This is a genomic window from Rhizobium ruizarguesonis (assembly GCF_012349115.1).
In the GTDB taxonomy this organism is placed as follows: domain Bacteria; phylum Pseudomonadota; class Alphaproteobacteria; order Rhizobiales; family Rhizobiaceae; genus Rhizobium; species Rhizobium ruizarguesonis.
Map to the genome: position 1 here is coordinate 1 of NZ_PQIG01000070.1, position 54792 is coordinate 54792.

General features: G+C 60.9%; 57 protein-coding genes, 4 tRNA genes and 1 pseudogene. 40 read left to right on the top strand and 22 right to left on the bottom strand.

Translation table 11 applies throughout. The features are described 5' to 3' along the window. Positions 1–284: 284 nt before the first annotated feature. The 10 genes from nagZ (at position 285) to C3Y91_RS11870 (ending at position 9406) form a co-directional block, all read left to right on the top strand. Positions 285–1298, top strand: a complete 1014-nt coding sequence (gene nagZ / locus C3Y91_RS11825) for a beta-N-acetylhexosaminidase (RefSeq protein ID WP_024320654.1) — start codon at positions 285–287, stop codon at positions 1296–1298. Positions 1299–1316: 18 nt separating this feature from the next. Further along, positions 1317–2174, top strand: coding sequence for a segregation and condensation protein A (locus tag C3Y91_RS11830; RefSeq protein WP_024320655.1), 858 nt, complete (start codon positions 1317–1319; stop codon positions 2172–2174). Then, positions 2171–2887 carry an SMC-Scp complex subunit ScpB gene (gene scpB, locus C3Y91_RS11835; protein ID WP_018481201.1) on the top strand — a complete coding sequence of 239 codons (717 nt, stop codon included), beginning with the start codon at positions 2171–2173 and terminating at the stop codon, positions 2885–2887. The genes C3Y91_RS11830 and scpB overlap by 4 nt, the downstream gene beginning before the upstream one ends. 181 nt (positions 2888–3068) lie before the next feature. After that, complete coding sequence (locus tag C3Y91_RS11840) at positions 3069–3260, top strand: twin-arginine translocase TatA/TatE family subunit (RefSeq protein WP_018073376.1); 192 nt, start codon at positions 3069–3071, stop codon at positions 3258–3260. Between the two features lie 51 nt (positions 3261–3311). Continuing rightward, a complete protein-coding gene (gene tatB / locus C3Y91_RS11845) occupies positions 3312–3923 on the top strand; it encodes a Sec-independent protein translocase protein TatB (protein WP_075223927.1) in 612 nt (203 codons plus the stop codon). Next, the gene (gene tatC, locus C3Y91_RS11850; RefSeq protein WP_003558883.1) at positions 3920–4747 is read left to right on the top strand and encodes a twin-arginine translocase subunit TatC; all 828 of its coding nucleotides are present in this window, start codon (positions 3920–3922) and stop codon (positions 4745–4747) included. The genes tatB and tatC overlap by 4 nt, the downstream gene beginning before the upstream one ends. 101 nt (positions 4748–4848) lie before the next feature. Continuing rightward, positions 4849–6132, top strand: coding sequence for a serine--tRNA ligase (gene serS / locus C3Y91_RS11855; protein ID WP_024320657.1), 1284 nt, complete (start codon positions 4849–4851; stop codon positions 6130–6132). A gap of 4 nt (positions 6133–6136) precedes the next feature. After that, positions 6137–6910 (top strand): 5'/3'-nucleotidase SurE, encoded by a 774-nt coding sequence (gene surE / locus C3Y91_RS11860; RefSeq protein ID WP_018481196.1) that lies wholly within the window; start codon positions 6137–6139, stop codon positions 6908–6910. After that, positions 6907–7560, top strand: coding sequence for a protein-L-isoaspartate(D-aspartate) O-methyltransferase (locus C3Y91_RS11865; RefSeq protein ID WP_075223926.1), 654 nt, complete (start codon positions 6907–6909; stop codon positions 7558–7560). Before surE ends, C3Y91_RS11865 begins: the two co-directional genes overlap by 4 nt. A 241-nt stretch (positions 7561–7801) precedes the next feature. Then, on the top strand, positions 7802–9406 hold the full coding sequence (locus tag C3Y91_RS11870; RefSeq protein ID WP_075223925.1) for a M23 family metallopeptidase: 1605 nt from the start codon (positions 7802–7804) through the stop codon (positions 9404–9406). 248 nt (positions 9407–9654) lie between these two features. On the opposite strand, the gene C3Y91_RS11875 is transcribed toward C3Y91_RS11870, so the two are convergent. Next, a complete protein-coding gene (locus C3Y91_RS11875) occupies positions 9655–10527 on the bottom strand; it encodes an ATP-binding protein (RefSeq protein ID WP_168575327.1) in 873 nt (290 codons plus the stop codon). Between the two features lie 206 nt (positions 10528–10733). Here C3Y91_RS11875 and yajC point away from each other — a divergent pair, with 206 nt between their 5' ends. The 5 genes from yajC to C3Y91_RS11900 all read left to right on the top strand — a co-directional run bounded on the left by yajC (position 10734) and on the right by C3Y91_RS11900 (position 15457). Then, positions 10734–11081, top strand: a complete 348-nt coding sequence (gene yajC / locus C3Y91_RS11880) for a preprotein translocase subunit YajC (protein WP_003558894.1) — start codon at positions 10734–10736, stop codon at positions 11079–11081. Between the two features lie 45 nt (positions 11082–11126). Next, the gene (secDF, locus tag C3Y91_RS11885; RefSeq protein ID WP_168575328.1) at positions 11127–13667 is read left to right on the top strand and encodes a protein translocase subunit SecDF; all 2541 of its coding nucleotides are present in this window, start codon (positions 11127–11129) and stop codon (positions 13665–13667) included. A 4-nt stretch (positions 13668–13671) separates the two neighbouring features. Beyond that, positions 13672–14058, top strand: a complete 387-nt coding sequence (locus tag C3Y91_RS11890) for an Mth938-like domain-containing protein (protein WP_018241804.1) — start codon at positions 13672–13674, stop codon at positions 14056–14058. A gap of 2 nt (positions 14059–14060) precedes the next feature. Further along, entirely contained in the window at positions 14061–14918 is an 858-nt protein-coding gene (locus tag C3Y91_RS11895) for a phytoene/squalene synthase family protein (protein ID WP_024320661.1), read from the top strand. Between the two features lie 71 nt (positions 14919–14989). Continuing rightward, positions 14990–15457 (top strand): hypothetical protein, encoded by a 468-nt coding sequence (locus C3Y91_RS11900; protein WP_024320662.1) that lies wholly within the window; start codon positions 14990–14992, stop codon positions 15455–15457. Positions 15458–15572: 115 nt separating this feature from the next. Here the strand turns inward: C3Y91_RS11900 and trmFO are convergent, their stop codons facing one another. From trmFO to C3Y91_RS11915, 3 genes are all read right to left on the bottom strand, one after another. Then, positions 15573–17006: a methylenetetrahydrofolate--tRNA-(uracil(54)-C(5))-methyltransferase (FADH(2)-oxidizing) TrmFO gene (trmFO, locus tag C3Y91_RS11905; protein WP_024320663.1), complete on the bottom strand. Its 1434-nt coding sequence runs from the start codon at positions 17004–17006 to the stop codon at positions 15573–15575. A 93-nt stretch (positions 17007–17099) separates the two neighbouring features. Next, positions 17100–17243, bottom strand: coding sequence for a DUF1127 domain-containing protein (locus C3Y91_RS11910; RefSeq protein WP_003539017.1), 144 nt, complete (start codon positions 17241–17243; stop codon positions 17100–17102). Between the two features lie 294 nt (positions 17244–17537). Then, the gene (locus tag C3Y91_RS11915; protein ID WP_003539019.1) at positions 17538–17684 is read right to left on the bottom strand and encodes a DUF1127 domain-containing protein; all 147 of its coding nucleotides are present in this window, start codon (positions 17682–17684) and stop codon (positions 17538–17540) included. Positions 17685–18555: 871 nt separating this feature from the next. Here C3Y91_RS11915 and C3Y91_RS11920 point away from each other — a divergent pair. From C3Y91_RS11920 to C3Y91_RS11940, 5 genes are all read left to right on the top strand, one after another. Further along, positions 18556–19659, top strand: a complete 1104-nt coding sequence (locus tag C3Y91_RS11920; protein ID WP_075223922.1) for a DUF2157 domain-containing protein — start codon at positions 18556–18558, stop codon at positions 19657–19659. Beyond that, complete coding sequence (locus tag C3Y91_RS11925) at positions 19656–20246, top strand: GDYXXLXY domain-containing protein (RefSeq protein ID WP_075223921.1); 591 nt, start codon at positions 19656–19658, stop codon at positions 20244–20246. Before C3Y91_RS11920 ends, C3Y91_RS11925 begins: the two co-directional genes overlap by 4 nt. 153 nt (positions 20247–20399) lie before the next feature. Then, positions 20400–20484, top strand: a tRNA-Leu gene (locus tag C3Y91_RS11930). Between the two features lie 200 nt (positions 20485–20684). Next, positions 20685–22169 carry a trigger factor gene (gene tig, locus C3Y91_RS11935; RefSeq protein WP_018073391.1) on the top strand — a complete coding sequence of 495 codons (1485 nt, stop codon included), beginning with the start codon at positions 20685–20687 and terminating at the stop codon, positions 22167–22169. A gap of 173 nt (positions 22170–22342) precedes the next feature. Then, the gene (locus C3Y91_RS11940; protein ID WP_018073392.1) at positions 22343–22762 is read left to right on the top strand and encodes a nuclear transport factor 2 family protein; all 420 of its coding nucleotides are present in this window, start codon (positions 22343–22345) and stop codon (positions 22760–22762) included. Positions 22763–22877: 115 nt separating this feature from the next. Here the strand turns inward: C3Y91_RS11940 and C3Y91_RS11945 are convergent, their stop codons facing one another. From C3Y91_RS11945 to map, 5 genes are all read right to left on the bottom strand, one after another. Next, positions 22878–24647, bottom strand: a complete 1770-nt coding sequence (locus C3Y91_RS11945; protein WP_018073393.1) for a B12-binding domain-containing radical SAM protein — start codon at positions 24645–24647, stop codon at positions 22878–22880. Positions 24648–24805: 158 nt separating this feature from the next. Beyond that, on the bottom strand, positions 24806–25615 hold the full coding sequence (locus C3Y91_RS11950) for an endonuclease/exonuclease/phosphatase family protein (RefSeq protein ID WP_174827014.1): 810 nt from the start codon (positions 25613–25615) through the stop codon (positions 24806–24808). Positions 25616–25672: 57 nt separating this feature from the next. Further along, positions 25673–27079: a Si-specific NAD(P)(+) transhydrogenase gene (gene sthA / locus C3Y91_RS11955; RefSeq protein ID WP_075223984.1), complete on the bottom strand. Its 1407-nt coding sequence runs from the start codon at positions 27077–27079 to the stop codon at positions 25673–25675. 118 nt (positions 27080–27197) lie between these two features. Continuing rightward, positions 27198–28025, bottom strand: a complete 828-nt coding sequence (gene radC / locus C3Y91_RS11960; RefSeq protein WP_075223920.1) for a RadC family protein — start codon at positions 28023–28025, stop codon at positions 27198–27200. A 7-nt stretch (positions 28026–28032) separates the two neighbouring features. Further along, a complete protein-coding gene (map, locus tag C3Y91_RS11965) occupies positions 28033–28869 on the bottom strand; it encodes a type I methionyl aminopeptidase (RefSeq protein WP_012757260.1) in 837 nt (278 codons plus the stop codon). A gap of 248 nt (positions 28870–29117) precedes the next feature. Between map and C3Y91_RS11970 the strand changes: the two genes are divergently transcribed. The 3 genes from C3Y91_RS11970 (at position 29118) to C3Y91_RS11980 (ending at position 30408) form a co-directional block, all read left to right on the top strand. Further along, positions 29118–29777 carry a TetR/AcrR family transcriptional regulator gene (locus tag C3Y91_RS11970; protein ID WP_075223919.1) on the top strand — a complete coding sequence of 220 codons (660 nt, stop codon included), beginning with the start codon at positions 29118–29120 and terminating at the stop codon, positions 29775–29777. Between the two features lie 128 nt (positions 29778–29905). Further along, a complete protein-coding gene (locus C3Y91_RS11975; RefSeq protein WP_024320670.1) occupies positions 29906–30079 on the top strand; it encodes a hypothetical protein in 174 nt (57 codons plus the stop codon). Further along, positions 30076–30408, top strand: a complete 333-nt coding sequence (locus C3Y91_RS11980) for a DUF6105 family protein (RefSeq protein WP_018073399.1) — start codon at positions 30076–30078, stop codon at positions 30406–30408. Before C3Y91_RS11975 ends, C3Y91_RS11980 begins: the two co-directional genes overlap by 4 nt. On the opposite strand, the gene ruvX is transcribed toward C3Y91_RS11980, so the two are convergent. After that, a complete protein-coding gene (gene ruvX, locus C3Y91_RS11985) occupies positions 30345–30839 on the bottom strand; it encodes a Holliday junction resolvase RuvX (protein ID WP_018073400.1) in 495 nt (164 codons plus the stop codon). The two genes, C3Y91_RS11980 and ruvX, sit on opposite strands and share 64 nt — an antisense overlap. Before the next feature lie 179 nt (positions 30840–31018). On the opposite strand from ruvX, the gene C3Y91_RS11990 reads away from it, so the two are divergent. From C3Y91_RS11990 to C3Y91_RS12010, 5 genes and pseudogenes are all read left to right on the top strand, one after another. Next, positions 31019–31723, top strand: coding sequence for a metal-dependent hydrolase (locus tag C3Y91_RS11990; protein ID WP_130717188.1), 705 nt, complete (start codon positions 31019–31021; stop codon positions 31721–31723). Positions 31724–31792: 69 nt separating this feature from the next. After that, entirely contained in the window at positions 31793–32080 is a 288-nt protein-coding gene (gatC, locus tag C3Y91_RS11995) for an Asp-tRNA(Asn)/Glu-tRNA(Gln) amidotransferase subunit GatC (protein WP_017964081.1), read from the top strand. Positions 32081–32137: 57 nt separating this feature from the next. Then, positions 32138–33619 carry an Asp-tRNA(Asn)/Glu-tRNA(Gln) amidotransferase subunit GatA gene (gene gatA, locus C3Y91_RS12000; RefSeq protein ID WP_018073402.1) on the top strand — a complete coding sequence of 494 codons (1482 nt, stop codon included), beginning with the start codon at positions 32138–32140 and terminating at the stop codon, positions 33617–33619. Further along, positions 33610–34108 (top strand): annotated as a pseudogene (locus C3Y91_RS12005) (GNAT family N-acetyltransferase). Before gatA ends, C3Y91_RS12005 begins: the two are co-directional and overlap by 10 nt. A gap of 21 nt (positions 34109–34129) precedes the next feature. Continuing rightward, positions 34130–34405 carry a hypothetical protein gene (locus C3Y91_RS12010; protein ID WP_130655289.1) on the top strand — a complete coding sequence of 92 codons (276 nt, stop codon included), beginning with the start codon at positions 34130–34132 and terminating at the stop codon, positions 34403–34405. Positions 34406–34451: 46 nt separating this feature from the next. Here C3Y91_RS12010 and C3Y91_RS12015 read toward each other — a convergent pair whose 3' ends face one another. Further along, a complete protein-coding gene (locus tag C3Y91_RS12015; RefSeq protein ID WP_011651684.1) occupies positions 34452–34709 on the bottom strand; it encodes a YjhX family toxin in 258 nt (85 codons plus the stop codon). A gap of 310 nt (positions 34710–35019) precedes the next feature. Here C3Y91_RS12015 and C3Y91_RS12020 point away from each other — a divergent pair, with 310 nt between their 5' ends. Next, on the top strand, positions 35020–35529 hold the full coding sequence (locus C3Y91_RS12020; protein ID WP_024320674.1) for a GNAT family N-acetyltransferase: 510 nt from the start codon (positions 35020–35022) through the stop codon (positions 35527–35529). Positions 35530–35533: 4 nt separating this feature from the next. On the opposite strand, the gene C3Y91_RS12025 is transcribed toward C3Y91_RS12020, so the two are convergent. Next, a complete protein-coding gene (locus C3Y91_RS12025) occupies positions 35534–35845 on the bottom strand; it encodes a DUF1294 domain-containing protein (RefSeq protein ID WP_024320675.1) in 312 nt (103 codons plus the stop codon). Positions 35846–35974: 129 nt separating this feature from the next. Between C3Y91_RS12025 and gatB the strand changes: the two genes are divergently transcribed. From gatB to C3Y91_RS12050, 5 genes are all read left to right on the top strand, one after another. Continuing rightward, on the top strand, positions 35975–37477 hold the full coding sequence (gene gatB, locus C3Y91_RS12030; protein WP_024320676.1) for an Asp-tRNA(Asn)/Glu-tRNA(Gln) amidotransferase subunit GatB: 1503 nt from the start codon (positions 35975–35977) through the stop codon (positions 37475–37477). Positions 37478–37480: 3 nt separating this feature from the next. After that, positions 37481–37984, top strand: a complete 504-nt coding sequence (locus tag C3Y91_RS12035; protein WP_024320677.1) for a GNAT family N-acetyltransferase — start codon at positions 37481–37483, stop codon at positions 37982–37984. A 4-nt stretch (positions 37985–37988) separates the two neighbouring features. After that, entirely contained in the window at positions 37989–38462 is a 474-nt protein-coding gene (locus C3Y91_RS12040; RefSeq protein WP_018073407.1) for a GNAT family N-acetyltransferase, read from the top strand. 103 nt (positions 38463–38565) lie between these two features. Then, positions 38566–38964, top strand: a complete 399-nt coding sequence (locus tag C3Y91_RS12045; RefSeq protein ID WP_018073408.1) for an NADH:ubiquinone oxidoreductase subunit NDUFA12 — start codon at positions 38566–38568, stop codon at positions 38962–38964. Between the two features lie 115 nt (positions 38965–39079). After that, complete coding sequence (locus C3Y91_RS12050; RefSeq protein ID WP_024320678.1) at positions 39080–39514, top strand: DUF2155 domain-containing protein; 435 nt, start codon at positions 39080–39082, stop codon at positions 39512–39514. 112 nt (positions 39515–39626) lie between these two features. Here the strand turns inward: C3Y91_RS12050 and aat are convergent, their stop codons facing one another. The 5 genes from aat to C3Y91_RS12075 all read right to left on the bottom strand — a co-directional run bounded on the left by aat (position 39627) and on the right by C3Y91_RS12075 (position 43552). Further along, positions 39627–40241, bottom strand: a complete 615-nt coding sequence (gene aat / locus C3Y91_RS12055) for a leucyl/phenylalanyl-tRNA--protein transferase (RefSeq protein WP_024320679.1) — start codon at positions 40239–40241, stop codon at positions 39627–39629. A gap of 7 nt (positions 40242–40248) precedes the next feature. Beyond that, complete coding sequence (accC, locus tag C3Y91_RS12060) at positions 40249–41604, bottom strand: acetyl-CoA carboxylase biotin carboxylase subunit (protein ID WP_018073412.1); 1356 nt, start codon at positions 41602–41604, stop codon at positions 40249–40251. A 4-nt stretch (positions 41605–41608) separates the two neighbouring features. Further along, positions 41609–42073, bottom strand: a complete 465-nt coding sequence (accB, locus tag C3Y91_RS12065; RefSeq protein WP_018073413.1) for an acetyl-CoA carboxylase biotin carboxyl carrier protein — start codon at positions 42071–42073, stop codon at positions 41609–41611. A gap of 20 nt (positions 42074–42093) precedes the next feature. After that, on the bottom strand, positions 42094–42531 hold the full coding sequence (aroQ, locus tag C3Y91_RS12070; protein ID WP_018073414.1) for a type II 3-dehydroquinate dehydratase: 438 nt from the start codon (positions 42529–42531) through the stop codon (positions 42094–42096). Positions 42532–42793: 262 nt separating this feature from the next. Continuing rightward, positions 42794–43552, bottom strand: coding sequence for a DsbA family protein (locus C3Y91_RS12075; protein WP_168575329.1), 759 nt, complete (start codon positions 43550–43552; stop codon positions 42794–42796). 211 nt (positions 43553–43763) lie between these two features. On the opposite strand from C3Y91_RS12075, the gene C3Y91_RS12080 reads away from it, so the two are divergent. Then, positions 43764–44921 carry a pyridoxal phosphate-dependent aminotransferase gene (locus C3Y91_RS12080; protein WP_024320680.1) on the top strand — a complete coding sequence of 386 codons (1158 nt, stop codon included), beginning with the start codon at positions 43764–43766 and terminating at the stop codon, positions 44919–44921. 39 nt (positions 44922–44960) lie between these two features. Here C3Y91_RS12080 and C3Y91_RS12085 read toward each other — a convergent pair whose 3' ends face one another. Both C3Y91_RS12085 and phaC read right to left on the bottom strand, forming a co-directional pair. Next, on the bottom strand, positions 44961–46298 hold the full coding sequence (locus C3Y91_RS12085) for a DUF2778 domain-containing protein (RefSeq protein ID WP_130664485.1): 1338 nt from the start codon (positions 46296–46298) through the stop codon (positions 44961–44963). A 208-nt stretch (positions 46299–46506) separates the two neighbouring features. After that, positions 46507–48342, bottom strand: a complete 1836-nt coding sequence (phaC, locus tag C3Y91_RS12090; protein ID WP_226306679.1) for a class I poly(R)-hydroxyalkanoic acid synthase — start codon at positions 48340–48342, stop codon at positions 46507–46509. Positions 48343–48492: 150 nt separating this feature from the next. On the opposite strand from phaC, the gene C3Y91_RS12095 reads away from it, so the two are divergent. The 5 genes from C3Y91_RS12095 to recJ all read left to right on the top strand — a co-directional run bounded on the left by C3Y91_RS12095 (position 48493) and on the right by recJ (position 54021). Next, complete coding sequence (locus C3Y91_RS12095; RefSeq protein WP_018073419.1) at positions 48493–48906, top strand: hypothetical protein; 414 nt, start codon at positions 48493–48495, stop codon at positions 48904–48906. Between the two features lie 222 nt (positions 48907–49128). Continuing rightward, entirely contained in the window at positions 49129–50346 is a 1218-nt protein-coding gene (locus C3Y91_RS12100; protein WP_024320683.1) for an LL-diaminopimelate aminotransferase, read from the top strand. A 61-nt stretch (positions 50347–50407) separates the two neighbouring features. Continuing rightward, positions 50408–51733 carry a homoserine dehydrogenase gene (locus C3Y91_RS12105; RefSeq protein ID WP_018073421.1) on the top strand — a complete coding sequence of 442 codons (1326 nt, stop codon included), beginning with the start codon at positions 50408–50410 and terminating at the stop codon, positions 51731–51733. A gap of 159 nt (positions 51734–51892) precedes the next feature. Beyond that, positions 51893–52138: a hypothetical protein gene (locus tag C3Y91_RS12110; protein ID WP_018073422.1), complete on the top strand. Its 246-nt coding sequence runs from the start codon at positions 51893–51895 to the stop codon at positions 52136–52138. Positions 52139–52218: 80 nt separating this feature from the next. Next, on the top strand, positions 52219–54021 hold the full coding sequence (gene recJ / locus C3Y91_RS12115) for a single-stranded-DNA-specific exonuclease RecJ (protein WP_168575330.1): 1803 nt from the start codon (positions 52219–52221) through the stop codon (positions 54019–54021). Between the two features lie 49 nt (positions 54022–54070). Here recJ and C3Y91_RS12120 read toward each other — a convergent pair. The 3 genes from C3Y91_RS12120 to C3Y91_RS12130 all read right to left on the bottom strand — a co-directional run bounded on the left by C3Y91_RS12120 (position 54071) and on the right by C3Y91_RS12130 (position 54622). Continuing rightward, a tRNA-Glu gene (locus C3Y91_RS12120) sits at positions 54071–54145 on the bottom strand. A gap of 253 nt (positions 54146–54398) precedes the next feature. Continuing rightward, positions 54399–54473, bottom strand: a tRNA-Glu gene (locus tag C3Y91_RS12125). Between the two features lie 74 nt (positions 54474–54547). After that, a tRNA-Glu gene (locus C3Y91_RS12130) sits at positions 54548–54622 on the bottom strand. Between the last annotated feature and the right edge of the window lie 170 nt (positions 54623–54792).

Sequence of the window (54792 nt, forward strand, 5' to 3'; positions counted from 1 at the left end):
CCCAGCTCTACGGCCAAGCCGGCCGGTCGAGCAGGCGGCCCGTTTCAGCCAACCCCCCGCAGATTTGCCTGGCAAATCTGCAAGACTTAGAATCGCTGGACGCACCTATTGCTTCGCATGGCGAAGCAGTGCGGCCGGTGGGCTGGGCATCTTTGCGCCAGGATCAGAGGCGATCGGCTCGGACGTACCAAAAGGTATGCCCTTCGCCAATCGCCTCTGCCCGGACGAAAACCTGCTCCGGCAGAATGCTTCAATCTGACCAGGAAAGGCTCTAAGATTCTTACATGACCGAATCAAAAGCGATGATCCTTGGCTGCAGCGGCCTTGCCCTCACATCCGAAGAGAAAGCCTTTTACCGAAGCGAGCGACCCTGGGGCTTCATCCTCTTCGGGCGCAACATCTCCGAAGCACGGCAGATCGCCGATCTCGTCGCCGAACTGCGCGACAGCGTCGGTTGGCATGCGCCGGTGCTGATCGACCAGGAGGGCGGCCGCGTTCAGCGCATCCGTCCGCCCGTTCTGGCGCGTTATCCTTCCGGCCAGGCGCTCGGCGATCTCTATCGCCGCGATCGCGGGCTCGGCCTGCGCGCCGCCTGGCTGATGTCGCGACTGCACGCCTTCGACCTTTCGAGCCTCGGCATTGATGTCGATTGCCTGCCGGTGCTCGATGTGCCGGTCGAGGGCAGCAGCAACGTCATCGGCGACCGCGCCTATGGCGGCGATCCCGAGACCGTCATCGCGATGGGAAGAGCGGCTGCCGCAGGGCTGAAGGCCGGCGGCCTGTTGCCCGTGATGAAACATATGCCCGGCCACGGTCGCGGCTTTGCGGATTCACATCTGGAACTGCCTGTCGTCACTGTCTCGCGCGATGAGCTGGAGCTCCATGATTTCCCGCCCTTTGTCGCGATGAAGGACGAGTTGATGGCGATGACCTGTCACGTCGTTTTCGCCGCCATCGACCCGGACAATCCGGCGACGACCTCACGCAAGGTGATCGACGGCATCATCCGCGAACACATCGGCTTTAGCGGTCTGCTGCTCTCCGACGACAGCTCGATGAACGCACTTTCCGGCACGATCGGTGAACGTGCGGCGAATATCATTGCAGGCGGATGCGATATCGTGCTGCATTGCAACGGCAATATGGACGAGATGCTAGATGTCGTGGCAAATGTTCCGCGGCTCGCCGGCATATCGCTTGCCCGCGCAAAAGCGGTGGAAGCAGGCTTCGCAGCGCCGGATACTGCCGATGAGGCGGAATTGAGAGTGGAATTCGAGGCAATGTTTGCGACGGTCTGATCGTAAGGGAGCAGCTAGGTGAGCACGGTCAAGGGGACGGAACGTCCGCGGGCGGCAACGCCAATGGACAAGTTGTGGCAGGATAACGGTGCCGAGCGCGCCAGCCACGAGCCGGCGCTGGTGATCGACGTCGCCGGCTTCGAAGGCCCGCTTGACCTGTTGCTCTATCTCGCCCGCAACCAGAAGGTCGACCTGTCGCGCATTTCGGTGCTGGCGCTCGCCGAGCAATATCTGCTGTTCATCGAAAGCGCCCGGCGTATCCGCATCGAGCTTGCCGCCGATTACCTCGTCATGGCAGCCTGGCTTGCCTATCTCAAGTCGAAACTGCTCATTCCCCAGCAGGCCAAGGATGACGGCCCTTCCGGCGAGGAGCTGGCGGCAACACTCGCCTTCCGCCTGAAACGTCTCGAAGCTATGCGACAGGCGGCAGACGGCCTCGTCAACCGCAACCGCCTCGGCCGCGATATCTTCGTGCGCGGCGCGCCTGAGCATATTCCCGACCGGCAGCAATCCGCTTATGCGGCGAGCCTCTACGATCTCCTGACCGCCTATGCGGCGCTGCGCCAGCGCCATGCCGTCACCCAAGTGACGATCGAGCGTCGCACCGTCTGGTCGCTGACCGATGCCCGCGAGCTGCTGACCCAGATGATCGGCGAGATCGGTGACTGGACGGCGATGGAGCATTATCTGCTGCGTTATCTCGCCGCGCCCGAGGAACGCGTCACGGCAATCGCCAGCGCCTTTGCCGCCTCGCTGGAGCTGGTGCGCGAGGGCAAGCTCGAAATCCGCCAGGACGGCGCCTTTCAGCCGATATACATGCGCCGCGGTCCGAAACATGCCACGCTGCAGGTGGTGGAACAGGAGCAGCCGGCTTGATCGATCCGAGGAGCGAAGAGGAATTCGAAGGCAATTTCGAAGACCGGGGCCGCGACCTGCAGGCCGAGATCGAGGCTGAGCGTATCGCCGAGGCGCTGGTCTTCGCCTCCTCGCAGCCGGTCTCCGAGGGCTTCCTCGCCGAGCGCCTGCCCGAAAAGACCGACGTGCACGCGATCATGCTGCGCCTGAAGGAGCAATATGCACCGCGGGGCGTCAATCTCGTGCAGGTCGAAGGCGCCTGGGCCTTCCGCACCGCCGCCGACCTGTCCTTCGTCATCCGTCGTGATGACAATGAGGTGAAGAAGCTTTCGCGCGCCGCACTGGAAGTGCTGGCGATCATCGCCTATCACCAGCCGGTGACACGTGCCGAAATCGAGGATATCCGCGGCGTCCAGACCTCGCGCGGCACGCTCGACGTGCTGATGGAAGCCGGCTGGGTGCGGTTTCGTGGCCGCCGGCGTACACCGGGCCGGCCGGTGACATTGGGCACGACACGCGATTTCCTCGACCATTTCGGTCTCGAAGAGCTGCGTGACCTGCCCGGTCTCGAAGAGTTGAAGGGAGCGGGCTTGCTGTCGGGCCGCATTCCGGCGAACTTCAATATTCCCTCGCCGTTGATGAACGACGAACTGACCGAGGACGAAGACCCGATCACCCAGATGGACCTCGAGGAACTGGGGTTGCTGGCGCCACGCGGCACCTCTGAAGATTGAGGGGCTTGCGTCTTGCTTTTGCCATGCATGGCGAAAACAATGGAGCCAGCACTTTTCGGTGGGTCAATGGCTTGTCATAAAGGGCGATACCGTGACATTAAGCGCAGTTCAAAGGGCTTGATGTTGGAAACGGTGTGGGAAATTCTTACATTAGGGAACATCACAACAGGGAGTAAGCGTAATGGGTTCTTTTGGTATCTACCACTGGCTGATCGTTCTGGCCGTCGTGCTGTTGTTGTTCGGTCGCGGCAAGATTCCGGAACTGATGGGCGATGTCGCCAAGGGCATCAAAAGCTTCAAGAAGGGCATGACGGACGAAGACGCGCCCGACACGGCAAAGACCGTCGATCACAAGGCCGACGAAACGAAGTAACCAAGTCCGGGAAAAAGCGCAGCCCCCGCGCTTCCCGTCCAGGAGCCTTGCATGTTCGATATTGGCTGGACCGAGCTTTTGGTCATCGCGGTCGTACTGATCGTGGTCGTCGGTCCCAAGGATTTGCCGCCGATGCTGCGCGCTTTCGGCAAGATGACGCAGCGCGCCCGCAAGGTTGCGGGTGATTTCCGTGCGCAGTTCGATGAAGCGTTGCGCGAAGCCGAGCTTGACGATGTCCGCCAGACGATCAGCGACGCCCAGAAGCTCAACCCGGTCAACAGCCTGCGCGAGGCGATGAACCCGCTCCGCCAGATGGGCAACGAGATCAAGGCCGACCTGCAGAAGGCGACCACAGTCACGGAAAACAAGACCGAGGTGCCTCCAGATGCTGTCGCAGCCCCGACGCCTTCGATGAGCTTGCCGGAAACGCCGCCATTGGTAGCGACACCTGCGGCGTCGGAACCCGTCGCCGCAGCGATTGTGCAAGCCGATACGGTTGCCGCCAAGCCGAAGGCCGTGCGCAAGCCGCGCGTCAAGGCTGCCGACAAGGTCGATGCTGCGGCCGCTGTTGCCGTGCCTGTGGAAAAGCCGAAACGCACGACGGCAGTCAGGAAGCCTGCAACGCCGAAGAAGCCGGCGCAGACAAAGAAGGACGAGGCATGAGCGGTGATATCGAAGACAAGCCGCAGCCGTTGATCGAGCACCTGATGGAGCTGCGCACGCGGCTGATGTGGTCGATCGGCGCGTTTTTCGTCGCCTTCATCGCATGCTTCTTTTTTGCCAAGCATCTCTTCAACTATCTGGTCATTCCCTACAAGACAGCCGTCGTGTGGGCGCATCTCGACGTCGAGAAAGCCCAGCTCATCTACACCGCACCGCAGGAATTCTTCTTCACGCAGGTCAAGGTGGCGATGTTCGGCGGCCTTGTGGTCGCGTTCCCGATCATTGCCGCCCAGGTCTACAAGTTCGTGGCACCCGGTCTCTACAAGAATGAGCGCCAGGCTTTCCTGCCGTTCCTGATCGCCTCGCCGGTCCTGTTCCTGATGGGCGGCGCGCTCGTCTATTTCTTCTTCACGCCGATGGTCATGTGGTTCTTCCTGTCGATGCAGCAGGCGCCGGGTCATGACGAAATAGCGATCTCGCTGATGCCGAAGGTCTCGGAATATCTGAGCCTGATCATGACGCTGGTCTTCTCCTTCGGCCTCGTCTTCCAGCTTCCCGTCGTCACCACGCTGCTCGCCCGTGTCGGTCTTTTGACCTCGCAATGGCTCGCCGAAAAGCGCAAGTTTGCCATCGTCCTCGCCTTCGTCGTTGCCGCCGTGCTGACGCCGCCGGACCCGATGTCCCAGATCGGCCTTGCGATACCGACGATCCTTCTCTACGAGATTTCCATCTATGCGGCGCGACTCGTGGAGCGCCAGCGTGCCCGGCAGGCGGTCGAAAAGGACACCGGATCCGCGGACGTTGCCAAGACGGACAGCGTCTGAGCGGCGATCCCAATCCCCCTTTGTGAACGCCGTTTCACATCCGGTCGAGGCCCGATCAGGCTTTGGCCGGGTCATCTCTGTTGCAACGACCTGGAACGACGATGCTCGATATCAAATGGATCCGTGAGAATCCCGAAGCGCTCGATGCCGCCCTTGCCAAGCGCGGTGCGGAGCCTCTGGCCCAAAGCCTCGTTGCCCTCGATGAAAAGCGCCGCTCCGCCGTGCAGAAGGCGCAGGACTTGCTGTCTCGCCGCAACATCGCCTCCAAGGAGATTGGCGCGGCGATGGCCCAGAAGAATAGCGAACTTGCCGAGAAGCTGAAAGCCGAGGTCGCCGAATTCAAAACTCTGCTGCCGGCGGTCGAGGAAGAAGACCGGCAACTGACGGCCGAGCTCAACGACGCGCTCTCGCGCATCCCGAACATCCCCTTCGACGACGTTCCTGTGGGTAAGGACGAGCATGACAATGTCGTCACCCGCACCGTCGGTGAAAAGCCGCGCTGGAACCACGCGCCGAAGGAGCACTTCGAAATCGGCGAGGCGCTCGGTTATATGGATTTCGAGCGCGCCGCCAAGCTTTCCGGCTCGCGCTTCACGGTTCTGACCGGGCCGCTCGCCAAGCTCGAGCGCGCGCTCGGCCAGTTCATGATCGATCTCCACACCAGCGAGCACGGCTATACCGAAGTCAGCTCGCCACTGATGGTGCGCGACGAGGCCGTTTATGGCACCGCCCAGCTGCCGAAATTCGCCGAGGATCTCTTCAGGACGACGGACGGCCGCTGGTTGATTCCGACGGCTGAAGTGACGCTGACCAATCTGGTGCGCGAGGAAATCCTCGATCAGGAGAAGCTGCCGCTTCGCTTCACCGCGCTGACGCCGTCCTTCCGCTCGGAAGCGGGCTCCGCCGGCCGCGATACGCGCGGCATGCTGCGCCAGCATCAGTTCTGGAAATGCGAGCTCGTTTCGATCACCGATGCCGAGAGCGCTGTTGCCGAGCATGAACGCATGACCGCCTGCGCCGAGGAAGTGCTGAAACGCCTCGGCTTGCATTTCCGCACCATGACGCTTTGCACCGGCGACATGGGCTTCGGCTCGCGCAAGACCTACGATCTCGAAGTCTGGCTGCCGGGGCAGAATGCCTTCCGTGAAATCTCCTCCTGCTCGGTCTGCGGCGATTTTCAGGGTCGCCGAATGAATGCGCGGTACCGCGGCAAGGAAGACAAGAGCAACAGGTTCGTCCACACGCTGAACGGTTCCGGCACGGCCGTCGGCCGTTGCCTGATCGCAGTCCTCGAAAATTATCTGAATGAGGACGGTTCCGTCACGATTCCGGACGTTTTGCTGCCTTATATGGGCGGATTGACCAAGATCGAACGGGCGGCCTGAGGCGATGCGCATCCTGCTTACGAATGACGACGGCATTCACGCCGAAGGCCTTGCTGCGCTGGAGCGGATCGCGCGCACGCTGTCCGACGATGTCTGGATCGTGGCGCCCGAGACCGACCAGAGCGGTCTTGCCCATTCGCTGAGCCTCTCCGAACCTCTGCGGCTGCGCAAGATTTCCGAGAAGCATTTCGCCCTGCGCGGCACGCCGACCGATTGCGTCATCATGGGCATCAGGCAGGTGATGGACATCAAACCGGACCTTGTCCTGTCCGGCGTCAATTCAGGCTCGAACGTTGCCGACGACGTGACCTATTCCGGCACGATTGCCGGCGCCATCGAGGGCACCATGCAGGGCGTGCGCTCCTTCGCGCTGAGCCAGGCCTATCTCTATGAGGACGGCGCGCGCATCGTGCCCTGGGAGGTCTGTGAGACGCATGCCCCGGCTCTTCTGGAAAAGCTGATGGTCCTGGACCTGCCGGAGGGTACGTTCCTCAATCTCAACTTCCCGAACTGCCGTCCCGACGAAGTCGATGGCGCCGAGGTGACCATGCAGGGCAAGCTGGCCTTCAATCTGCAGGTCGACGCCCGCTCTGACGGCCGGGGGTTTCCTTACTACTGGCTGAAGTTTGGCGAACGCGCCGGCGCCTTCATCGAAGGCACCGATATTCACGCGCTGAAGCATAATAAGATTTCGGTAACGCCTTTGAAACTGGATCTGACCGATTATTCCGTGACGGACCGCGTGGCGCGGGCCTTGGGATACGGAGCACAAGTTTGACGGCAAGACTGGCGGAGAAGGAGGGCTTTGCTGCGCTCGTCCTTAGATTGCGTGCCGAAGGCATCTCCGACCTCGATCTGCTGACGGCGGTCGAGCAGACGCAGCGCTCACAGTTTGTACCGTCGCAATTTGCCGACGACGCCTATTCGAGCCGGACGATCCCGATCGAATGCGGCTCTTTTCTCGAAGGCATCGATTTTGCCGTCCGCATCCTGCATCACCTGAAGCTCAAGCCCGGCCAGCGCGTCCTGGAGATCGGCACCGGAAGCGGCTTTACCGCCGCCGTCATGGGCCGCATGGCCGAGCGTGTCCTGTCCATCGACCGCTACAAGACGCTGACGACGGCAGCGCAGCGGCGCATGGAATCGCTTGGCCTGCGCAGCGTCATCATCCGCCACGCCGACGGCAGCGCCGGCATGCAGGGTGAGGGCACCTTCGACCGCATCCTGGTGACGGCCGCCTTCAACGCGATGCCGCGCTTTTATACCGACCAGCTCGTTTCCGGCGGCTCGATGATCGCGCCGCTGATGATCTCCGAGAACGAATGCCGGATGGTGCGGCTGACGAAAACCGGCAGCCGTTTCGAACGCGAGGAACTGTTCGACGCTCCATATCTACCGATCGTTCCGCGCCTTGCCTCGCTGCTGTAGATGTGGATGATTTCCGGCCGCATCGGCCTGAAATCCGACCATCAAAAAGACAGAGCATGAGGTTGTGCGAAAGCCGCTAAGGCTTTTTGGCATCATGCTCGGCACACTGCGATTTTTCACCCGTAAGCTATGGTTATCAACTTCTCAAAAATATCGCACTGATTCCAGCATCTTAACCGCGTGGTAATACTAACGCGTTTTAATAGACTCACAAATGGTTGCGTTCTCAGTGGGTCGAGTCATGAGTTTCAGTCTTTCGCCAAAGTTCGGGAAGTCGGCCGGTAATCTTCTGGTTGTTTGCCTGCTGGCAAGTGCCGCAACGGGCTGCAGTTCCGATGTGACACGGTTTGGCGGCTTGTTTTCCTCCTCCGGGCAGGACCAGATCACTACAAGTTCCATTCCGCGCAGGAATATGAACGGTTCTCAGGGCGATCCGGTGCCGCGCGCCGATCTCGGCGGTTCGGCCGTTGCCAGCCAGTCGGGCTACGGCGGCGGCAATGACGCGCTGAACCAGCCTTATCCCGCACGCCAGGGTTACGATCCGACCCGCACGTCGAGCTCGAGCGCGCGTCTCGCTTCGGCGCCGGTCTCGGTGCAGCGTTCCGATCTGGCCGCGCCGACGGCTGTTGCCCCCTCCCGGCAGCGGGAAAAGGAGGTTGCGCTCGCCCAACCTTTCCCGTCTGCACCGCAGGCTGAAAAGCCCCGATTGGTCGCGCCGGCTGCGCCGAAGATGACGCCCGATACGCTGACGACCGGCACGACGCCGAAGGTTTCCGGCTGGTCCGCCACCAACGCTCCATCGGTGACGCTGCGTCCGGGTGAAAGCATCGCCACCCTCTCCAGGCGTTTTGGCGTACCGGAAAAGGAAATTCTGCGCGTCAATGCTCTGAAGACGGCATCTGCCGCCCAGCCCGGCCAGGCGATCCTGATCCCGACATTCAACGGCGGCAATGCCGCCAAGGCGGCATCGCAGGCGGCTGACCTTTCCAAGCCCGGCAAGATGCCGGATGCGCCGAAGGCGCCTGAGCAGAACGTTGCCGTCATTCCGGGCGCCAATTCCGCCCGCGACAAGACGCTGGCGAGTGCCGATATCACCGGCAAACTTCCCGCCGGCGCCGGCAAGGATCCGAAGGCGCCTGCGGGCAGCTATGTCGTCAAGCAAGGCGATTCCCTGGCAAAGATTGCCAAGGCGACTGGCAGCAATGTCGACGACCTCAAGGCCGCTAATAATCTTTCGGCCAACTCGCTCCGCATCGGTCAGGCCCTCAAGATCCCGAACGGCACCGCCGATAATATCAAGACCGCCTCGATCCCGGCCGAGAAGGTCGATCAGAAGCCGACCCAGCCGGCAGCTGCCCAGCAGACGGCTTCCGTTCAGCCCGCGCCCTATAAGGCGCCGGCCGCCACCCAGACCGTCGACGATGCCGAGAAGAAGTCGGACGTCAGCTCCGCCGCACCGGAATCGACCGGCATCGGCAAATACCGTTGGCCGGTGCGCGGTCAGGTCATTGCTTCATACGGCGCCAACGTCAACGGCAACCGCAATGACGGCATCGACATCTCGGTACCGCAGGGCACGCCGATCAAGGCCGCTGAAAACGGCGTCGTCATTTATGCCGGCAACGGCCTGAAGGAACTCGGCAACACCGTTCTCGTCCGTCACGACGACGGCACTGTCACCGTCTACGGCAACGCCGATACGCTGAGCGTCACCCGCGGCCAGAAGATCCAGCGCGGCCAGACCGTCGCCGTCTCCGGCATGAGCGGCGACGTCAAGCAGCCGCAGGTCCATTTCGAGGTGCGCAAGGACGCGTCCCCGGTCAACCCGATGACTTTCCTGGAATAGGTACTGCGTACCAGGAAGCGCAAAAGCCCGGCCACCAGCCGGGCTTTTGTCATTTAATGCATGTCGCGCAAAAGTGCGGAGCGGTTTTGGGATAAACGACAAAGGCCTAAAACGCGTCGCGTGAATTCGGATTGATGCGACGCGCTTTAGAGCAATTCCGGCAAAAGTGTGCAGCGGTTTTTGCGTCCGGAATTGCGTAAAAACAAAGAGATAGAGCATTTCCATGTTTCGAAGAAAACGAAAATGCTCTAGCCCCGGTCGATGTGAACGCGCATGCGTCCGGCCAGGTCTTGGATATATTGCCAGGCGACGCGGCCGGAGCGCGCGCCGCGGGTCGTTGCCCATTCCAGCGCCTCGGCATGCATCTTGTCGCGTTCGAGCCCGAGCTTGAAGTGATCGGCATAGCCGTCGATCATGCCGAGATAATCCTCCTGGCTGCATTTGTGGAAGCCGAGCCAGAGGCCGAAGCGGTCGGAAAGCGAAACCTTCTCCTCGACCGCCTCCGATGGATTGATCGCCGTCGACTGCTCGTTTTCCATCATGTGGCGCGGCAGGAGATGGCGCCGGTTGGAGGTGGCGTAGAAGAGCACATTGTCCGGCCGCCCTTCGACGCCGCCGTCGAGTGCTGCCTTCAGCGACTTGTAGGCGGTGTCGTCGTGATCGAAGGAAAGATCGTCGCAGAAGACGATCACGCGGTACGGCGTGTCCTTCAGGAGGTCGAGCAGATGGGGAAGGCTGGCGATATCCTCGCGATGGACTTCGACCAGCTTCAGCAAGATGCTGCTTTCGCGACTGACATCTTCGTGGACGGCCTTGACCAGCGAGGATTTGCCCATGCCGCGCGCGCCCCAGAGCAGCACATTGTTGGCGGCATACCCCTCGGCGAAACGCACCGTATTCTCATGCAGGATATCGCGCACATGATCGACGCCGCGGATGAGCGTCAACGCTACCCGGTTTGGCCTCTTGACCGGCTGCAGATGCTGGCGCAATGGCGCCCAGACGAAACAGTCGGCAGCGTCCCAGTCGTTGAAGGCGGGTGCCGGTCCTGCAAGACGTTCGACGGCGTCTGCGAGCCGTCTCAGCTGGGCAAGCAGGGCTGTGTTGATTTCCTCGGTCATCGGTGGCCTCCTGATTTCTCACTGCGGCAATCCGCTTTGATCTTTCGATGCCGGGTAGCATGGCGTTTTGACGGCGGAAAGGTTATGAGGCAGCGGAATCGGTACTGTTTCCGGCTGTTTCTGTTGCATTCATCGAAGCCGTAACTATAGTCCGGCAACCTGAAAAGAGAGGCGGAGTTCCGCCGCCCAAGCCTGAGGAGTTTAGCATGTTCATCACCCCGGCATTCGCCCAGAGTGCGACCGATACCGCAACGGGATTCGGCGGCTCCGGTTTCGAAATGATCATCCTGTTCGTGCCGCTGATGGTCGTCTGGTACTTCCTGCTGATCCGTCCGCAGCGCGCACAGGCAAAAAAGCGTGAGGAAACCCTGAAGGCGATCCGTCGCGGCGACCAGGTCGTCACCGGCGGCGGTCTCGTCGGCAAGGTCACCAAGGTCGTTGACGAAAAGGAAGTTGAAGTCGAGATTGCTGATGGCGTGCGTGTGCGCATCGTCCGCAGCGGCATCTCCGAAATTCGCGTCAAGGGTGAACCGGTCAAGGCCGACGCGGCGTAACAAGCGATAACGGCAGGACCGCCGGATCGGAAGATCGTCGAGAGAATGTTGCATTTTTCCCGCTGGAAAACACTTCTGATTTGGCTGGTCGCGTTTGCGGCCATCGTCATCGCTGCGCCCAATCTGCTGACTGAGGCGCAGCGATCCTCCCTGCCGGACTGGTTGGGGCACGACCGCTTGACGCTCGGTCTCGACCTGCAGGGCGGCTCGCATATCGTTCTGAAGGTCGAGCGTTCCGATGTCGTCAAGGACCGCCTGGAGGAGCTGGTCGCCAACGTGCGTAACGCGCTGCGCGGTGCCAGCATCCGCTATACCGGGCTGACCGGCAATGACCAGACCGTCATCGTCCGCATCACCGATCCGGCCCAGATAAAGGCGGCGGTCGATCTCCTGAAGCCTTTGACGACGGCTGGTGGACATTCCGGATCTGAAGTCGCGCTGCAGCAGGGCGAGGAGGGGCAACTCTCACTGCAGATTTCCGACGCCGGCATTACCGCTGACGTCGCCTCCGCCCGGAGCCGGTCGCTCGATATCGTTGGCCGCCGCATCGCCGGATTCGGCTATGAAAATTTCCTCGTTCGCCCTGATGGCGCCGACCGCATCGTCCTGCAGGTGCTGGGATCGGTCGACGCCGAGCGGCTGAAGAACATCCTGAACCAGCCCGCCAAGCTTTCCTTTCATCTGATCGACGAAAGCATGTCGGGGCAGGAGGCGCTGAACGGCCGCTGGCCTGCAACGTCGCAAGTCCTTTATTCCCTCGACGATCCGCCGATTCCCTATCTCGTCGACCGCACGGCTTTCGTCACCGGCAGCAACATGGTTGATATCGAGCCCATCGTCGATCCGCAGACGCAGGAGACCTCGATTGCCTACCGTCTCGATGCGGAAGGCACGCAGAGGCTGGCGCAGGCGACGGAACAGAATATCGGCAAGCACCTTGCCATCGTCTTCGACGACCAGGTGATGTCGTCACCGGTCATCGATGCGGCGATCACCGGCGGCGAAGGCCGGATTTCGGCAAACTTCTCCGAGGACGGCGTCCGCGACCTTGCGATCATGCTGCGCGCCGGCGCCTTGCCGGCGACGCTGACGAGCGTTGAGGAACGCAGCGTCAGCCCGAGATTCGGCGCCGATTCCATCTTCAACGGTCTCATTGCCGGCCTTGTCGCCGTTGTGCTGGTCGCAGCACTGATGATCGCCCTCTATCGTATTCTCGGCATCATCGCCGTCGTCTCGCTCTTCCTCAACCTGATCCTCATCGTCGCGGTGCTCAGTCTTGTCGGTGCGACGCTCACCTTGCCCGGGATTGCCGGCATCGTGCTGATCGTCGGCATGGCGGTCGATTCGAACGTACTGATCTACGAGCGCATCCGCGAAGAGGAAAAAACCACCCATTTCTTTGCGGAGGCCGTCGGCCGCGGTTTCTCGCGCGCATTTTCAACGATCGTCGACGCGAATGTGACGATCTTCATCGCCGCCATCATCCTCTTTTTCCTTGGCAGCGAATCCATCCGCGGTTTCGCGGTGACGCTGGCGGTCGGCATCCTGACGACCGTTTTCACGGCTTTCACGCTGACGCGCTCGATCGTTGCCGTCTGGCTGAGCGCGCGCCATCCCCGGCATCTGCCGAAGAGCGTCCTGACCCATCTTTTCGAGCACGCCAATATCCGCTTCATGGGAATCCGCCGCTATGTCTTTACGGCGTCGGCGGTCATCTCGCTGATCGCCATGGCCGCCTTTGCCACCGTCGGCCTGCATCTCGGCATCGATTTCTCCGGCGGCTCGCTCATCGAGGTAACGGCGAAGCAGGGCAATGCCGACATCGCCGATCTCCACTCGCGCCTCAATGATCTCAATCTCGGCAATGTCAGTGTCGAGCGCACGGGCGGGCCGTCGAACGCGCGGATCCGCATTGCTTCCCAGGGCGGCGGCGAGAATGCCGAGCAGTCGGCGGCGACGCTGGTGCGCGGTGAGCTCCAGGAAGATTATGATTTTCGCCGCGTCGACGTCGTCGGCCCCGCCATCTCGGGCGAATTGACGATGATGGCGACGCTCGGTGTGCTTGCAGCACTTGCGGCGATCCTGATCTACATCTGGATCCGCTTCGAATGGCAATTTGCCGTCGGCGCCATCGTCGCAACGCTGCACGACGTCATCATCATGCTCGGTCTCTTCGTCCTCACCGGCATCGAGTTCAACCTGACGAGCATCGCCGCCGTGCTGACCATCGTCGGTTATTCCCTGAACGACACGGTCGTGGTCTATGACCGAATGCGCGAGAATCTCAAGCGATACAAGAAGATGCCGCTGCCGATCCTGATCGATGCCTCGATCAATCAGACGCTGTCACGCACCATTCTGACCGCGGCGACGACGCTGATCGCCTTGCTCGCGCTCTTTCTCTTCGGGGGCGAAGTCATCCGCTCCTTCACCTTTGCGATGCTCTTCGGCGTCGCTCTCGGCACCTTCTCTTCGATCTATATCGCAGCTCCTGTCTTGATCGTCTTCCGGCTGCGGCCGGAGGCTCCCGACGGGGAAGAGAGCAACAAGACGGATGCTGGTGTAAAATCCGGTACGGTGGTTTGAAAACATGGCAAAAGGCATAGAAATCCGCGCCGCGCATTTCCCCGGGCGCGCCCCGATCGACGCTTACGGCAATGGCGGCTTTCGCTTTGCCGACATGTCGCATCGCGGCTCGATCCTTTGCCTGCCGTCCGGCATTCATGGCTGGGACATGGATATGTCGAAACCGCTGTCGCCTGAAAATTTCCGCCGGGTGCTTGATGAGGCTAGTGATATCGAGGTTTTGCTCGTCGGCACCGGTACCGAGCTTCGCCGCCTGCCCGAGGAATTGAAGCTGGCGCTGAAATCGCGCGGTATCTCCTCCGATCCGATGAGCACCGGAGCGGCGGTGCGCACCTTCAATATCATGCTCGCTGAGCAACGTGCCGTCGCCGCGGCGTTGATTGCGGTCTGACGATGACTGAAGCGAATATTGCGACGAACCAGGAGATCTGCCTGGCGATGCTGCGTGACAGCGATCGCGACCGCTATCTCGCCTGTCTGCTGTCGCCGGAGGCAAAGCGCGGCGCGCTTGCAGCTCTTTATGCCTTCAATGCCGAGCTTGCCCGCATCCGTGATCTCGTGCACGAGCCGTTGCCCGGCGAGGTGCGGCTGCAATATTGGCACGATCTTCTGGAAGGCAGTGCACACGGCTCGACAGCGGCCAATCCCGTTGCCGCAGCCCTTCTGACCGCGATCGAAACGCACCGCCTGCCGCGTAAGACGCTGATCGACATGATCGAGGCCCGCACCTTCGATCTCTATGAGGATCCGATGGAGACACGTCTTTCGCTTGAAGGCTATGCCGGTGAAACGGCATCGGCCCTGATCCAGCTCGCAAGCCTGGTGCTTTCGCCGGAGGAGGCCGCACGATCGGCCGACGCCGCCGGCCATGCCGGCGTCGCCCAGGCGGTCGCCGGATTGCTGCTGCTGATGTCGCTGCATCGCCGCCGCGGCCAGGTCTATATTCCGCTGCAGATCCTTTCCGCCACCGGTCTCGACCGCGATGCCTTCCTTGCCGGCGAAGACAGGCCGCGCATCTCTGCTGCCATCGAGGCCTTCGCCGGTCTTGGTCGCGAACATCTGGTGAAGGCGAGAGCGGCGGGGCCGATTGCGCCGGCCGTCTTTCCAGCCTTTCTGCCGGCGACGCTTGCCGAACCGGTGCTCGTCAAGGCGCAGAAGCGAGGGGCCTTGCTGTTCGACCGACCACTGCAGCCGCCGCAATGGCGCCGCCAGCTGCGAATGGGACTGGCAGCAACCCGCCGGAAAATCTGATATCGGTCAAATTCGCGCAAGTCTCGCGCGTTACAAGGCTTCCACCGCTACCCTTTGAACGGAGACTCGGCGTGGGCATTATCGTCTGGTGCGTTCTTTTCGCCATCGTCATTTTCATTGCTTTTGTGGCAACGCGCATGGCCGCGCAGAACAAGGAAGACGGCCTGCATGACACGGGCCTCGCCATCATCGAATTCGGTCGCGCCTTTCCGAACGAGGCGATCCGTCAGTTGCAGGCGACGGAAAACGGTCAGGCCGTCTTCGTGCGCCTGCATGACAACAAGGCGGGCTTTATGCGCAACATGTCGCGCCATTTCGCCTGCCATCTGATCGAGCCGGGTCGGGTGCGCGTCGTCGGCTCGGAAACGGGCCGGGGACTGGTGGTCGACTTCCTCGATGCACCCTATCACAACGCTGATTTCGAATTCGCTTCCGCCAAGGAAGCCTCGGAGGTTTCGCTCTGGCTGCTCGGCAATTATATCGCCGAGCCGGATAAGGACCTGCCGACCGGCAATATTTCGGCGGCGAATAAGCAGTAATGCATGTCGCCCAATACTGCGCAGCGGTTTGCGAGGACGGCATGCATAAAAGAAAAGCAAAGCCTTCAAGCGGGTCGCATGAGCCGGTTCGATGCGACGCGCTTGAAAACGCCGGTCAGGCGTTTTCGGCAAGCGTCGATTCTTGACCGAGCCAGGCGGCGCAGTCGGCAAGCGCGCGGCGTGCGATCAGCTGCCGCTTCATGATCGTCTTGTCCTTGCCGCGGAAGCGCTTGACGCCTTCGGGCTTGACGATCGACCCCGGCTGGAGCTCCGGAAACAGCCCGAAATTGATGTTCATCGGCTGGAACGATCGTTTGCCCGGCTCCTCGTCGGTGACGAGGTGCCCGCCGGTGATATGACCGAGCAGCGAGCCGAGCGCGGTCGTCGGCGGCGGTAGCGAGATCGCCTCGCCCTTGCGTTCGGCGGCGGCGAAACGCCCGGCCATGAGCCCGACGCTGGCACTTTCCACATAACCCTCACAGCCGGTGATCTGACCGGCAAAACGCAGGCCGGGCCGCGATTTCAGCGTCAGTGACCGGTCGAGCAGGGTGGGGGAGTTGATATAGGTATTGCGGTGCAGGCCGCCGAGACGGGCAAATTCCGCATTTTCCAGACCCGGGATCATCCGGAAGATATCTGCCTGCGTGCCATATTTCAGCTTCGTCTGGAAGCCGACCATGTTGTAGAGCGTGCCGAGTGCATTGTCCTGCCGCAGTTGCACGACGGCATAGGCCTTGACTGTCGGGTTATGCGCGTTCGTCAGCCCCATCGGCTTCATCGGTCCGTGGCGCAGTGTCTCGCGGCCGCGTTCGGCCATTACCTCGATCGGCAGGCAGCCGTCGAAATAAGGCGTGCCCTCCCATTCCTTGAAACCGACCGTGTCGCCTGATATCAGCGCGTCGACGAAGGCATTGTACTGCGCCTCGTCCATCGGGCAGTTGATGTAATCCTTGCCGTTGCCGCCAGGCCCGACCTTGTCGTAGCGCGACTGATACCAGCAGATATCCATGTCGATGCTCTCGCGGTAGACGATCGGCGCGATGGCGTCGAAGAAGGCAAGCGAATCCTCGCCGGTTTCCGCCTGGATGGCGCTCGCGAGCGACGGCGCCGTCAGCGGTCCGGTGGCGACTATGGCAAGATCCCAGTCCTTCGGCGGCAGGCCGGTGACCTCTTCACGCACGACGGTGATGAGCGGGTGGTCATGGACCGCTTTGGTCACCGCCTCGGAGAAGCCATCGCGATCGACGGCGAGCGCACCGCCGGCCGGTACCTGGCACCGATCGGCAGCGGCCATGATCAGCGAACCCGCCATGCGCATCTCGGCATGGATGACGCCGACGGCATTGCTGGTCGCATCGTCGGACCGGAAGGAATTGGAGCAGACGAGTTCGGCAAGACCGTCGGTCTTGTGCGCATCCGTGCCGCGCACCCCGCGCATTTCATGCAGGATGACCGGAACGCCGGAACTGGCGATCTGCCAGGCGGCTTCCGAACCGGCAAGCCCGCCGCCGACGACGTGGATAGGGGAATAGGAGGAGATCGTGTTCATTCCGCGCTGATATCATGTCGGCAGGTGCGATCCAACACCCCGGAATCAAAAACGGCGCCCTGGGGCGCCGTCTTGGAAGCATCGTACTCGCTATTAGCGGAACGAGCGGGATGCGATATTCCGGATGTCGTAGCGGCTAACGCCGATATCGGACAGGGTCTGGTTCGAAAGGCCGCCGAGTTCATTGAGCGTACGACGGTAGCTGAGCCAGCTTCTTGCAATGCGGATCGGGTTCATTGTCTTCTTCCTATGTCCGCGGGACGGCGGGATCGCCTGTCTCTCTGCGGTTGATGTTTATATAGGCGAGAACCGTCCGATTGTGCAGTGCAAATAAAAGGCGTCTGCCATGCAATTGTGCACTACGATGCTCTTCAATTAAGCAGAGGATATTTTTTGAGCGGGCTAACGAGTGGGAAAAACCTGCAACCGCAGCGGCCACCACGGGCAGACAAAAGAAAACGCCCGCTGTGGGTACAGCGGGCGTTTCGATCGAGAACAATCGTGCTTGGGAGGAGCAGCGATCGCCTAGAATTAGCGGTGGGAAGCCTCACGGGCAACGCGATGGATGTCCGAACGGTCGATGCCGAGATCGTGCAATTCGCGGTTGGTCATGCGGCCGAGTTCCGTGACGGTCTGACGATACTTGCGCCAGTTATTGAAAGAGCGAGAGAAGTTCATGTTAAGCCCCTTTCCGAGGGTTTGATCTGCCAGCAGCCACCGATCGGCGCTGACCTCTATTTGATGACTGGAATATATGTTGCGACGCGAAAGACTAAAACAGACAAGTTTTCAGATCACCTATGCGAAGATTGCAATGCTCAAAGGGTATTTGACGCAGACTTACCGTTTTTTGGTCAATGAATAGGCAGAATGACTTTTGAGGAAGCAATTCGATTTGGAGAGGCGAATGGGGGATCACTGCGGAAAAACGCTGCTCCCTCCGCCAGTTCCGCCCGTCCTTCTGCTACAACGAGGCGTTCCGCTTCGGATCAGAAGCCGCCCATCCCGTCGCAGAGTTGGTGGGGCGGCGTGACGACAATGTGGCATGACGGCGGCATCCGACGAAAACTCTCTCACCGCCAATGCTTTAATAAGGCTTTGGCTAAAGAAAAACGCCCGCCGGGGGAGGATCCGGCGGGCGTGTTATGGTGACTGACAACTGGGAGGAGGAGTGTTGCCAGTCTATCGCGGCGCGCTGGGAGGAGGAGTGCGCGGCTGCGAATCTCGTCACGGACAAAGCATCCGCGGGCGTCCGGCTAATGCCGGGCCGGGGCGCCATCCCCGTGCTTCGATGTGTTGATCAATAGTATGACTAATGAATATTGTGCAGTGCAATAAATTCATGCCGGATATGCGAAATACGCATATCTCTCCGTCCATAAACTTATATTACCGCTTCTGGCGTTAGCGGCTGGTTAACACTCGGTACTATTTAGACCAGTGAGGAACTTGTATATTTGTTGCAGAGCGTTTGCGAACACCGGTCCTGCGTCTATAACGGCGTGAGCCGCAGGCCGCAGTCGGCGTTGCGGAAATAAAGAGGTAGAGCATGTATCGCGGCAGGTTGGAGCGGGATCTTTCGCTCTGGGTGGGCAAGGGCCTGCTCGGGCAGGAAACGGCAGGTGCGCTTCTCGCCGAATATGACAGCCGCCCGGCAAGTTTCAGCCTCGGCAGGGTGCTGATGGCGCTGGCGGCGGTGCTGCTTGCCGCTGCCATTCTGCTGGTCGTCGCCTCCAATTGGGAGGCCATCCCGCGCCTCGTGCGCGTCGGCGCCATCCTTGCCCTGATCTGGGTGGTGCACATCGCCGCTGCCCGGCTGCTCGCCCGCGGTGCGACGGCGGCGGCAGGCGGGTTGCTGGTCATCGGCGCGATGAGCTTCGGCGGCGCCATCTCGCTGGTCGGGCAGATGTATCATCTCTCCGGCGACGAACAGACGGTGATGTATCTCTGGTTCGCCATCGCGACGATCTCGGCGATCCTGTTCCGTTCGGGCGCAGTGGCCGTCGTCGCGGGCTTCCTCTCCTGGGCGTCGTTTGCCGTCTATCTTGAGAACCACGACACGCATTGGATAGGGTTCGATCCCTGGATGGCGCCTCTCATGGCGGTAATCGTCATCGCGCTGGTGCGTTATACCGGCGCCGAGCGGGCCCGCCATCTCGCCTATCTGCTGCTGATCGGCTGGCTCGCCTGGCTCTATACTCTTTATGAGGAGATCGCCGTGGCGCTTGCCTTCGCGATCGGTGGCATGGCGGCCTTCGTGCTGACGGCGTTGCCGCTCCGGCCTATTGCCTCCTTGGTCAGCAGCGCCGGTGCGGCGCCGGCCTTCTACAGCTTCCTTGTCGCCGGGATCGGCTTGCTGCTGTTGCATATCGAGATCGAGGACGGCTGGCGGCTGGTGGTGCTCGGAGTGGCGACACTTGCCGCTTCGGTGCTGGCGATCGCCCTGCATGGCAGGGATAACGGCGCAGTGCGTTATCTCGCTTATACGACTTTTGCCGCGGAGATGCTCTATCTCGCCTCCGTCACCGTCGGCTCGATCCTCGGCACGTCGAGCCTCTTCCTCTTCTCCGGTCTCGTGGTGGCACTAGTCGCCTGGATCGTCATCCGCCTCGAGCGGCGTTTTTCGGCGAATGCACAGGGGGAGGGCGCATGAACTCGTTCCTGGCAAAGCTGCAATCCGGCAAGGGCTATCTGCTTTCGGCGATCATCGTCGCCGGTCTGCAGACCCTGATCCTGGGCACAATCATCCAGAGCCGGGCGTCGATCCTCAGTGATGGCGCTGAAGTGCTGCTGAAGACGGCGCCCGTCGATCCGCGTGATTTCCTGCGCGGCGATTATGTCGTCTTGAACTACGACATTTCCTCTGTGCCTGTGCAGACGGTTTCCGGCGGCATTCCGGCCGAGGCCGGCGAGCGGGTACTATGGGTCCGGTTGAAGAAGCAGGAGGACGGTTTCTGGACGGTGATCGAATCGTCCTTTCACGAACTGCCTCCGCAGCCGGAGACCGTGATCCTGCGCAGCCAGCCATTTTATAGTGGCGGACTTGCCGCCGGCGACAGCATGCGTGTCGAATACGGCATCGAGCGCTACTACGTTCCTGAAGGTGAGGGCAAGCCGATCGAGGAGGCCCGCAATGACGGCAACGTCGCCATCGCAGCGCGTGTCTCGCCTGATGGAAGCGCACAGATTCGCAGCCTTCTCGTTGACGGCAAGCCGGTTTACGACGAGCCGCTTTACTGATCCGGCGGCACTTCGGAGGAAGGCGGCTCCAGGGCCGCAAGTCCGCTGTCATTTGCCGTTCATTTTTCCTTTGCCTCGACCAAATCGGGTGATATAGAGACGCCGCGCTCCGGAAGGCCTCATGCGCAGGCATAGGCATGCGGTTTTGTGAACGCGGGTATGGTGAAATTGGTAGACACGCCAGATTTAGGTTCTGGTGCCGCAAGGCGTGGGAGTTCAAGTCTCTCTACCCGCACCAAGCTGTTTGCAGGCGGGAGACTGAAATCGGTTGGCTTAGGGCAGCCGAGAGTTGTCCCGAATAGCCCGCGAGTGCCGTTCCCCTTTGGGCGGAATGATACAGGAATTGGGAAAAGCCACGCGCGGCAGGATCGCCGGCGTCGTGCTCATCGAAACGAACGGCGTCTGGGCACGGCCGCCACGAAATGAAGGTAGGAAGACATGCAGGTTATCGAAACGCTCGCTGAAGGGCTGAAGCGCGAAATCAAGGTCGTTATCCCGGCCAAGGACATGCAAGACAAGATGAATGAGCGTCTTGCCGATGTGAAGGACAAGGTTCGCATCAACGGCTTCCGTCCGGGCAAGGTCCCCGCTGCGCACCTCAAGAAGGTCTACGGCAAGTCGATCATGGCCGACCTCGTCAACGAGATCGTCCGCGAGCAGCCGGCCGCCATCCTGTCCAGCCGCGGCGAGAAGTCGGCCACGCAGCCGGAAATCGCCATGACGGAAGACAAGGACGAAGCCGACAAGATTCTCGCCGCCGAGCAGGATTTCGAATTCACGCTCTCCTACGAAGTGCTGCCGCCGATCGAACTGAAGTCGGTCAAGGGCATCAAGGTCACGCGCGAAGTCATCGACATCTCGGACGACGAAGTCAACGAGCAGGTCCTGAAGGTCGCCGAAAGCGCCCGCGCTTACGAGACCAAGACCGGCAAGGCCGCAGACGGCGACCGCATCACCATGGACTACGTCGGCAAGGTCGACGGTGAAGCCTTTGAAGGCGGCACCGACCAGGGCGCCGAACTGGTGCTCGGTTCCGGCCGCTTCATTCCGGGCTTCGAAGACCAGCTCGTCGGCGTCAAGGCCGGCGCCGAGAAGACCATCACCGTGACCTTCCCGGCCGACTATCCGGCCAAGAACCTCGCCGGCAAGGAAGCGACCTTCGACGTCACTGTCAAGGATGTCGCGGCACCTGCCGCTGTCGAGATCAACGATGAACTCGCTTCCAAGCTCGGCATCGAATCGGCTGACCGCCTGAAGGAGATCGTCCGTGGCCAGATCGAATCGCAGTACGGTTCGCTGACCCGCCAGAAGCTGAAGCGTCAGATCCTCGACCAGCTGGACGAGATGTACAAGTTCGAGACCCCGAACTCGCTGGTTGACGCCGAATATAACGGCATCTGGAGCCAGGTGAACAACGATCTCGCCCAATCCGGCAAGACCTTCGAGGACGAAGACACGACCGAGGAGAAGGCTCGCGAGGAATACAAGACGCTCGCCGAGCGCCGCGTCCGCCTCGGCCTCGTTCTCTCCGAAATCGGCGAAAAGGCCGGCGTCGAAGTCAGCGAAGACGAGATGCAGCGCGCCATCTACGATCAGCTGCGCCAGTATCCGGGCCAGGAAAAGCAGATCCTCGAATTCTTCCGCAGCCAGCCGGGTGCCGCCGCTTCGATCCGCGCGCCGATCTTCGAAGAGAAGGTCATCGATCACCTGCTGACCGAAATCGACGTCACCGACAAGAAGGTGACCAAGGAAGAACTGCTCGCCGAGGAAGAAGGCGAAGCCAAGGCCGAGACCAAGAAGGCCGCGCCGAAGAAGAAGGCTGCCGCCAAGGCCGAAGCAGCTGACGCTGGTGAAGGCGAAGAAGCCGCACCGAAGAAGAAGGCTGCTCCGAAGAAGAAGGCGGCTGACGAAAGCGCCGAATAATCGCTTTTCAGTTCAGAAGTTTGGAAGGCCTCGCCATCGTGCGGGGCCTTTTTCTATTATCCAGGGCAGTTCATTCTCGCCGCCTACTCCTTTGTGTTTATTCACCATGAACAACAAGGAGTTGCAATAAAGTATAATTCGATGCAGATTCTACTGATGGGGAGGACCTGAGAATGACTGCAAAGCATGACATGAAGAAGTTGGTGGAAGAAATGTATGCCGTGCGTGACCGCGGCGATGTCGAAGCTACCCTGGCGCTGATCGGCGAGGGTTGCACCTTTCGCATGGTCGGCAATACACGGCTGGCGCCTTTTTCGACTGAATCAAGCGGGCATGCTTTTCGCCAAGCGATAACGCAGCTTATCACAGTATGGGATCTATCGAATATCAGGACAGCTATCTATGTGGACGAGGATGAGCATATGGTCTTTGCCCACCGTGAAGGCGAGGTCAGGCACATCCCATCGGGCGTGAGCTTCCATACGGAATTCATCGACAAGATCCATATCCGGGATGGGAAACTGGTCAAGATCGTCGAATTTGTCGACACGCTGCAAGTGGCCGAGACGGCCAAGATGATCCAAGTCGCTTAAACGGCCACCAAGGTCGGAGCCTTCGAAGCGTTGTCAAAGTTGATTCATGCGACGCGCTTTAGAGTTTGATGCCGCCCACGTTTTCGGGCGTCAGCCGCCGTTCAAGAATTACCGCTCAATGCGCTGTCAGTTGCGCGACTTTCCTGACATGGCTCACGGCTGCGGCGCCGCCTGCGGTCTGTGTGAAGAGGTGGAGCGTTTCCTCTTCGTCGTCGGCGACAGGCGTCAGCGCCTGATCCATGTAGGTCTTCGACTTTGCATCCCTTGAAATCAGGAACGCCGAAATCGTCAGGCCAATGATCGTGCCGGCGAGCGAAGCATGTTTGCGGAAGGTTTCCCAGGCAAAGCGCGGCCAGAAGACCAGCGGATTCTCGCGCGGCAGGTCAGGGCGCCGCTCCGATGGGGTCTTCAGGCGCAGCAGACCGCTTTGCAGCGGATGCACGTTTTCCAGCGGCACGGTGGTGGCGAAGGAGACCAGAACCTTGACGAGCCTCGCCAGCGGTACCCCGGTCGCCACAGCGCGGCGCAGCAGCGTCTTCATATGATCAGGCGAATAGTAGAGCGACCACGCCTCGTGGTAGATGTCTTCCCATTCCTGTTTGCTCATTTTGGGATGCGCGGTGCAGACGTGCTCGACATCGTAGATGTTGAGATCGGCATCCATCTCGATGCCCTTCTTCCACAGGACCTGATGGTCCTCGGAGCCAGGCAGCGGCGTCAGGATGAAGAATTCGATGACGTCGAGCGGCAGCTCTTCCTGGATGATCGTGATGTCGCGGCGGATCGACTCCGGCGTGTCGGCGGGGAAGCCCAAGATATAACCGGCGAGCGTCATGATGCCCTGGGCCTTCCAGGCGAGCAGCATCTTGCGGTATTCGGTGATCTTGTTCTGGTTCTTCTTGGCAGCGGTCAGATTGTCCGGATTGACGTTCTCAAGGCCGATGAAAACGCGCGTGACGCCGGCGCGCCTGGATTTCTCGATGAAATTCGGGATCTTGTGGCAGAGCGTGTCGACCTGGATCATCAGGCCGAGTGGGATACCGTCCCGCTCCTTGAGTTCGATCAACCGGTCGAAGATCGCTTCCCAATCCTTGTTACGGGCGAAATTGTCGTCGGTGATGAAGAATTTGTGGATGCCCTGCGCCCAGTTCATCCGCACCAGCTTTTCGACGTCGTCGGCCGAACGGAAGCGTGATTTGCGTCCCTGCACGTTGATGATGGTGCAGAACGAGCACTGATAGGGACAGCCACGTCCGGCATCGAAGCTGGTGCTGAGCCCGAGCGTGCGCTGGATATTGTCCTTCGGCAGGAAGGGAACCGGCGTGCCGCCGATGCCGGGAAGGTCGTTCATGAAATTGTAGAGCGGCTTCAGCTCGCCGGCGGCGGCATCGCGCAGCACCATGTCGAGCCGGCCCTCGGCTTCGCCGGCAAACATCGAGATGCCCATGTCGCGGCAGGCGTCGAGCCCGACGGCCTTGCCATCCAGCATCGACAGGCAGCCGGAAACATGGAAGCCGCCGATCGAAACCGGCAGGCCGGCATCGCGGAAGGGACGGGCGATATCGAGGGCGCGCGGATACTGGTTGGTCTGGACGCCGACGAGCGCGATCATCCCGAAATTGTCGTGACGCTTGAACTGCGCCAGCAGTCCGGCGATATCGATCCGCGTATTGGTCTCGTCGATCACGGTGATGTCAATCGCCGTATCGTCTCCGAGCACCTTGCGCTCGGCACATTCGGCGGCAATGCCGTAGAGCGCCGCCAGCGAATTGGAGGGGATCATCGCCCGCCACCAGCGGATGACGTAGCCGTCGTCGTCATAATGCGACGGCTTGATCAAGATCAGCTGAAAACGTCTGCGCGCAGCTTCCAAGACATGGGACAAGAGTATCTATCTTTCTCTAGAAGCTTTTGCCCGAAGGCAAATGGCGTTGAAGGCATATACAGGCACGACATACCAATGCGATTTAGGAGGTCAAACTAAGGCGTAAAAAAACGGCACGGCCCGCAAACGCTTCGCGAAGTGTATCACTCCTCAATATACTACCCGATATCGAGCAGCAATGCGCGATGGTCGGAGACTTCGGGCGCCTCGACCACCTCGAATTTGGCAACCTTCACCCCCGGCGTCACCAGCATGTAGTCGGCAAAGCGGCCTTGCTTCAGATAGTAGGAGGTTCGCGTGTCTACAAGACCGTTTCCGGTGACCAGATCGGAAAGCCCGAGTCTGGCGAGAATCGTGAAGGTCGCGCTGTCAGGCAACACGTTGAAATCGCCGCAGACGACGAGATTTTCGCCGCCGGGCCAGACGCGCTCGATGAGCCTGACCAGCGCCTCGGCCTGCTCTTTGCGCGCTGCGGTATCGCCCTTGCCTGCGGGATCGCGCAGGCCATGCATGTGGGCGATGGTCACGGTAGAAGCGTGCTCATGGCTGAAGAGGCGGATGCAATGGGCGTTTCGCGGCCGCGGATGTTCGCCCCAGCCATCGGCGGAAAAACGGCCGTGCACGAAGTCCAGCCCCTCTGCGATGAGGGAATGCGTTTTGCGCACGAAGGTCGCCAGCCCGAATTCGGCGGCAATCGCGGTATCGCCATCGAAAAGCTCGCCTCTCGAGGTCGGGCAGAAGAAGCCGTCGTGGCCGGGCAGGGCGGTGCCGATCTCAGTAAACAGATTGGCGCGCTGCGGCAGCTCCAGCCCCGCGTCCCGATAGATCGACCATCCGCCGCCCGTACCTGGCGCCCGCAGCACTTCCTGCAGGCACAGGACATCCGGATCGGCTTGCCTGATATAGCCGATCAAGGTCTCATGCAGCCTGCCGCCCCATGCGTTCAGCGAAATGATGCGCAATGTCATTGGGCTCCGTTTGGCGGCCGGATTTAGACGACAGCTCCGCCGTCTACATGATGCGTTTTAAAGTTCTGACTTGATGTCGCCCATCCGGTTCCAGGCATCGAGCCCAGCGATCTTGTAGGCTTCGGCGAGCGTCGGGTAGTTGAAAGTGTTCTCGACGAAATATTCGACCGTGCCTTTGAGGTTCAGCACCGCTTGACCGATATGGACCAGCTCGGTGGCACCTTCGCCGACGATATGCACGCCGAGCAGGCGGCGGGTCTTCAGCGAGAAGATCAGCTTCAAAAGCCCGGTGTCGAGGCCCATGATGTGACCGCGCGACGTCTCGCGGAAGCGGGCAATGCCGCATTCATAGGGAATGCCGCGCTCCTTCATCTCTTCTTCGGTCAGGCCGCAGGTCGAAATCTCCGGCACGGCATAGATGCCATAGGGGAAATATTTCGGCGGCTCCTTGGCGACCGCCCCGACCGCGACGCGGGCAGCGATGCGGCCCTGTTCCATCGAGGTCGAGGCAAGGCTCGGAAAGCCGACGACGTCGCCGGCGGCATAGATGTTGGCAACCGATGTCTGGAAGGTTTCCGGATTGACCTTGAGACGGCCGCGGCTGTCGGCTTCGAGGCCGATAGCCTGAAGGTTCAGCGCATCAGTCGCCCCCATGCGGCCGGCGGCGAAAAGCACCATGTCGGTCGTCAGGCGCCGGCCACTGTCGAGCGTTAGCTCGACCTTGCCGTTTTCAAGCCTCTCCACCTTGTCGGCCTTCTGGCCGAGCAGCAGCTTCATGTTGCGGTCGCGCAGCTGGTAGGTAAAATCCTCGATGATTTCCTTGTCGATGAAGTCGAGCATCGTCGCCTTCGGGTCGATGACGGTGACGGCCGTGTCGAGCGCGCTGAAGATCGTCGCATATTCGATGCCGATGACGCCGGCGCCGATGACGACCATTGATCGCGGCAGGTCCTGGATGTCGAGCAGTTCGTCGCTGTCGAGAACGGTCTTGCCGTCGAAGGGGATGTAATCGGGGCGGAACGGCTTTGTGCCGACGGCAAGCAGCACGCTGGCGGCGGTGACCTGGGTGGTCTCGCCGTCATCCTTGATCACCTGCAGCGTCGACGCATCGATGAAGCTCGCCTTGCCGCGGATATGCTGCACGCGGTTGCGGGCGAATTGGTGTTCCAGCACCTCGACCTCGTGGTTAAGCGTAATCAGCAGCCGGCGGCGCAGGTCATCTGCACTGATCTCTTCCTTGACGCGGTAAGACCGGCCGTAGAAGCCGCGTTCGCGCCAGCCGGAAAGATTAAGCGCGGTCTCGCGCAGCGTTTTGGAAGGGATGGTGCCGGTATGCACGGACACGCCGCCGACGCGTTTGCCCTGCTCGATGACAAGCACTTTCTTGCCGAGTTTTGCCGCCTGGATCGCGCCGCGGCGCCCTGCGGGACCGCTGCCCACCACAACGAGATCGTACTGAAGCATCATCAAGCCCCGGATTGGAAAGGAATCATATTGCGACGCAAAATGTCGGCCGTCCATCGTTAGCCGGTCAATGTTACAGATTGTTTTACGACCGCCGATTCCGCCGGGCCTGTGCCTTTCAGATCAGCTTCAGCCCCTTCAGGCTGACATGGCCATCCCTGCCGATGATGACGTGGTCGTGGACGGTGATATCGAGCGCCTTGGCGGCATCGATGATCACCTTCGTCATGTCGATGTCGGCGCGCGATGGGGTCGGGTCGCCGGAGGGATGGTTGTGAACGAGGATCATCGCCGTTGCCGAAAGCTCGAGCGCGCGTTTCACCACCTCGCGCGGATAGACCGGCGTATGGTCGACCGTGCCGCGGCCCTGCACCTCATCGGCGATCAGCACATTGCGCTTGTCGAGGAAGAGGATACGGAACTGTTCGCGCGTCTCATGCGCCATGGCGGCATGGCAATACTGGATGACCGAAGACCACGAAGACAGGACCTGTTTGCTCCTGAGCTCGCTCTTCAGCGTCCGGTGGGCGACAGTCGAGATCAGCTTCAGATCGAGCGCCACGGCCTCGCCGACACCTTTGACTTCCATCAGCAGCGTCGGCGGCGCGCCGAAGACGCCCGAAAGCGAGCCGAACCGTTCGATCAGCGCCTTGGCGATCGGCTTGGTGTCGCGCCGCGGGATCAGGCGGAAAAGCAGGAGCTCGAGGATTTCGTAGTCGGCAAGCGCGGTGTCGCCGAGCTCCCGGAAGCGGTCACGCAATCGCTCGCGATGGCCGTGATAATGCTCCTGGCCGGCAAGCGAGGCGGGCAGGGCGGTCCTGGCATTCGGCGCGGACGGTTTTTGCGGCCGTCCGCCAAAGAACGAGCGTTCGTCGGCGGCAAGGGACTCTTGCGTTGGGAAGGGCAGCTCGTCGTCGGAAGATGTCGAAACGGGGCCCTTCGCCATCGGACCGTCACCCGTTGTGTGACGGCAGGCCGGGGCGGTCGAGCCCGCCAGGCGACAGCGTGAAGATCTCGCAGCCGTCGGAGGTGACCCCGACCGTATGTTCGTATTGCGCCGAAAGCGAGCGGTCGCGGGTGACCGCCGTCCAGCCGTCGGCCAGCACCTTCACATGCGGCCGGCCGAGGTTGATCATCGGCTCGATGGTGAAGATCATGCCTTCGCGCAGCTCCGGCCCCTCGTTCGCGCGGCCGTAATGCAGGATATTTGGCGAATCGTGGAACAGCCGGCCAACGCCATGGCCGCAGAAATCGCGCACCACCGAACAGCGTTCGGCTTCCGCATAGGTCTGGATCGCCTCGCCGATCGCGCCGGTGCGAGCGCCGGGCCTGACGGCGGCAATGCCGCGCATCAGTGATTCATAGGTGACCTCGAGCAGTCGCTCGGCAGCACGCTTGACGACGCCGACGGGATACATCCGGCTGGAATCGCCGTGCCAGCCGTCGAGCACGAAGGTGACGTCGATATTGACGATATCGCCGTCACGCAACGGCTTGTCGTTGGGAATGCCATGGCAGACGACGTGGTTGATCGAGGTGCAGGTCGATTTGGTGTAGCCGCGATAGTTCAGCGTCGCCGGATAGGCGCCGTGATCCATGCCGAAATCGAAGACGAACCGATCGATCTCATCAGTCAATAGACCGGGCTTGACGATGTCGGCAAGCGCATCGAGGCAGCGCGCGGTCAGCTGACATGCCCTGCGCATACCCTCGAATGCTTCAGCGTCATAAAGCCGGATGGCGCCCGTATTCTTCGGGGGCGCAGTAGAGGCTTCGATATAGTTCACCATTGCAGGGCCTTAGCGGAGATTGTTAGATTTGTTCATAATGCAGCTATGCCGGGTTCGTCCATCACGATCAACTGCCAGGACGAGATTTCTGGACGGATCCGATCAGTCCAACGTGCAGCTTTCCACATGCGTTCGACGGACAATCAACGGTCCGGCTGGAATATCCACAATCTTCCCAAAGGGATAGGATTGATTGCGTGAAGTCTCCCCGCTACTCACCGATTGGTGACAGCGGGGAAGGGTCGATCATGCTGAATGAAGCCGTAAATCTTGAAAATTCACCCGGGGTCGGCGGCGAGCCGGAACGGCGCGTGCGTGATCGCAGCGCTACCGAGCGCGCAATCCTTGCCGCCGCCAAGGGGCTGCTCGCCGAGGAAGGCTTCCAGAATTTCGGCATTAATGCGGTTGCCCGCCGCGCCGGTTGCGACAAGCAGCTGATCTATCGCTACTATGGCGGCCTCGACGGCTTGGTCGAGGCGATCGGCACCGATGTCGGCACATGGGTGAAGGATCGCATCCCGGAGGACACCGGCGGCATGTTCCTGCTCACCTATGGCGACCTGATGGAGCGGCTGTCGCTTCTCCTCCTCGACGCCTTGAGAACCGATCCGCTGATGCGCCGCATCCTCGCCTGGGAGATTTCTGAAAAAACCGAGCAGGTGAGGCGGCTCTCCGAAGCGCGTTCGAAGGCGCTCGCTCTCTGGCTGGAGCGTATGCGCGGCTCGCTGGCGCCGCCGAAGGGCGTGGATGCGGCAGCCGTCAACGCCGTCGTCATCGCGGCGATCCAGCACCTCGTGCTTGCCGGCGCAGCCGGCGGGCAGTGCGCCGGCCTGTCGTTGAAGACATCCAAGGACTGGGAGAAGGCGGCAACGGCGCTGAAGCGCATCGTGCGTGGCGTTTACGGCTGATACCTGCCCTATCCACAGGGGGCGGGCGCCGCGTTAACCTTAACAAATGGTTTACATTGCGTGGGGCTGGTTAAGCCGACAGTGTGGCGGTGAGCAGAGATGTATGAGTAGAGCCCGAGTTGACGCCCATGGGAACCAAGATCGCTAAAGCCGCGTTTCTGGTGACCGCGATGATGTTTTTCGCAGTCCTGGCGCTGGATATCGCAATTCCGACGCTGGTGCTTTGCATCATGGCATCGTCGACCTGGTTGGTCTCCCTCGATCTGCCCGTGGCGCGCAAGCATGGAGGAGAGGCCGCATGAAGTGGTTTCTGATCTTCTGGGCCGGCCCCATCGTCTTTCTGGGCGGATGGTACTGGCTCTCCTATTACGACATGAGTTTCGGCATCTTCATGTTCACGCGGCAGGTCCATGACCTGACGTTCCAGCTTTACGGCAAGGCGCTCGGCATTCCGCCGGAATCTATCCCGCCGCTCGTTGCCCGCGCGATCGCGGTCGACAGCCTCGTCGTCTTCGCCATCCTTGGCTTGCGGAAGCGCAAGTCGATCATTGCCTGGTGGAAGGCGCGTCAGGCGTTGAATTCATCTCCATCAGACCTTGCCAGCAAGGAAAGCCTGTCGAGCGCGCCCTGAAGGATGAAGCTTGCCGCGGCAGAATCGATCCGTTCGGCCCGCTTGGCGCGCGAGACGTCCATTTCGAGCAGCGTCCGTTCGGCCGCAACCGTCGAAAGCCGCTCATCCCAATAGACGAAGGGCAGCGCCGTCTTCTGCTCCATATTACGCACGAAGGCGCGTGTCGCCTGCACGCGCGGACCTGCTGATCCATCCATGTTCATGGGTAGGCCGATAACAAAGCCTGCGACCTTTTCCGATTGTGCGAAGTCGAGCAGCGCCTGCGCATCGATGGTGAACTTGACGCGGCGGATCACCGTGCGCGGCGTGGCGAAGCGCCGTCCGAGATCGGACATCGACAGCCCGATCGTTTTGGTGCCGAGATCGAGGCCGGCAATTGCCTGTCGCGGAGCGAGCGTCTCGGCCATTTCCTCGATCGTCAGCACCGTCATCGCCGTTTCATCCCGTCAAAACAAATTGAAGTCGCCGCCGCTTTTCTTTGGAGCCGCATAAGATATGTCCTTAGGGCATGACGCCGAAAAGTGTGAGCGGTTTTCGGACGACATCATGCTCTCATTCTTTGATGTGGCATCGAAACCGGCTTTGCATCACGTAATAAAGGAGACATTTCATGAAGATTACCTGGCTCGGCCATTCCGCCTTCCGCATCGAGACATCAAAGGCGAAGATCCTGCTCGACCCATTCCTCAGCTATAACGCCTCCTTTTCCGGCCAGGATATCAAGGATGTGTCTGCAGGCATCACCCACATCCTGTTGACGCACGGCCATGGCGATCATGTCGGCGATACCGTGGCACTCGCCAAGGAAACCGGCGCCGTCGTTCTCGCCAATGCCGATCTCGCCGCTTGGCTCGGCTCCAAGGGCATCGACAAGATCGAGATGGGCAATACCGGCGGCACGATCGCGCTCGGCAGCTTCTCGGCGACCTTCACCAATGCGCTGCACTCCTCCGCCCAGATCACCGAGGACGGCGTCTCGCACGCGCTCGGCAACGCCAACGGCCTGATGCTGCATTTCGACGACGAAGCCTCGATCCTTGCCATGGGCGATACCGACATCTTCTCCGACATGGCGCTGATCAACGAATTGCACCAGCCTGATATCGGCTTCGTGCCGGTCGGCGACCGTTTCACCATGGGCGGCGCGGTGGCCGCACTTGCCTGCCGGCGCTATTTCAACTTCAAGACCGCGATCCCCTGCCATTACGGCACCTTCCCGATCATCGATCAGACGGCGGAAAAATTCGTTGCCGGCATGGAGGGATCGGAGACGGAAGTGAAGGCGATCAAGCCTTCCGAGAGCCTGTCGATCTGACGAAACCCCGTTGCACACGGCGGACATGGCCTTTATAGCGGGTAGGAAAAATCCTATCCGGAGAATGCCATGTCCGTCGATCTTGCCACCGTAAAGCGCGTCGCCCGCCTTGCCCGTATTGCCGTCTCCGAGGACGAGGCAAATCGCATGGTCGGCGAGCTGAACGGCATCCTTGGCTTCGTCGAGCAACTCTCCGAAGTGAATGTCGACGGCGTCGAGGCGATGACCTCGGTGACCCCGATGGCGATGAAGAAGCGGACTGACGCGGTGACCGACGGCAGCAAGGCAGCCGATATCGTCGCCAATGCGCCCGTCACCGACCACAATTTTTTCCTGGTGCCGAAAGTCGTCGAATAAGGCTTCGAAGCCTCGTTCCGACCCTGTTGCCATTTCCAGATCTGAAGCGAAAACACGATGAGCGAACTCACCAGCCTGACCATTGCCGAAGCCCGCCAGAAACTGCGCGGCAAGGAAATCACCGCGATCGAACTGACCGAAGCCTATATCTCGGTGATCGATGCGGCCAATGACCGGCTGAATGCCTATATAAAGGTCACGCCGGATCTCGCCCGCGTCATGGCGAAGAACTCCGATGAGCGCATCGCCGCCGGCAAGGCCGGTGACCTCGAAGGCATTCCGCTCGGCATCAAGGATCTCTTTGCCACCGTCGGTGTCCACACCCAGGCCTGCAGCCATATTCTCGACGGTTTCGAGCCGCGTTATGAATCGACCGTCACGCAGAACCTCTGGGATGACGGCGCCGTCATGCTCGGCAAGCTCAACATGGATGAATTCGCCATGGGCTCGTCGAATGAAACATCCTATTACGGCCCAGTGATCAATCCCTGGCGCGCCGCAGGCTCCAACCAGCAGCTCGTGCCCGGCGGCTCCTCCGGCGGTTCGGCCGCCGCCGTCGCCGCGCATCTTTGCGCCGGCGCCACCGCCACCGACACCGGCGGCTCGATCCGCCAGCCGGCCGCTTTCACCGGCACCGTCGGCATCAAGCCGACCTATGGCCGCTGCTCGCGCTGGGGCACCGTCGCCTTTGCCTCCTCGCTCGACCAGGCAGGCCCGATCGCCCGTGACGTCCGCGATGCCGCCATCCTCTTGAAGTCGATGGCAAGCGTCGACGCCAAGGACACGACATCTGTCGATCTGCCGGTGCCGGATTACGAAGCAGCTCTCGGCCAGTCGCTGAAGGGCATGAAGATCGGTATTCCGAACGAATACCGTGTTGATGGCATGCCCGACGAGATCGAAACCCTCTGGCGCCAGGGCATCGCCTGGCTGAAGGATGCCGGCGCCGAGATCGTCGACATCTCGCTGCCGCACACCAAATACGCCCTTCCGGCCTATTACATCGTCGCTCCGGCCGAAGCATCCTCGAACCTCGCACGTTACGATGGCGTGCGCTACGGCCTGCGCGTCGACGGCAAGGATATCGTCGACATGTATGAGAAGACGCGCGCCGCGGGATTCGGCAAGGAAGTCAAGCGCCGCATCATGATCGGCACCTATGTGCTGTCGGCCGGCTATTACGATGCCTATTACATCCGCGCCCAAAAGGTGCGTACATTGATCAAGCGCGATTTCGAACTCGCCTTTGACGCCGGCGTCGACGCCATCCTGACGCCGGCAACGCCGTCGTCGGCTTTCGGCGTTGCCGACGAGAACCTCGCCGCCGATCCGGTGAAGATGTACCTGAACGACATCTTCACGGTGACGGTCAACATGGCGGGCCTGCCCGGTATTGCCGTGCCTGCTGGCCTCGACCACAAGGGCCTGCCGCTCGGCCTGCAGCTGATCGGCAAGCCCTTTGATGAGGAAACCCTCTTCAAGACCGCCCACGTCATCGAGCAGGCAGCCGGCCGGTTTACGCCGGCCAAGTGGTGGTAACGGATCTAAAGATCCGAAGAATAGCGGCTGCCGACCACAAAACGGTCGGCGCCGTCGGCTTTGCGGCATGGGCCGCAAGCGATGCCTTCGAGGACAGCTATCTCGATCCCGATGTGATCACCAGGGTGCGGCAAGAGTTCGCCATCTTTCCCGAGGAAACGAAAGGTGAGATCTTCGTTGCCGAACGGGGCGGGACGATCGTCGGCTGGGGCGCGTGAAAACCAACCGAACTATGTGTCCGACCTCTGGGTGCATCCCGATCATCACGGCCAGGGCGTCGGCCAGGCCCTCCTGCTTCATTTGTGCGAGCTGATGGCGGCAGAGGGGTTGCCGACTGCCAGGCTCGACACGCATGCTGCGAATGAGGGCGCAATCCGCCTCTACGAACGCTGCGGCTTCACCATCGTCCGGCGCGGCCGCGAATTTTCAAAGAGCATGGGTGTCGAACTTGAAAAGGTGCATCTGGAGAAACGGTTGGCTGACCGATAGTAGGAACCAGGAGGAGGTCTTATGGCCAGCAATGATCTTGCGCGATTAATCGAGGCATTTGATCGCCTCTCTGCCGGCGGTTTCACTATGGGCGTGGAGTGGCAGGCGGTCCACGACATCTGCCAGCGCCACGAAGGCGAACAGCCGTTCGACTGGGGCCACGCGCTTTGCCATCGCATCGAGGGCGACGACTGGAATGCCGATTACTGGTATCGCCGCGCCGGCAAGAGGCGCGGCACGGGCACGATGGCCGACGAGTGGTCAGCCATGCGGACGGAACTTTCTGCAAAAGCTTGAGGTCCCCTGACCGCGCCCCTTCGAGACGCGATCAGGAGTGCCACGATTACCTGTTGTTCAGCTGCGACCTGACCAACCTCAGCCCTCTTTCGGTGATCCGGTATGGCTGGCCGCCTGAGGACTTGATTGCCCTCAGGCGCTTCAGCCTGCGGAAGAGATCTAGGTCGACGCCGGGATAGAGCCAGCCGTCGCGGGTGAAGCAACTGACCGCCTCGATCTTCCTGTCGTCGTCGCGGGTAATTTCAATGCGGCCGCCTTGGGCCATGAGATGCAGGATGCGCTGCTCCGTGCGAGAAATATCCATATGTTGAGATCCGGTGTCGCGCCCGGCAGGGCGCACAAAAACGATCTGGCGCTCATTCGAACGTCAGGGCTTCGTTTTTTCGGGCCCATGCGCGCAAGCGAACTTGCGGGCAGGGCCTTTACCGGGTCTCAGGCAGGCTCAACATAAAACACCTCGATAGGGTTTATTATTCAGCCCGGAAAATTCGGTCAAGAGCGTGTTCTCAGCTCAAAACCAGTCGAAAACCTCACTTTTGCCCGATCATCCCTTTGGAGGTACTGGTAAATTCCGCGACTCAATGGTCTAGTTGAGGTGTAACGCGGAGGTGTCGTTGATCCACATTCGCAATGCCCGCGACGGTGAAGCGGAGCTATTGAGCGAGATCGGGCTGAGGGCCTGGCAAAATGCGATGGCGTCGATCGGCGAATCGGACGCGATGATCGATGCAGCGCGCAACGCCTTTCGGAACTTCGTGGAAAACGACTGGCTGACCATCACCGTCGTCGAGCAGAACGGCCAGGTCGCAGGCTGGGCGGCGCGCGAGGGATTGGACGAAACCATCTCGGATTTCTGGATCGATCCCGTCTTCACCCGCCAGGGTCTCGGTTCGGCCCTTCTCGTCCGCATCGAAAAGGAGATCGCCGATCAGGGCCTCGAGAAGGCGGCGATGCAGACCCATTCCGGCAATAGCGAGGCGATCGGCTTCTTCCGGAAGCACGGCTACAGCATCCATTGGCTCTCGGTCGCCTACAATCCGAAGCTCGATCGCGACGTGCCCTCCGTTGGACTGACGAAACAGCTCGTTTCGGATAACCAAGGTGCGTATGGGCTGGAATTCTGATACTTCAAAAATCCTGAAGAAGGAGAGGGCTCCATTGCGGCAAGAAGGCGAGCACAGCAATCAGTGCGCCGTGCAGGATCAGGATCGCCGCCAGGATTGACCGGAACGGCTCCTTTCTCGTCTTGTGCCGCAGCAGCTGCTGTGCAGCCAGCGCGCCAAGGCTGCCGCCGATCAGCGCAAGGATGAGAAGCGTGCGCTCGCTGATGCGCCGCCTGCCGCACCGCGCCGCCTGCTTGTCCATGAAATAGATGGAGAATACCGAGAGATTCAGCGCCAGAAACAGCAAGGCCCATTTGATAATATCGATCATCGTCATCGGAGAACCCTACCGTGGCTCCGTTAATGGACGGCAAAACCACGAAGCGCGCCACGGCGAAAGCCTTGCACCGGCACGCCATTTCCTTTACCTCACCATTGGAAAAGAACAGCCTGCAAAGAGCATCAGATGACCCTTGTCGACGTCCGCACGCCTGATCCGAAACGCTTCATCCCCGGCGCCACCGGCGACTGGGAAGTCATCGTCGGCATGGAAGTCCATGCCCAGGTGCTGTCCAATTCGAAGCTCTTCTCCGGCGCCTCGACGGAATTCGGCAAGCCGCAGAATTCGAACGTCTCGCTGGTCGACGCCGCCATGCCCGGCATGCTGCCCGTGATCAACGAGGAATGCGTCAAGCAGGCGGTTCGCACCGGCCTCGGCCTGAAAGCCCAGATCAACAAGCGCTCTCTCTTTGATCGCAAGAACTATTTCTATCCCGACCTGCCGCAGGGCTATCAGATCTCGCAGTTCAAGGATCCGATCGTCGGCGAGGGCAAGATCGTCATTTCGCTCGGGCCGGACCGCCAGGGCCAGTTCGAAGATATCGAGATCGGCATCGAGCGCCTGCACCTGGAACAGGATGCCGGCAAGTCGATGCACGATCAGCACGCCACCATGTCCTACGTCGACCTCAACCGTTCCGGTGTCGCGCTGATGGAGATCGTCTCCAAACCCGACATGCGCTCGTCCGACGAGGCCAAGGCCTATATGACCAAGCTGCGTTCGATCGTGCGCTATCTCGGCACCTGCGACGGCAACATGGACGAAGGTTCGATGCGCGCCGACGTCAACGTCTCCGTCCGCCGGCCGGGCGAAGATTTCGGCACGCGCTGCGAGATCAAGAACGTCAATTCCATCCGCTTCATCGGTCAGGCGATCGAATATGAAGCCCGCCGCCAGATCGGCATTCTGGAGGAGGGCGGCAAGATCGATCAGGAGACCCGCCTGTTCGATCCGGGCAAGGGCGAGACGCGTTCGATGCGCTCCAAGGAGGATGCGCACGACTATCGTTATTTCCCCGATCCGGATCTGCTGCCGCTCGAATTCGACGATGCCTTCATCAAGGCGCTCGAAGTGCATCTGCCGGAGCTGCCCGACGACAAGAAAGAGCGCTTCGTGCGCGAGCTCGGCCTGTCGATCTACGACGCCTCGGTGCTCGTTTCCGAAAAGGCGATCGCCGATTATTACGAAGCCGTCGCCGCAGGCCGTGACGGCAAGATGGCCGCCAACTGGGTGATCAACGATCTGCTCGGCGCACTGAACCGCACCGGCAAGGACATCGAGCAGACCCCGGTTTCGCCGGCCCAGCTCGGCGCCATCATCGATCTCATCAAGGCCGAAACCATCTCCGGCAAGATCGCCAAGGATCTCTTCGAGATCGTGCTCAACGAGGGCGGCGATCCCGCCGAGATCGTCGAAGCGCGTGGCATGAAGCAGGTGACGGATACCGGCGCAATCGAAAAGGCCGTGGACGAGATCATCGCCGCCAATCCTGACCAGGTCGCCAAGGTCAAGGCGAAGCCGACCATGGCGGCATGGTTCGTCGGACAGGTGATGAAGGCGACCGGCGGCAAGGCCAATCCGCAGGCTGTCCAGGCCCTCGTCAAGGCGAAGCTCGGCATCGAGGAATAAGCGGTGTATTTCGTCCGCACTGCCGGCGAGCGCGACCTGGAGAAGGTCCGCGCGCTGCTAGTGGAGAGCTTTCATGCCAGCTATGACAGCCTGCATGGCAGAGCCAGGGTGGAGGATCTGATCGCCCATCTCTTTTCGCCGGCAGCGCTGAAGGCGCGCCTGGTGCGAAAGGATGCCGAATTCCTCGTTGCCGATGAAGGCCGCAATATCGGCGGCATGGGGTATGCGGCAATGTCGCAGGCGTTGACGAAGACCGTCATGCTGCATCTCCTCTATGTCAGGCCGGCGCTGCAGCGCCAGGGTATCGGCCGCGACATCTTCGCCGAACTCGAAACCTGCTTTCCGGATGCGGAGATCATGCGTCTCGAAGTTGAACCGCAAAACGCTGCGGCGATCGCCTTCTATCGCACGCATGGCTTCACCGAGGTCGGACGTAACGAGAATAGCGGAGCCGGACAATCCGGCATTCCGGCGCTGATCTTCGAAAAACCACTCGAAGGGCATTGAGACTGTGGCGGTCGAGTTGCCCGACATTCTCATTCGTCCGGCGCGCCGGGAAGATCTGCCGGCGCTGGTGGCTATGTTTGCCGCCGACGCACTCGGCGGTCACGGCGATACCACGGAACCTGAAGCCTTCCCGGATTATCTCAGCGCCTTCGCCGTCATCGAGGCTTCGCCCGACCAGACACTTTACGTTGCAGAGCGTGGCGGCGAGGTCGTCGGCACGTTTCAGACGATGGTGACGACCTCGCTCACCGGCCGTGGCTCCTCGGCGATGATCATCGAGGCGGTGCAGACGCGCGCCGATATGCGCGGGCAGGGGGTCGGCGGACTGATGATCGAATTCGCCATTGCCGAGGCAAAAGGCCGCGGTATCGGGCGGGTTGCGTTGACCTCGAATGCGATACGCAAGGATGCCCATCGTTTCTACGAAAGGCTGGGCTTCAAGCCCTCCCATCTGGGCTTCAAGATGGCTTTGAAATGACCCGTGGCTGTCGTGGAATCGCTGGACAATTCGGTTTGGCGACGGCATAAGCGAGGAAACGAATTCTGGTTTGGCTCGCATCTGGCGGGCACAAGGAAAAGACATGTGGAATCTTCTGGTTCAGACCTTTACCTGGTGGAACGGTCAGACGATGGGCACGCGTTTTGCGACCTGGCGTTTTGGCAAGCGCGTCGGCGAGGATGAATTCGGCAACGTCTACTACGAAGGCGGCATGTCCTCCTACGGTCTGCCGAAGCGTTGGGTGATCTACAAGGGTTATGCCGAAGCCTCCGCCATTCCGCCGGGCTGGCATGGCTGGATGCATCATCGCACCGATGTTCCCCCGTCCAAGGAAAACTACGTCGCCAAGGATTGGCAGAAGTCGCACCGGCCCAACCATACCGGTTCGCCGCAGGCCTATCGTCCGCCGGGCTCCATCGCCGTTCCGGGCGAACGTCCGCGCGTCACCGGCGATTACGACGCCTGGACGCCGGGCAACTGAGACGGCCCGACCGGGCGATCTCAAGACCCGGCTTTTGGCCACAATTGACCTTTACCCGCAGGTTGGCCGCGCTTGACCGCGGCCGTGAACTGAAAATGTCTGGAGACGGGTACATATGAAGCTCTTCACGCGGAACATGGTCCTGCGTGCCGCCGGATCGCTGCTGGCGCTCTCGGCCCTGCTTCCGCCAGTTGCGGCACATGCCGCACGCATCGAAAATCCGGTAGCCGTCTTTTCCGGCCTCGACAAGATCACCGGCCGCATCACGACCTTCGATGTCTATGTCAACGAGACGGTACAGTTCGGTGCGCTGCAGGTGACACCGAAGGCCTGTTATTCGCGCGACCAGTCGGAAGCACAGAAGATCGACGGTTTCGTCGAGGTCGACGAGATCACCCTCGACCGCAAGATTCGCCGCATCTTCACCGGCTGGATGTTCGCCGCCAGCCCCGGCCTCAACGCCGTCGAGCACCCGATCTACGACGTCTGGCTGAAAGACTGCAAGGCAAACTCGGATGTCCCGGCTCCTGACGGTGCCAAGCCGAAATAGCTGCATCTTCGTTAGGCTGGCATCTCCCTATGCGCCTGATCCTCATGTGCCATCCGCAGGATCATCTCGGAGGATCGTCCCGCTCGATCAAACCTCCGTCGGATAATGATCGTCAGAAAGCCAGGTGCGGCGATTCCATCGCCGCAGCAAGCATCGCGGCGTAATCGGCCTTCGGAACGTCGATCGCTCCGAATGTTTTCAGGTGCTCGGTGGTGAACTGGGTGTCGAGCAGGGTGAAGCCCCTTTCCCGCAGCCGGTCGACCAGATGCACGAGGCAGATCTTCGAGGCATCCGTCCGGCGCGAAAACATGCTCTCGCCGAAGAAGGCCGATCCGAGCGAGACGCCGTAGAGGCCGCCGACCAGTTGATCGCCCTCCCAGGCTTCGACGGTATGGGCATGGCCCATGTCGAAGAGCGTCGAATAAAGCGATCTGATCGTCCTGTTGATCCAGGTGCTCGGGCGCCCGGAAGTTTCCTCCGCGCAGGCAGCGATGACCTGATCGAAAGCGTGATCGAAACGGATCTCGAAGGGTTTCTTGCGCACCGTCTTGGCAAGGCTTTTCGACACATGGAAATGGTCGAACGGCAACACGCCGCGCAGTTCCGGTTCGACCCAGAAGATCTCCGGGTCGTCGGCGGATTCGGCCATCGGGAAGAGGCCGATGGAATAGGCGCGCAGGAGAATGTCAGGGGTTATGCCTGGTGACTTCCTGCGCGATCCTGCCATTCCTGTCCTATGCCGCCGGTGTGTTGGCGAGGTAGTCTTCCAGCCAGTGGATGTCGTAGTCGCCGTTGGCGATATCCTGGTTGGAAACGAGATCCTGGAAAAGCGGCAGCGTCGTATTGATGCCGTCGACGACAAATTCGTCGAGCGCCCGGCGCAGGCGCATCATGCATTCGACGCGGGTACGGCCGTGCACGATCAGCTTGCCGATGAGGCTGTCGTAATAGGGCGGGATCTTGTAGCCCTGATAGGCGCCGGAATCGATGCGCACGCCGAGGCCGCCCGGCGCGTGGAAATGCGTGATCGTGCCGGGCGAAGGCACGAACGTGCGCGGGTGCTCGGCATTGATACGGCACTCGATGGCGTGACCGGAAAAATGCACTTCATCCTGTGTCACCGAGAGACCGCCGCCGGAAGCGACGCGGATTTGCTCGTGCACGAGGTCGATGCCGGTGATTGCTTCGGTGATCGGATGCTCCACCTGCAGGCGGGTGTTCATTTCGATGAAATAGAACTCGCCGTTTTCGTAGAGGAATTCGATCGTCCCGGCGCCGCGATATTTCAGCTTCTTCATGGCGTCGGCGCAGACCTGGCCGATCTTCATGCGCTGCTCGACGTTGAGTGCCGGCGAATTCGCCTCTTCCCAGACCTTCTGATGGCGCCGCTGCAGCGAGCAGTCGCGCTCGCCGAGATGGATGGCATTGCCTTCGCCGTCGCCGAACACCTGGATTTCGATGTGGCGCGGCTTGCCGAGATATTTTTCCATGTAGACGGCATCATTGCCGAAGGCGGCTGCCGCTTCGGTGCGCGCCGTCGACCAGGCCTCGATCAGGTCGGCCTCGCTCTTGGCGACCTTCATGCCGCGTCCGCCGCCGCCGGCCGTTGCCTTGATCAGCACGGGATAACCGATTTCGGCGGCCGTCTTCAGCGCATCCTCTTCGCTCTTCACTTCGCCGTCCGAACCCGGAACGACGGGAATGCCGAGTTCCAGCGCCGTCGTCTTGGCGGTGATCTTGTCGCCCATGATGCGGATGTGGTCCGCCGTCGGCCCGATGAAGGTGATGCCGTGGGCTTCGAGGATATCGGCGAACTTGGCATTTTCCGACAGAAAGCCGTAGCCTGGATGCACGGCATCAGCGCCGGTGATCTCGCAGGCGGCGACGATCTGGTGGATGTTGAGATAGCTCTCGCGCGAGGAGGGCGGACCGATGCACACACTTTCGTCGGCAAGGCGCACATGCATGGCATCAGCGTCGGCAGTGGAATGAACCGCGACGCAGGCGATGCCGAGCTCCTTGCAGGCCCGGAGCACGCGAAGGGCGATTTCCCCGCGATTGGCGATGAGGATTTTCGAAATCATGGGCATCGGCCTATTCGATGACGACGAGGGCTTGGCCGTATTCGACGGGATGTCCGTCATCGACGAGGATCTCGGTCACCTTGCCTGACTTCGGCGAAGGGATCTGGTTCATCGTCTTCATCGCTTCGATGATGATGAGCGTCTGGCCTTCCTTGACGGTTGCGCCGACTTCGATGAACGGACGCGCGCCCGGAGCCGGCGCCATGTAGACGGTGCCCACCATCGGTGCATTGACGACATTGGCCGGGTTGCGGCTGGGAGCTGCGGCCGGCGCGGCAGCAGCTGCCGGAGCCGCGGCTGCGGCAAAGGCCGGTGCTGCGATCGGCGCCTGGACATATTGCGGCGTGCCAGCGCGCGAAACGCGGATGCGCAGGTCATCCTGCTCGACCTCGATCTCCGTCAGATCCGTTTCGTTCAGAATATTGGCGAGATCGCGGATCAGTGCCTGGTCGATACCCGATTTCTTTTCAGCCATGGTGTTGCCCTGTCTTTTTCTTATGCCGTGATGTTCTTCAGCGCGTGGAGCGCCAGGATGTAGCTGTGAGGCCCGAAGCCGCAGATCACGCCCTTGCATGCCGGCGCGATCATCGACTTGTGGCGGAATTCTTCCCGTGCATGCACGTTGGATATGTGGAGCTCGATGACGGGAATGGAAATAGCGCGGATCGCATCATGCAGCGCGACCGATGTATGCGTATAGGCGCCTGCATTGATGGCAACGCCGGCGGCCTTTTCGTCTGCCTCATGGAACCAGTCCACAAGCGCGCCTTCGTGGTTGCTCTGACGGAAATCGATATCGAGGCCGAGTTCACGGCCGGCGGCCTTACAGTCTGCCTCGATGTCCTTGAGTGTCTTGCCGCCATAAATGCCGGGCTCTCGTTTGCCCAGCATGTTCAGGTTGGGGCCGTTCAGGACAAAAATCGTTTGCGTCATCGAATGTTCCGTAAAATGTACGACGGCAACCTATAGACTCCGCGAAGGCTGAATGAAAGCCCTTACAGATTGGCCAGCGGCAATCACGCCACATTTGTCCACATGGTTGAAACACTTCGATTTTGGCGATTTGATGGGCGGCCGGTCGCTCAAGCATGTCGCGCAAAAGTGCGCAGCGGTTTTGCGATAACGACATGCGCAAAGATAAATATCTAAAGCGCGAGGAGTGCAATCTGAAAGATTGCGACGCGCTTTGGTTTGCTCAGCAGGCGGTCTTGCCGCAGCTGCGCATGTTCTTGACCTTGGCTTCGAGATCGTCGAGCCCGACGGCGCCCGGCACCAGTTCGTTGCCGATCACATAAGATGGCGTGCCGCTGATGCCGAGACTGGAGGCGAGCTGGTAGGTCGCCTGGACGATACCGTCATTCGGGCTCTTTGCCATCTCGGCGCGGATCTTGTCCTCGCTGACGCCGAGCGAAGCGGCGACCGCGATCGCTGTTTCGTCAGAGGCGCGGCCTTCGGTGCCGAGAAGGGCGACGTGGAAATCGGCATATTTCTCCGGTGCCAGCTTGCCGAAAGCGTCGGCCACCTTGTGGGCGGCAACTGAATCCGGCCCGAGGATTGGAAACTCCTTGAGGACGAAACGGACGTTCTTGTCCTTCTTCAGCATCGCCTGCATGTCGGGAAGCGCATGCCGGCAGTAGCTGCAATTATAATCGAAGAACTCGACGACCGTCACATCGCCCTTGGGATTGCCGAGCGTAACGTCGTTCTTCGATTCGAAGATGTCGGTAGTGTTCTCTTCGATCGCCATATTGGCTTTCACCAACCGCTGGGCTTCCTGCTTCTTCTGCAGCGCATCCTGGACTTCGAGCATGATCTCAGGATTTTCGATCAGGTATTGCTTGATGAATTCGCCGAACTCCTTCTTCTGCTGGTCGTCGAGCGCTGCCGCCGGAAGCGGAAGGGCGATCGATGCGGCAAGCGCCAGAGCGGTGAAGGTCTTCGGGAAGAATGCCATGATATCCTCGTCATCGGCGGTGTGGTCGTCTCTTTGTCGAGAAGACGGTCGCCGGGTTAATGGACTTGAATGCGTCGCGTCAAGGTACGGTGCGTTCGGTTCTGCTCAAACAGGAATTTTTCATCCCCGCGCGGCCCTCGCGGGATTGTGATGAGCCGATTAATGCGGCAATTGTCGGGCCACCATTGAAGAAGCTGAGCGAGAAACGATCTTGTTTTCCATATCGAAACGCAGCGAAGTCGAGCCTTTTCACGCCATGGACGTCTTGGCGGAGGCGACGAAGCGGCGTGCGGCCGGTCATCCCGTGATCTCGATGGCGGTCGGTCAGCCCTCGCATCCGGCACCCCAAGCGGCACTCGAAGCGGCGCGCACAGCCCTTGTCGAAGGCCGGATCGGCTATACCGATGCGCTGGGGACGGCACGGCTGAAATCGGCGCTCGCCTGGCACTACAAGGATCGCCACGGCTTGGAGATTGATCCCACGCGTATCGCCATCACCACTGGTTCCTCGGCGGGCTTCAATCTCGCCTTCCTGTCGCTCTTCGATGCAGGTGACGCGGTGGCGATCGCAAGACCCGGTTATCCCGCCTACCGCAATATCCTCGGCGCACTCGGCCTGAAGGTTCTCGAAGTGCGCGTAACGGCCGAGACCCACTTCACCCTGACGCCGCAAAGCCTCGAAGCGGCGCAGAAGGAAAGCGGCATCACGTTGAAAGGCGTGCTGCTCGCAAGCCCGGCCAACCCGACCGGCACGGTGACTGGCCGCGATGGGCTGAAGGCGCTTGTGGATTATTGCGCAGCCCATTCCATCGCCTTCATCTCCGATGAAATCTACCACGGGCTGACCTTCGCCGGCGAGGAGGCAAGCGCGCTCGAACTGACCGACGAGGCGATCGTCATCAACTCCTTCTCCAAATATTATTGCATGACCGGCTGGCGAATCGGCTGGATGGTGCTTCCCGAGCGCTTGGTGCGGCCGATCGAGCGGGTGGCGCAGAGCCTCTATATCTCCCCGCCCGAGCTCTCCCAGATTGCCGCCACGGCCGCTCTTGGCGCTGGCGCCGAACTCGATCGTTATAAGGCAAGCTATGCCGCCAATCGTGATTTGCTGATGCGGCGACTGCCGCAGATCGGCCTTTCTATCGCCTCGCCAATGGACGGCGCCTTCTATGCCTATCTCGACGTCACCCGCTTCACCAATGACAGCATGGGCTTTGCCAAACGCATGCTCGCGGAAATCGACGTCGCCGCAACACCCGGTCTGGATTTTGATCCGCTGGAGGGAAATCGAACGCTGCGTCTGTCCTATGCGGGCTCGCAAGCGGAGATCGCCGAGGCGGTGGAGCGAATCGCAGCCTGGTTGAAGTAGCGCTCACGACCGGGCAAGCGGCAGTGCACTCTCCTATCGTCAGCTGCGCGACGAAAACAGCGAAGCGAACGTCGAGGACGGTTTGTTATTCAGCCGCGGCACCACCACGAGCTGCTTGATGTCGCCGCGCTTGTAGGCAGCGAGGAAACGGCGGTAGTCCTTGAAGGAGACGCAGCCGTTGGAATCGCCGTTCTTGCCGAGCATATAGGTATGGGCGAGAAGGCCGACACGGTCATAGATGGCGTCCGAACCCTGGACCGGCGTCAGCCGCAGCGCCTCGACCCCATGGAAAAGGCTCTCGCGTATGGTGAGGACATAGGTGTGCGGCGGCGTTGGTCCGCGCATCTTCTTGTTCACGTAACGCGGGTTGTCGCGCATCTTGCCGAGCCCGGAATGGGCCTCGAGCCGTTCGCCGTTCGGCAGATAGACGGTGCTGTTTTCGATATCGTAGATCGCCACGCCTGCGCGCAGCTTCGGCGAGAAGACCGGCTTGTCGTAGCGCGGCACTGCGTCGTCCTCGTCATCCTCGATCGGCGAGTTCGGCTGGGCATAGGCAAGTGCAGGCTCGCCAGCGCGCTGCGAACCCTTGGAGGCCAGTGCCGGTTTGCCGATGAGGCCATCAGGACGTGCCATCGGCAGCGGCACGGAACCTTCGTCCGGCGCCAGCACGAGATCGAAGGGCGGCGCGTCGTCCGCGGCGGCAACGACCACCGGTGCGGGTTCCGATGCGGGAATTGAGGCCGTTTTGACAGGAGATGCGGTCGGCTCGACCGGAGCCGGCGCGATTTGCCGGGATCCGGCATCGGCAAGCGCAAGCAGGGCCGGGAGTTCGGCTGCGGCGACGGCCTCCTTTGAGGGAACGATGATCCGGTCGCCGTCGTCTTCATCCGTCTCTGCCGAGGCGAGTTCGACCGGCGGCGCGATGACATCGTCCTTGCGGAATTTGACGCTGTCGGAAATCGCGGCCACGACCGGTTGCTCGGCGGCCATGGTGAGCCGACTGTTTTTTGTAAGAGCCGCTAGCGCCGTTGCTGCGGCGGCGGTCTTTTCGGCATGGGATTGAATGAGGCTCGCCGTCAGCGGTATCGCCGGCTTCGCATCGAAGGCGGCAAGCCGGTCGGCCTTGCCGACATGGATCAGCCTCTCATGGCGCGGTGACGGCGCCACCTTCGGCACAGTGCCGACCTCTGCCAGGCGATCCGACGGAGAATAGGGAGTGGCGATCAAGTGCATCGTCGCGAAGGTCGCGATCAGCCATGTCGAGGTCAGAAATCCGGCGCCAACAACACCGCAAATGAAACCGCGAGATCTGCGCCAACGGAAAGCAGATCTGCCAAGAGGGGTGACGTCATCGAACGTCCCGACCGCACACGCCATACTACACTCGTCTTTCAAACTCGCTACGCAGGCCGGCGGCACTGACTGACTAAACTTCGCCGGGGGCCGGTAAAGGCGCAAATGGGCCGAATTTAGACCAACCGCGACTTCCGACTGTTTCGCAAGGATGACGAATTATGGTTTCTAATTTGTTTACGGGGCGTTGCAGTTTTTCACGACGTCTCAAAAAGAGATGTGTTGGGGCTTCTCAGGCGCGCTCCATCACATAACTTCCCGGCGCTTCCTCGATCGCGTTCAACGCATCGCCGCCGGGTTTGCGGGCTGGCACGCGTCTGCCGTCATGCGTCTCGATCCAGGCCTGCCAATGCGGCCACCACGATCCCGGGGTCTCCGTCGCCTGCTCGAGCCAGCTCTCGTAGTCTCCCTTGGCCGGGCCGCCGGTCCAGAATTGATATTTCTTCTTGTCGGGCGGGTTGACGACGCCGGCGATATGTCCCGAGCCGGTCACGACGAATTCCACCTTGCCGCCGAAGAAATGGCTGCCGAGGAAGACGGACTTGGCAGGCGCAATGTGATCCTCGCGGGTGGCGAGATTATAGATCGGGATCTTCACATCCTTCAGCGACAAGGACTTGCCGTCGAGGATCATCTCGTTCCGCGTCAGCGCGTTCTTGAGATAGCAATTGCGCAGGTAGAAGGCATGGTTTGCCGCCGCCATGCGGGTCGAATCGGCATTCCAGAACAAGAGGTCGAAGGGCAGGGGATCCTGGCCCTTGAGGTAGTTGTTGACGAAATAAGGCCAGATCAGCTCGGAAGCGCGCAGCATATTGAAGGCCATCGACATCTTCGTGCCGTCGAGATAGCCGGCCTCCTGCATATGCTCCTCGAGCGTCGTAAGTTGCTCTTCGTCGACGAAGACCTTGAGGTCGCCGGCATGAGTGAAGTCGACCTGGGTGGTGAAGAGTGTCGCAGTCTTGATGCGCTTGTTCTTCTCCTTGGCATGCAGTGCAAGCGTCGCCGCCAGCAGCGTGCCGCCGACGCAGTAGCCGACGGCGTTGACTTCCTTTTCTCCAGTCGCCTTCTCGATTGTATCAAGCGCGAAATCGATGCCCTCACGGGCATAGGCCGCCCAATCCTTATCGGCGTGGCGTGCATCCGGGTTGACCCAGGAAATGACGAAGACGGTCTGACCCTGGTCGACGCACCATTTGATGAAGGATTTCTGCGGGTTGAGGTCGAGAATATAGAACTTGTTGATCCAGGGCGGGCAGATCATCAGCGGCCGCTTCAACACCGTTTCGGTCGAAGCGTCGTACTGGATGATCTGGCAGATGTCGTTCTGGGCGATCACCTTGCCTGGCGTCAGCGCCATGTCCCGGCCAACGGCAAATTTCGTCATATCGGTCTGGCGAAGGCGAAGATCACCATTTCCGGCAGCGATATCCTCGGCCAGCATCTTCATTCCGCGCACCAGATTGGCGCCGCTGGTCGCGATCGTCTCGCGGTAGAGCTGCGGATTGGTGGCGATGAAGTTGCTCGGCGAAAGCGCTGCCGTGATCTGCTTCACGTAGAAGCCGGCCTTATGCTTGGTATGCTCGTCGAGGCCGTCGGTCTCCAACACCAGCTTTTCCACCCAGTCGGTGGTGACGAAATAGACCTGGCGGAGAAAATCGAAGAACGGATTCTTCTGCCAGTCCTCGTCCGAGAAACGCTTGTCCTTGCGGGTGTCCGGCTCTGGTGGCGTGAGATCGCCCTGCATGCGCTGCATTGAGCGCATCCAGATGCCGAAGAACGAGGACATCAGCTGCGTCTGCGCCTCGAAGGTGCGGCGCGGATCGGAGATCCAATATTCGGTGACCTTGGAAAGCGTCTTGACCATATCGGTCATTGGGTCGACGGCACTATTGGTGATCTCGCCGCGTTCGCGCGGCGCAAGCCAGGCAGACGCTGCTTGCCCGAGATTTTCGAGCGCCCGGGCAAAATTCATCGCCATGGCCTCGGGATCCTTCAATAGATAGGGATCGAGATCGGTCGCGTCGAAGCCGGCCTTGCCGCCATTCCCCTGCTTGCTGTCGGTCACCATTTCCTCCGGCGGCAGCACCACTCTTTTTATCCATTCGTTGTACATCGTGATCGAACGAGAAAACAAGTTCCACCCGCATCGGCTCATGCTATTGCTTTGTGGCTGCGACAAATTTAACAGTCGACGCAATCAGAACTGGATTTTTGAGGCATGACAAAGAACGGCATTCGGCGCATCGCAATCCTCAACCGCACCGCACTGATCTGCGCCGCGGCGGCGATGGCGCTTGCCGGATGCAATCTGACGGCGGAACAAAAGGCCGCAGCCGCCGCCAAGCGAGCAGCACCCACCGCCGTCGTCATGCCGGCCACCAAGGGCGAGGCGGCCGAGGGCGGCCTTGCAAAATACCCGGACGGCTATCCGAATTTCGGCGCGCCGCTGACGGCTGCCAATGTCCAGATGAGCGACGAGCAGGCAGCCGAACTGCAGCATCAGCTGACGGCACTTGGCGCCCGGCGCAAGGCCGGCACGATCTCGGACGCTGAATATCAGGCCAAGGTCGCCGAAATGCGGCGTCTCGCCGCCGAGCACGGCACTGATACGCTGTCTGAAATCTCCAAATAGACCTTGCCTTTCAGGCAATTTGGACGCAAAGCCATTCCGAATGGATCGGAAGATGCAATTTTCCTGATAATGCGCATTATGCGGCCTTTCCGTCAAAGATTTGCCGCGTGGCTTGGGTCTGATGAATACGGCGTTGCGATTCTGAAGTTCGTGTCGCAGCCGCCGGAAGACGGAACGAACTTCGACTGCGGCCCGAAATGCCGCCTTTCCATGGGGAATGAGATGGAAGAGTTTCACAAAGTCCGGCGTTTGCCGCCTTACGTTTTCGAACAGGTCAACCGTTTGAAAGCAAGCGCGCGAGCGGGCGGCGCCGATATCATCGATCTCGGCATGGGAAACCCAGACCTTCCCACTCCCCAGTCGATCGTCGACAAGCTGTGCGAGGTCGTGCAGGATCCGCGCACGCACCGTTACTCGTCCTCCAAGGGCATTCCGGGGCTGCGCCGTGCCCAGGCCGCCTATTATGCCCGCCGTTTCGGCGTCAAGCTCAACCCGGATACGCAGGTCGTCGCCACCTTGGGCTCCAAGGAAGGCTTCGCCAACATGGCGCAGGCAATCACCGCGCCCGGCGATGTGATCCTCTGCCCGAACCCCACCTATCCGATCCACGCCTTCGGCTTCCTGATGGCAGGTGGCGTGATCCGCTCCATGTCGGTGGAGCCGGATGCGAGCTTCTTCGAACCGCTCGAACGTGCCGTCCGGCATTCGATCCCGAAGCCCTTGGCGCTGATCCTCAACTACCCCTCGAATCCGACGGCTTTTGTCGCGACGCTCGATTTCTACAAGGACGTCATCGCCTTTGCGAAAAAGCATGACATCATCGTGCTTTCCGACCTTGCCTATTCGGAAATCTATTTCGACGGCGCCCCGCCGCCGTCGGTTCTCGAAGTGCCGGGTGCGATGGACGTGACGGTCGAGTTCACCTCAATGTCGAAGACCTTCTCCATGCCCGGCTGGCGCATGGGCTTTGCCGTCGGCAACGAGCGGCTGATCGCCGCCTTGACCCGCGTCAAGTCCTATCTCGACTACGGCGCCTTCACGCCAATCCAGGTGGCGGCGACGCATGCGCTGAACGGCGATGGTTCCGACATTGCGGAAGTCCGCAACGTCTATAAACGTCGCCGCGACGTCATGGTCGAAAGCTTCGGCAAGGCCGGGTTCGAGGTGCCGCCGCCGGCTGCGACGATGTTCGCCTGGGCGAAGATCCCGGAAAAGTTTCGTCATCTCGGTTCGCTGGAATTCTCCAAGCTGCTGGTCGAGAAGGCCGACGTCGCCGTTGCCCCGGGCATCGGCTTCGGCGAAATGGGCGACGACTACGTCCGTCTGGCACTTGTCGAGAATGAACACCGCATCCGCCAAGCTGCGCGCAACATCAAGAAGTTCATGTCGACGGCAGACGAGACGATGCACAACGTCATCTCGCTGAACGCCCACCGCTAATCCAACTCTCGGGCAGCCGCGTTCGGCGGCTGCCGCCACACAGACATTTCAGGATCGATCCATGGCAGATGCCCTCAAAATCGGCATTGCGGGCTTGGGCACCGTTGGCGCCTCGCTTGTCCGTATCATTCAGCAGAAGAGCAACGAGCTTGCCGTCACCTGCGGGCGTCCGATCACCATCACGGCGGTCTCCGCGCGTGACAGGGCGAGGGACCGCGGCATCGATCTTTCTGCCGTTACCTGGTTCGACCGGCCGGAAGAGCTTGCCGAAAAAGGCGATATCGACGTCTTCGTCGAGCTGATAGGCGGCGCCGAAGGGGCGGCCAACGTCTCCGTGCGCACGGCGCTCCAACGTGGTCTCCATGTGGTGACAGCCAACAAGGCGCTGCTTGCCTATCACGGCGTCGAGCTTGCGACGATCGCCGAGGAGAAGGGTTCGCTGCTGAACTTCGAGGCAGCGGTCGCCGGCGGCATCCCGGTCATCAAGGCGCTACGCGAATCGCTGACGGGCAATTCCGTCTCGCGCATCTATGGCATCATGAACGGCACCTGCAATTACATCCTGACCAAGATGGAGAAGGAGGGGCTTTCCTTCGCCGAATGCCTCAAGGAAGCGCAGCGGCTGGGTTATGCCGAGGCTGATCCAGCCTTCGATATCGAGGGCAACGACACGGCCCACAAGCTTTCCATCCTGACGACGCTCGCCTTCGGCAATCAGATCGCCGCCGACGACATTTATCTCGAAGGCATCACCAACATCTCGATCGAGGATATCCACGCTGCCGCCGAGCTCGGTTATCGCATCAAGCTCTTAGGCGTTGCCCAGCGCACCGATACCGGCATCGAGCAGCGCGTTCATCCCACAATGGTGCCGGTCGATTCGGTCATTGCCCAGGTCGACGGCGTCACCAATGCGGTGGCGATCGAATCCGACGTGCTCGGCGAACTGCTGATGGTCGGCCCTGGTGCCGGCGGCAACGCCACGGCCTCGTCGGTGCTTGGCGATATCGCCGATATCGCCAAAAGCCAGCCGGGCGCCCAGCGCGTGCCGGTGCTCGGCCATCCCGCAGCGACGCTGGAGCCCTACCGCAAGGCGCAGATGCAGAGCCACGAGGGTGGTTATTTCATCCGCCTGACCGTGCTCGACCGCACCGGCGTCTTTGCCAGCGTCGCAACCCGCATGGCGGAAAACAACATCTCGCTGGAATCGATCGTCCAGCGCTCCAAACAGCATCTGGCGCCATCGCACCACCAGACGATCATCCTCGTCACCCACGCGACGACGGAAGAATCGGTGCGCAAGGCGGTCGCCTCGATCAAGTCGGAAGGTTATCTCTTCGGCGAGCCGCAGGTCATTCGCATCGAGCGGCCCAAAGAAGAAGGCTGAACCTTTTTCCATTGCCGGAGGACGTTGGGCCGCCCTGTCTCTGCAGGGCGGTTTTTCTGTTTTTTGTTCAACCCTCCGTTACAGAAGTCTATATTAACAGATACCGAAATATTGATATAATTAAACCATAGATGGTGAGTCGCCTGCGTGGAGAATTTCATGAGCAAGGACAGCCACGCCGGGAAGGGGTATGGCTGCCCGAGCGAGGTGCCGCCGGACCATCCTGATATGCTTGGGGAAATCCTCAAGCCGGCCTACCGTGAAATTCGTCAAGAGGTCTCTGATGAGGCTGATGACGAGGAAAACACGGAAGGCCGCAACTGGGCCATTCTGCTGACGCTGTTTTCGTTCCTGCTGGTGCAGTTCGCCGGCATCGCCATGATCATCTGGGCGGTGTTCTGGTAAAAATGCGTGTCTGCAAATCCACCGCTATGTTATCTCCGCTGCTCCTGTAGAAAGAGCAGATGAAGTCAGCGGAGTATGGCATGGCAGATCTCGTCGATCCGGTACAGCGCGCGTTTCTCGGCGTGGAGAAATCCGCGCTCGACAATCGCTGGGTGGCGCGGCTCGACCAGGCCGGGCAGAACCGCGCGCTGGCCATGTCGCAGATTCACGGCTTGCCGGATCTGATCGCCCGGGTGCTCGCCGGGCGCGGCGTGACGGTGGACGAGGCGATCGAATTCCTCGATCCGACGATCCGCAGCCTGATGCCCGATCCCCATAAGCTGACCGATTGCGAAAAGGCCGCGACCCGCCTCCTGCGCGCGATCGAGCGCGGCGAGAGCGTTGCGATCTTCGGCGACTATGATGTCGACGGCGCAGCCTCCTCGGCACTGATGTTCCGCTTTCTCAGCCATTTCGGCGTCAGGGCGACCATCTATATCCCCGACCGAGTCTTCGAAGGTTACGGCCCCAATCCGGCGGCGATCAATCAGTTGATCGATAACGGCGCTCAGCTGATCGTCACCGTCGATTGCGGCTCCACCAGCCACGAGGCGCTGGCCGCCGCTGCCGCGCGCAATATCGATGTCTTCGTCATCGATCACCACCAGGTGACACATGAGCTGCCGCCCTGCCATGCGCTGGTCAACCCGAACCGCGAGGACGATCTCTCGGGGCAGGGGCATCTTTGCGCGGCCGGCGTGGTCTTCATGGTGCTGGTCGCGACGCTCCGGCTGCTGCGCGCGGCCGGTAACAAGCGCATCCTGGCGATCGACCTGCTGCAATGGCTGGATATCGTGGCACTGGCAACGGTCTGCGATGTCGTACCGCTGAAGGGCCTCAACCGCGCCTATGTGGTGAAGGGTCTTGTCGCTGCCCGGCACCAGAGCAATGCCGGGCTTGCCGCACTCTTCCGCAAGGCGGGGCTCGCGGGTCCCGTGACACCCTATCATTTTGGCTTCCTGATCGGCCCGCGCATCAATGCCGGCGGGCGGATCGGCGACGCGGCACTCGGAAGCCGGCTGCTGACGCTCGACGACGCCGGCGAGGCGGAGGTGATCGCGCAGCGTCTCGACGAGCTCAACCGCGAGCGCCAGGCGATGGAGGCGATCATGCTGCAGGAGGCGGAAGCCGAGGCGCTCGCCGAATATGGTGACGGCGAGGGCGCCTCCGTCATCGTCACCGCCCATGAGAAATGGCATCCCGGCATCGTCGGGCTGATCGCGGCGCGGCTGAAAGAGAAATTCAAGCGTCCGGCCTTCGCGATCGCCTTCGATCCCTCCGGCCGCGGCACCGGCTCGGGCCGCTCCATCAACGGCTTCGACATGGGCAGAATGGTGCGGGCTGCGGTCGACGAAGGGATACTCGTCAAGGGCGGCGGCCACGCGATGGCCGCGGGACTGACGGTCGAGCGCGCCAATCTCGGCAGGCTGAGAACCTTCTTCACGGAGAAGGCGGCAAAAACGGTGGCCGGCCTCGTTGCCAACGAGACCCTGAAGATCGACGGTGCGATCGGCGCAAGCGGCGCCACGCTCGAACTCATCGACCGCCTGGAGGCCGCCGGCCCCTATGGCTCCGGCCACGCACAGCCGCTCTTCGCCGTGCCGGCGCATCGTGTGCGCGACGCGCGCCTAGTCGGCGAGAAACATGTGAAGGTGACGCTGGAGGCCATGGACGGATCGCGGCTCGACGGCATCGCCTTTCGCGCCGCCGATACGCCGCTTGGCAATCTTCTCATCAATTCACGCGGCGCCAGCCTGCATGTCGCCGGTTCGCTCGGTGCCGACCACTACCAGGGTGCACGCCGCATCCAGCTGCGCGTCTGCGATGCAGCGCCGGCGAAATAGAGTGGTCGCGCAAGAGCGCTGACGATGTGAAGTGTCAAGGGAGAGAAAGTGGTACGCCCTAGGGGAGTCGAACCCCTCTTCCCAGAATGAAAATCTGGTGTCCTAACCGATAGACGAAGGGCGCTTCCTTCATGGTGGCGCCCTTATAGTCAGCACCTTCGAAGGCCGCAAGCGCCAAGGCACGAAAAAATCATCGTTTTCGCCGATTTTTTTGCTGCTGTGGAAAATCGCGGCGTTGGTTACGGCGGAGTGGAGAAAAATCAAGCCGGCGGGCTAGGATGGGCCGCGTTGCGCGAACCCGAAGGATTCTCCTCGAGGGGACTCACAGGGCCGGCCAAGGTCGATCGAAACGGATGACGATTGCCTATCATCAGGAGTGGTACGCCCTAGGGGAGTCGAACCCCTCTTTACAGAATGAGAATCTGTCGTCCTAACCGATAGACGAAGGGCGCAGGCAGCCTCGTTAAAATAGGAGCGCGCGCCGGCTTCTGCAAGCGGAAGTGATGGCTTCTTTATGGAGAGAAAGTGGTACGCCCTAGGGGAGTCGAACCCCTCTTCCCAGAATGAAAATCTGGTGTCCTAACCGATAGACGAAGGGCGCTTCCTTCGTGGTGGCGCCCTTATAGTCAGGCGTTTTGAATCCCGCAAGCGGCAATTGCGGTTTCTTTCAAAAAAATGACAGGAAATCCGAGTGCGTTCGCGAAGTCGATTATTGAAGCCGAATCAATAGGCTGCCGGCTGTTTCTTTGTTGAGGCGAGGTGGTGCTGCCG

Bases quoted from the DNA above. Each gene is read 5' to 3' on its own strand.
- nagZ (WP_024320654.1), top strand. From the start codon at position 285: ATGACCGAATCAAAAGCGATGATCCTTGGCTGCAGCGGCCTTGCCCTC.
- C3Y91_RS11840 (WP_018073376.1), top strand. From the start codon at position 3,069: ATGGGTTCTTTTGGTATCTACCACTGGCTGATCGTTCTGGCCGTCGTG.
- tatB (WP_075223927.1), top strand. From the start codon at position 3,312: ATGTTCGATATTGGCTGGACCGAGCTTTTGGTCATCGCGGTCGTACTG.
- tatC (WP_003558883.1), top strand. From the start codon at position 3,920: ATGAGCGGTGATATCGAAGACAAGCCGCAGCCGTTGATCGAGCACCTG.
- serS (WP_024320657.1), top strand. From the start codon at position 4,849: ATGCTCGATATCAAATGGATCCGTGAGAATCCCGAAGCGCTCGATGCC.
- surE (WP_018481196.1), top strand. From the start codon at position 6,137: ATGCGCATCCTGCTTACGAATGACGACGGCATTCACGCCGAAGGCCTT.
- C3Y91_RS11870 (WP_075223925.1), top strand. From the start codon at position 7,802: ATGAGTTTCAGTCTTTCGCCAAAGTTCGGGAAGTCGGCCGGTAATCTT.
- C3Y91_RS11875 (WP_168575327.1), bottom strand. From the start codon at position 10,527: ATGACCGAGGAAATCAACACAGCCCTGCTTGCCCAGCTGAGACGGCTC.
- yajC (WP_003558894.1), top strand. From the start codon at position 10,734: ATGTTCATCACCCCGGCATTCGCCCAGAGTGCGACCGATACCGCAACG.
- secDF (WP_168575328.1), top strand. From the start codon at position 11,127: ATGTTGCATTTTTCCCGCTGGAAAACACTTCTGATTTGGCTGGTCGCG.
- C3Y91_RS11890 (WP_018241804.1), top strand. From the start codon at position 13,672: ATGGCAAAAGGCATAGAAATCCGCGCCGCGCATTTCCCCGGGCGCGCC.
- C3Y91_RS11895 (WP_024320661.1), top strand. From the start codon at position 14,061: ATGACTGAAGCGAATATTGCGACGAACCAGGAGATCTGCCTGGCGATG.
- trmFO (WP_024320663.1), bottom strand. From the start codon at position 17,006: ATGAACACGATCTCCTCCTATTCCCCTATCCACGTCGTCGGCGGCGGG.
- C3Y91_RS11910 (WP_003539017.1), bottom strand. From the start codon at position 17,243: ATGAACCCGATCCGCATTGCAAGAAGCTGGCTCAGCTACCGTCGTACG.
- C3Y91_RS11915 (WP_003539019.1), bottom strand. From the start codon at position 17,684: ATGAACTTCTCTCGCTCTTTCAATAACTGGCGCAAGTATCGTCAGACC.
- C3Y91_RS11920 (WP_075223922.1), top strand. From the start codon at position 18,556: ATGTATCGCGGCAGGTTGGAGCGGGATCTTTCGCTCTGGGTGGGCAAG.
- C3Y91_RS11925 (WP_075223921.1), top strand. From the start codon at position 19,656: ATGAACTCGTTCCTGGCAAAGCTGCAATCCGGCAAGGGCTATCTGCTT.
- tig (WP_018073391.1), top strand. From the start codon at position 20,685: ATGCAGGTTATCGAAACGCTCGCTGAAGGGCTGAAGCGCGAAATCAAG.
- C3Y91_RS11940 (WP_018073392.1), top strand. From the start codon at position 22,343: ATGACTGCAAAGCATGACATGAAGAAGTTGGTGGAAGAAATGTATGCC.
- C3Y91_RS11950 (WP_174827014.1), bottom strand. From the start codon at position 25,615: ATGACATTGCGCATCATTTCGCTGAACGCATGGGGCGGCAGGCTGCAT.
- sthA (WP_075223984.1), bottom strand. From the start codon at position 27,079: ATGCTTCAGTACGATCTCGTTGTGGTGGGCAGCGGTCCCGCAGGGCGC.
- radC (WP_075223920.1), bottom strand. From the start codon at position 28,025: ATGGCGAAGGGCCCCGTTTCGACATCTTCCGACGACGAGCTGCCCTTC.
- map (WP_012757260.1), bottom strand. From the start codon at position 28,869: ATGGTGAACTATATCGAAGCCTCTACTGCGCCCCCGAAGAATACGGGC.
- C3Y91_RS11970 (WP_075223919.1), top strand. From the start codon at position 29,118: ATGCTGAATGAAGCCGTAAATCTTGAAAATTCACCCGGGGTCGGCGGC.
- C3Y91_RS11975 (WP_024320670.1), top strand. From the start codon at position 29,906: ATGGGAACCAAGATCGCTAAAGCCGCGTTTCTGGTGACCGCGATGATG.
- C3Y91_RS11980 (WP_018073399.1), top strand. From the start codon at position 30,076: ATGAAGTGGTTTCTGATCTTCTGGGCCGGCCCCATCGTCTTTCTGGGC.
- ruvX (WP_018073400.1), bottom strand. From the start codon at position 30,839: ATGACGGTGCTGACGATCGAGGAAATGGCCGAGACGCTCGCTCCGCGA.
- C3Y91_RS11990 (WP_130717188.1), top strand. From the start codon at position 31,019: ATGAAGATTACCTGGCTCGGCCATTCCGCCTTCCGCATCGAGACATCA.
- gatC (WP_017964081.1), top strand. From the start codon at position 31,793: ATGTCCGTCGATCTTGCCACCGTAAAGCGCGTCGCCCGCCTTGCCCGT.
- gatA (WP_018073402.1), top strand. From the start codon at position 32,138: ATGAGCGAACTCACCAGCCTGACCATTGCCGAAGCCCGCCAGAAACTG.
- C3Y91_RS12010 (WP_130655289.1), top strand. From the start codon at position 34,130: ATGGCCAGCAATGATCTTGCGCGATTAATCGAGGCATTTGATCGCCTC.
- C3Y91_RS12015 (WP_011651684.1), bottom strand. From the start codon at position 34,709: ATGGATATTTCTCGCACGGAGCAGCGCATCCTGCATCTCATGGCCCAA.
- C3Y91_RS12025 (WP_024320675.1), bottom strand. From the start codon at position 35,845: ATGACGATGATCGATATTATCAAATGGGCCTTGCTGTTTCTGGCGCTG.
- gatB (WP_024320676.1), top strand. From the start codon at position 35,975: ATGACCCTTGTCGACGTCCGCACGCCTGATCCGAAACGCTTCATCCCC.
- C3Y91_RS12045 (WP_018073408.1), top strand. From the start codon at position 38,566: ATGTGGAATCTTCTGGTTCAGACCTTTACCTGGTGGAACGGTCAGACG.
- C3Y91_RS12050 (WP_024320678.1), top strand. From the start codon at position 39,080: ATGAAGCTCTTCACGCGGAACATGGTCCTGCGTGCCGCCGGATCGCTG.
- aat (WP_024320679.1), bottom strand. From the start codon at position 40,241: ATGGCAGGATCGCGCAGGAAGTCACCAGGCATAACCCCTGACATTCTC.
- accC (WP_018073412.1), bottom strand. From the start codon at position 41,604: ATGCCCATGATTTCGAAAATCCTCATCGCCAATCGCGGGGAAATCGCC.
- accB (WP_018073413.1), bottom strand. From the start codon at position 42,073: ATGGCTGAAAAGAAATCGGGTATCGACCAGGCACTGATCCGCGATCTC.
- aroQ (WP_018073414.1), bottom strand. From the start codon at position 42,531: ATGACGCAAACGATTTTTGTCCTGAACGGCCCCAACCTGAACATGCTG.
- C3Y91_RS12075 (WP_168575329.1), bottom strand. From the start codon at position 43,552: ATGGCATTCTTCCCGAAGACCTTCACCGCTCTGGCGCTTGCCGCATCG.
- C3Y91_RS12085 (WP_130664485.1), bottom strand. From the start codon at position 46,298: ATGGCGTGTGCGGTCGGGACGTTCGATGACGTCACCCCTCTTGGCAGA.
- phaC (WP_226306679.1), bottom strand. From the start codon at position 48,342: ATGGTGACCGACAGCAAGCAGGGGAATGGCGGCAAGGCCGGCTTCGAC.
- C3Y91_RS12095 (WP_018073419.1), top strand. From the start codon at position 48,493: ATGACAAAGAACGGCATTCGGCGCATCGCAATCCTCAACCGCACCGCA.
- C3Y91_RS12100 (WP_024320683.1), top strand. From the start codon at position 49,129: ATGGAAGAGTTTCACAAAGTCCGGCGTTTGCCGCCTTACGTTTTCGAA.
- C3Y91_RS12105 (WP_018073421.1), top strand. From the start codon at position 50,408: ATGGCAGATGCCCTCAAAATCGGCATTGCGGGCTTGGGCACCGTTGGC.
- C3Y91_RS12110 (WP_018073422.1), top strand. From the start codon at position 51,893: ATGAGCAAGGACAGCCACGCCGGGAAGGGGTATGGCTGCCCGAGCGAG.
- recJ (WP_168575330.1), top strand. From the start codon at position 52,219: ATGGCAGATCTCGTCGATCCGGTACAGCGCGCGTTTCTCGGCGTGGAG.